The organism is Brevibacillus sp. NRRL NRS-603 (assembly GCF_003013445.1).
Lineage (GTDB): Bacteria > Bacillota > Bacilli > Brevibacillales > Brevibacillaceae > Brevibacillus > Brevibacillus formosus.
The window spans coordinates 1-57,671 of the sequence record NZ_PXZN01000040.1 but is presented as its reverse complement, the minus strand read 5'-3'; the positions used below and the strand labels follow the sequence as shown (position 1 = coordinate 57,671).

48 protein-coding genes (1 of these 48 running past the window's edge) are annotated in these 57,671 nt (G+C 46.0%); 26 read left to right on the top strand and 22 right to left on the bottom strand.

The features are described 5' to 3' along the window. The 11 genes from C7R94_RS25090 to C7R94_RS25045 all read right to left on the bottom strand — a co-directional run. The coding region annotated (locus C7R94_RS25090; protein ID WP_106785409.1) for a spore germination protein crosses the window boundary (this coding region is incomplete at its 3' end): on the bottom strand, positions 1–3 show 3 of its 1,156 nt. The annotated region extends 1,153 nt beyond the left edge of the window. A gap of 131 nt (positions 4–134) precedes the next feature. Then, positions 135–1,109 carry an aldo/keto reductase gene (locus C7R94_RS25085; RefSeq protein ID WP_106785408.1) on the bottom strand — a complete coding sequence of 325 codons (975 nt, stop codon included), beginning with the start codon at positions 1,107–1,109 and terminating at the stop codon, positions 135–137. A 75-nt stretch (positions 1,110–1,184) separates the two neighbouring features. Then, a complete protein-coding gene (locus C7R94_RS25080) occupies positions 1,185–1,991 on the bottom strand; it encodes a sigma-70 family RNA polymerase sigma factor (protein ID WP_106785407.1) in 807 nt (268 codons plus the stop codon). A 22-nt stretch (positions 1,992–2,013) separates the two neighbouring features. Next, complete coding sequence (locus C7R94_RS25075; protein ID WP_106785406.1) at positions 2,014–2,595, bottom strand: lytic transglycosylase domain-containing protein; 582 nt, start codon at positions 2,593–2,595, stop codon at positions 2,014–2,016. Then, positions 2,589–3,164 (bottom strand): dTMP kinase, encoded by a 576-nt coding sequence (locus C7R94_RS25070; protein ID WP_106785405.1) that lies wholly within the window; start codon positions 3,162–3,164, stop codon positions 2,589–2,591. Before C7R94_RS25070 ends, C7R94_RS25075 begins: the two co-directional genes overlap by 7 nt. 4 nt (positions 3,165–3,168) lie before the next feature. Next, a complete protein-coding gene (locus C7R94_RS25065; protein WP_106785404.1) occupies positions 3,169–3,588 on the bottom strand; it encodes a hypothetical protein in 420 nt (139 codons plus the stop codon). A 37-nt stretch (positions 3,589–3,625) separates the two neighbouring features. Further along, positions 3,626–4,180 (bottom strand): RNA polymerase sigma factor, encoded by a 555-nt coding sequence (locus C7R94_RS25060; RefSeq protein WP_047072266.1) that lies wholly within the window; start codon positions 4,178–4,180, stop codon positions 3,626–3,628. A 68-nt stretch (positions 4,181–4,248) separates the two neighbouring features. Further along, positions 4,249–4,497, bottom strand: a complete 249-nt coding sequence (locus tag C7R94_RS25055; protein ID WP_106785403.1) for a hypothetical protein — start codon at positions 4,495–4,497, stop codon at positions 4,249–4,251. A gap of 1 nt (position 4,498) precedes the next feature. Beyond that, positions 4,499–4,666 carry a hypothetical protein gene (locus tag C7R94_RS30405; protein WP_017249762.1) on the bottom strand — a complete coding sequence of 56 codons (168 nt, stop codon included), beginning with the start codon at positions 4,664–4,666 and terminating at the stop codon, positions 4,499–4,501. Positions 4,667–4,760: 94 nt separating this feature from the next. Beyond that, entirely contained in the window at positions 4,761–5,021 is a 261-nt protein-coding gene (locus C7R94_RS25050; RefSeq protein ID WP_106785402.1) for a hypothetical protein, read from the bottom strand. Positions 5,022–5,114: 93 nt separating this feature from the next. Next, a complete protein-coding gene (locus tag C7R94_RS25045; RefSeq protein WP_106785401.1) occupies positions 5,115–5,369 on the bottom strand; it encodes a hypothetical protein in 255 nt (84 codons plus the stop codon). A gap of 133 nt (positions 5,370–5,502) precedes the next feature. Between C7R94_RS25045 and C7R94_RS25040 the strand changes: the two genes are divergently transcribed. The 24 genes from C7R94_RS25040 to C7R94_RS24925 all read left to right on the top strand — a co-directional run bounded on the left by C7R94_RS25040 (position 5,503) and on the right by C7R94_RS24925 (position 43,756). Beyond that, a complete protein-coding gene (locus tag C7R94_RS25040; protein ID WP_106785400.1) occupies positions 5,503–5,934 on the top strand; it encodes a hypothetical protein in 432 nt (143 codons plus the stop codon). Between the two features lie 104 nt (positions 5,935–6,038). Continuing rightward, the gene (locus C7R94_RS25035; protein ID WP_106785399.1) at positions 6,039–6,893 is read left to right on the top strand and encodes a hypothetical protein; all 855 of its coding nucleotides are present in this window, start codon (positions 6,039–6,041) and stop codon (positions 6,891–6,893) included. A 167-nt stretch (positions 6,894–7,060) separates the two neighbouring features. Beyond that, a complete protein-coding gene (locus C7R94_RS25030) occupies positions 7,061–7,465 on the top strand; it encodes a hypothetical protein (protein WP_047072272.1) in 405 nt (134 codons plus the stop codon). 98 nt (positions 7,466–7,563) lie between these two features. Then, positions 7,564–7,794: a hypothetical protein gene (locus C7R94_RS25025; RefSeq protein ID WP_233220658.1), complete on the top strand. Its 231-nt coding sequence runs from the start codon at positions 7,564–7,566 to the stop codon at positions 7,792–7,794. Between the two features lie 59 nt (positions 7,795–7,853). After that, the gene (locus C7R94_RS25020; protein WP_106785398.1) at positions 7,854–11,111 is read left to right on the top strand and encodes a hypothetical protein; all 3,258 of its coding nucleotides are present in this window, start codon (positions 7,854–7,856) and stop codon (positions 11,109–11,111) included. Between the two features lie 12 nt (positions 11,112–11,123). Continuing rightward, positions 11,124–11,735 (top strand): S-layer homology domain-containing protein, encoded by a 612-nt coding sequence (locus C7R94_RS25015; protein ID WP_047072275.1) that lies wholly within the window; start codon positions 11,124–11,126, stop codon positions 11,733–11,735. Positions 11,736–11,783: 48 nt separating this feature from the next. Further along, positions 11,784–13,199 (top strand): hypothetical protein, encoded by a 1,416-nt coding sequence (locus tag C7R94_RS25010; protein ID WP_106785397.1) that lies wholly within the window; start codon positions 11,784–11,786, stop codon positions 13,197–13,199. 11 nt (positions 13,200–13,210) lie between these two features. Further along, positions 13,211–16,246, top strand: coding sequence for a M23 family metallopeptidase (locus tag C7R94_RS25005; RefSeq protein WP_106785396.1), 3,036 nt, complete (start codon positions 13,211–13,213; stop codon positions 16,244–16,246). After that, complete coding sequence (locus C7R94_RS25000) at positions 16,246–16,665, top strand: hypothetical protein (RefSeq protein WP_047072280.1); 420 nt, start codon at positions 16,246–16,248, stop codon at positions 16,663–16,665. Before C7R94_RS25005 ends, C7R94_RS25000 begins: the two co-directional genes overlap by 1 nt. 6 nt (positions 16,666–16,671) lie before the next feature. Further along, the gene (locus C7R94_RS24995; protein ID WP_047072281.1) at positions 16,672–17,091 is read left to right on the top strand and encodes a hypothetical protein; all 420 of its coding nucleotides are present in this window, start codon (positions 16,672–16,674) and stop codon (positions 17,089–17,091) included. A 13-nt stretch (positions 17,092–17,104) separates the two neighbouring features. After that, the gene (locus tag C7R94_RS24990) at positions 17,105–18,913 is read left to right on the top strand and encodes a hypothetical protein (protein WP_106785395.1); all 1,809 of its coding nucleotides are present in this window, start codon (positions 17,105–17,107) and stop codon (positions 18,911–18,913) included. Positions 18,914–18,927: 14 nt separating this feature from the next. Next, positions 18,928–20,016: a hypothetical protein gene (locus C7R94_RS24985; RefSeq protein WP_106785394.1), complete on the top strand. Its 1,089-nt coding sequence runs from the start codon at positions 18,928–18,930 to the stop codon at positions 20,014–20,016. Positions 20,017–20,098: 82 nt separating this feature from the next. Beyond that, a complete protein-coding gene (locus C7R94_RS24980) occupies positions 20,099–23,356 on the top strand; it encodes a 3-keto-alpha-glucoside-1,2-lyase-like domain-containing protein (RefSeq protein WP_233220657.1) in 3,258 nt (1,085 codons plus the stop codon). An 11-nt stretch (positions 23,357–23,367) separates the two neighbouring features. Beyond that, positions 23,368–27,999 (top strand): hypothetical protein, encoded by a 4,632-nt coding sequence (locus C7R94_RS24975; RefSeq protein WP_106785392.1) that lies wholly within the window; start codon positions 23,368–23,370, stop codon positions 27,997–27,999. Positions 28,000–28,011: 12 nt separating this feature from the next. Continuing rightward, on the top strand, positions 28,012–29,160 hold the full coding sequence (locus tag C7R94_RS24970) for a beta-xylosidase family glycoside hydrolase (RefSeq protein ID WP_106785391.1): 1,149 nt from the start codon (positions 28,012–28,014) through the stop codon (positions 29,158–29,160). Between the two features lie 20 nt (positions 29,161–29,180). Next, positions 29,181–32,003 (top strand): discoidin domain-containing protein, encoded by a 2,823-nt coding sequence (locus C7R94_RS24965; protein ID WP_106785390.1) that lies wholly within the window; start codon positions 29,181–29,183, stop codon positions 32,001–32,003. 65 nt (positions 32,004–32,068) lie between these two features. Continuing rightward, positions 32,069–33,199, top strand: a complete 1,131-nt coding sequence (locus C7R94_RS24960) for a discoidin domain-containing protein (RefSeq protein WP_106785389.1) — start codon at positions 32,069–32,071, stop codon at positions 33,197–33,199. A gap of 3 nt (positions 33,200–33,202) precedes the next feature. Continuing rightward, a complete protein-coding gene (locus C7R94_RS24955; protein ID WP_106785388.1) occupies positions 33,203–35,764 on the top strand; it encodes a hypothetical protein in 2,562 nt (853 codons plus the stop codon). Further along, on the top strand, positions 35,764–38,694 hold the full coding sequence (locus tag C7R94_RS24950; protein WP_106785387.1) for a hyaluronate lyase N-terminal domain-containing protein: 2,931 nt from the start codon (positions 35,764–35,766) through the stop codon (positions 38,692–38,694). Before C7R94_RS24955 ends, C7R94_RS24950 begins: the two co-directional genes overlap by 1 nt. 61 nt (positions 38,695–38,755) lie before the next feature. Continuing rightward, complete coding sequence (locus C7R94_RS24945; RefSeq protein ID WP_106785386.1) at positions 38,756–41,194, top strand: hyaluronate lyase N-terminal domain-containing protein; 2,439 nt, start codon at positions 38,756–38,758, stop codon at positions 41,192–41,194. A gap of 86 nt (positions 41,195–41,280) precedes the next feature. After that, entirely contained in the window at positions 41,281–41,634 is a 354-nt protein-coding gene (locus C7R94_RS24940; protein ID WP_047072301.1) for a hypothetical protein, read from the top strand. A 165-nt stretch (positions 41,635–41,799) separates the two neighbouring features. Continuing rightward, positions 41,800–42,096, top strand: a complete 297-nt coding sequence (locus C7R94_RS24935; RefSeq protein WP_106652499.1) for a hypothetical protein — start codon at positions 41,800–41,802, stop codon at positions 42,094–42,096. A 313-nt stretch (positions 42,097–42,409) separates the two neighbouring features. Continuing rightward, positions 42,410–43,111: a hypothetical protein gene (locus tag C7R94_RS24930; RefSeq protein WP_106785385.1), complete on the top strand. Its 702-nt coding sequence runs from the start codon at positions 42,410–42,412 to the stop codon at positions 43,109–43,111. A 96-nt stretch (positions 43,112–43,207) separates the two neighbouring features. Further along, positions 43,208–43,756 carry a hypothetical protein gene (locus C7R94_RS24925; protein WP_106785384.1) on the top strand — a complete coding sequence of 183 codons (549 nt, stop codon included), beginning with the start codon at positions 43,208–43,210 and terminating at the stop codon, positions 43,754–43,756. Positions 43,757–43,859: 103 nt separating this feature from the next. Here C7R94_RS24925 and C7R94_RS24920 read toward each other — a convergent pair whose 3' ends face one another. From C7R94_RS24920 to C7R94_RS24900, 5 genes are read right to left on the bottom strand one after another with little or no spacing between them, the layout of a single operon-like run. Continuing rightward, positions 43,860–44,996 (bottom strand): M20 family metallopeptidase, encoded by a 1,137-nt coding sequence (locus C7R94_RS24920; RefSeq protein WP_106785383.1) that lies wholly within the window; start codon positions 44,994–44,996, stop codon positions 43,860–43,862. 12 nt (positions 44,997–45,008) lie between these two features. Then, complete coding sequence (locus C7R94_RS24915) at positions 45,009–45,809, bottom strand: ABC transporter permease (RefSeq protein WP_012684369.1); 801 nt, start codon at positions 45,807–45,809, stop codon at positions 45,009–45,011. Next, positions 45,806–46,648: an ABC transporter permease gene (locus tag C7R94_RS24910; protein WP_106785382.1), complete on the bottom strand. Its 843-nt coding sequence runs from the start codon at positions 46,646–46,648 to the stop codon at positions 45,806–45,808. The genes C7R94_RS24915 and C7R94_RS24910 overlap by 4 nt, the downstream gene beginning before the upstream one ends. Positions 46,649–46,651: 3 nt before the next feature. Further along, positions 46,652–47,746, bottom strand: coding sequence for an ABC transporter ATP-binding protein (locus C7R94_RS24905; RefSeq protein WP_106785381.1), 1,095 nt, complete (start codon positions 47,744–47,746; stop codon positions 46,652–46,654). Positions 47,747–47,754: 8 nt separating this feature from the next. Next, the gene (locus tag C7R94_RS24900; RefSeq protein WP_106785380.1) at positions 47,755–48,873 is read right to left on the bottom strand and encodes an ABC transporter substrate-binding protein; all 1,119 of its coding nucleotides are present in this window, start codon (positions 48,871–48,873) and stop codon (positions 47,755–47,757) included. A gap of 227 nt (positions 48,874–49,100) precedes the next feature. Here C7R94_RS24900 and C7R94_RS24895 point away from each other — a divergent pair, with 227 nt between their 5' ends. Next, positions 49,101–49,862, top strand: coding sequence for an IclR family transcriptional regulator (locus tag C7R94_RS24895; RefSeq protein WP_106785379.1), 762 nt, complete (start codon positions 49,101–49,103; stop codon positions 49,860–49,862). A gap of 168 nt (positions 49,863–50,030) precedes the next feature. Continuing rightward, positions 50,031–50,567 (top strand): hypothetical protein, encoded by a 537-nt coding sequence (locus C7R94_RS24890; RefSeq protein WP_106785378.1) that lies wholly within the window; start codon positions 50,031–50,033, stop codon positions 50,565–50,567. Positions 50,568–50,689: 122 nt separating this feature from the next. Here the strand turns inward: C7R94_RS24890 and pdxR are convergent, their stop codons facing one another. From pdxR to C7R94_RS24860, 6 genes are all read right to left on the bottom strand, one after another. Further along, positions 50,690–52,147, bottom strand: coding sequence for a MocR-like pyridoxine biosynthesis transcription factor PdxR (pdxR, locus tag C7R94_RS24885; RefSeq protein WP_106785377.1), 1,458 nt, complete (start codon positions 52,145–52,147; stop codon positions 50,690–50,692). A gap of 81 nt (positions 52,148–52,228) precedes the next feature. Then, the gene (locus C7R94_RS24880; protein ID WP_106785376.1) at positions 52,229–52,936 is read right to left on the bottom strand and encodes an ABC transporter ATP-binding protein; all 708 of its coding nucleotides are present in this window, start codon (positions 52,934–52,936) and stop codon (positions 52,229–52,231) included. 14 nt (positions 52,937–52,950) lie between these two features. Continuing rightward, entirely contained in the window at positions 52,951–53,727 is a 777-nt protein-coding gene (locus tag C7R94_RS24875) for an ABC transporter ATP-binding protein (RefSeq protein WP_007717354.1), read from the bottom strand. A 21-nt stretch (positions 53,728–53,748) separates the two neighbouring features. After that, entirely contained in the window at positions 53,749–55,032 is a 1,284-nt protein-coding gene (locus C7R94_RS24870) for a branched-chain amino acid ABC transporter permease (protein ID WP_106785375.1), read from the bottom strand. Between the two features lie 9 nt (positions 55,033–55,041). Beyond that, the gene (locus C7R94_RS24865; protein WP_106785374.1) at positions 55,042–56,088 is read right to left on the bottom strand and encodes a branched-chain amino acid ABC transporter permease; all 1,047 of its coding nucleotides are present in this window, start codon (positions 56,086–56,088) and stop codon (positions 55,042–55,044) included. Between the two features lie 61 nt (positions 56,089–56,149). Beyond that, entirely contained in the window at positions 56,150–57,385 is a 1,236-nt protein-coding gene (locus C7R94_RS24860; RefSeq protein WP_106785373.1) for a branched-chain amino acid ABC transporter substrate-binding protein, read from the bottom strand. Positions 57,386–57,671: the final 286 nt, after the last annotated feature.

The following is a 57,671-nucleotide window of genomic DNA, read 5'->3' as shown; positions in this document are numbered from 1 at the left end:
CATTTCGAATCACTCTTTTTCCAGTTCGGGATATGTTTACTATCCCTCATGGCTCCGGGGTCTATGCTGACGCAAAAAAGCCCCCTATTCAAGGAGGCTTTAAATCTGAACATGCTAGTCAACTGTCACCATTGTTATGGCAAACGATATACGGCAAATGGTTCCCCGTATCGATACGTGTCACTCAATCGATCCAGCTCTGCCAAGGTTGCTTCATCCAGTGTCACCGCTGCACTTTGCAAATTATCCGTAAGCTGCCCTACACTGGTCGCGCCCACGATCACCGAAGAGACAGCCGGTTTGTGCATGAGCCAAGCCAAAGACAGCACACTGGAGGATACACCAAGCTCCGCCGCTACCTGAGTGATCTTGCGTCCAAACTCCAGCTTGTCTTCACTTAACAACCGGACGAAGCGCGGCTCCTTGTCCGCCCGCGAACCAGCTGGAGTCTGTTCTGCGGAGGTATATTTACCTGTCAAAATTCCGCCAGCAAGCGGGAAGTACGGAATGATCCCCACCCCCTGGTCAAGACAAAGCGGTACGAGTTCGCGCTCCGGTGTCCGATCTGCCAACGAGTAGCTCACCTGCGTCGATACATATCGATTCAGCCCTTCCCGCTGACTGATGCCAATTGCCTTCATCAACTCCCAAGCCGCATAGTTGGAAGCCCCGATGTAACGCACCTTCCCGGATCGAACCATGTCATCAAGTGCACGGAGTGTTTCTTCCAAAGGCGTCTCTGGATCAAATGTATGAATTTGATATAAGTCCACATAATCGGTGCGCAAACGCTTCAAGCTGTTCTCCAGCTCCAGCATTAAGTGGTAACGCGATGAGCCTCTCTGATTCGGTCCTTCACCTTTTACCAAACCAGCCTTCGTCGCCAAAACGACGTCGTGCCGCTTCCCTTCAAGCGCCAGCCCGATGATTCGCTCCGATTCTGTTTGCGTGTAAATATTCGCCGTATCAATAAAGGTAATCCCGTTTTCGATTGCGGTATGAATGATGCTGACTGACGTTTGCTCATCCGCACGCCCTCCGAATGAGTTCGTGCCTAATCCCAATGCTGATACCTTCAATCCACTGCCACCGAGTCGGTAGTATTTCATATTGTGATCGACCTCTTTTCATAATAGGAGTGCTCCTACATTATCTCCTATTTGGGTGGGGATTGAAAAATAAGATTAGGATAGTTTATTTTTCGAAATATTCTGTATTTTTTTCATAGTTCTTGATACACACATTTGGGATACATTTAAAAAATCCGCTGTTTGCGTCTGATTGTAGCCTGCCATCCTTAGTTGCAGAACTTGCCACTCTTTTGATGAGATTTGATTTTGCAGTTGCGCAAGCAAAGCAGTAACATACAGCTTGTCCAGCACGTACTCTTCCACGTCTCGTCCTTCGTCCTTCAAGACATCCATAGCGGTGGCAGCTTCATGGCTCGAAGAGGATGCCTTCAAGTATGGCTCTTGTAAATACTTCACAGGTCTCCCGACATCCAGCGCTTTTTTGATCTGTTCCACATTTTCACCCAACAGTACGGACAATTCTTCAATTGTAGGAAGATATCCGAGGTCTGCTTCTATTTTACTGATGTGATGGAGAATCGTTGTTGCCGTTCTAGTCGGCCGTACAATATTTCCGCTATCTCGCAAAAAGCAGTTGATCTCCCTCACAATCGTTATGACTGCAAAGGACGAAAACTTCACGCCTCTTGCTATATCAAAGGCTTTGATTGCCTTGATGATTCCCATTCTCCCCAATTGCAAGATATCCGCTTTTTCCAAACAATATTGCTTCACTAATGTCTCCGGCTTTCCGATATATTTGTGCACGGAATGCCAAATGAGCTCTTCATTTGCGAGTATAACTTCACCAAGATACTCACTGTCTTCCTTGCAGCGGCGAATATTTTCCATGTTATACAAGGAATATTGTTCTTTTTTCTTGCCTAACCTCTGCTTTACGAACATGGCATGCTCACTCATAATACCTCCTCCCAGCCTATCTTTATGATTCTCTTAATAAGCCGTTCATTTTTTTGTAATGGGTCATGACTTTTGTATAGTAGCCATCGTGATATCGTTTTCGGTCGACATTTCCCTCGCCTTGGTTATAGGCGATGATACTTAAACGAAGATTTCCATATTTCTTTTGCAAGAGATCCAAATACTTGATGCCTGTTTGTAGATTGATCACTGGATCAAACAGGTCATCAGGGTGAACTCCCAGCCAGCTTCCTGTGCGCGGCATGATTTGTAGTAATCCTCTTGCCCCCTTGCCGGAGATCGCGTCGTGCTGAAAACGGCTTTCCTGCCAGATCATCGCCATGATCAAAACCGGATCTATTTCGTATTGCTTGGATAGTCTAAAAATCGTTTCTGTATATAGCTCGACTGTAGCTGTATCAAGTCTCGGTGCAACCTGTGTGATTACGTTTGAAAGCTCCTTTTTTCTATGCAACTGCCTATCGGTGTCCCTGGCCAGTTTCACCACAGGATGAACTTCTGACAGTCCCTTTTCTACGGCTGGCAGTACAGCATTTGCGGGAATGAACACTGCGGCAACAATACCGATTAATTTTGTTAGCACGTAACTCGCTTTTTAAGATGTAGCTGATGGACTGCTTGCAGAATGTTTTTCTGCATTCTCTCCACTCCAATGGCCGTATCCAGCGTATAAACCGATCGGCGCGAAGCATCAGCAAGGGAAAGATAGGCTTCCTGCACCTTTTGGAGCATGGCATGATTCGCATCTACTTCGGTTCGCAGAAAAAAGGTTGCATCAGGTCGCTTTGCCAAATCACTCATCGTGGCATACCAGGAAAGAGGAGTATCTTTTATATAGAAGTAGTAATAATTGGACAGTTCGTAATGATCAATGATGATAAAATCAATGTTATCCTTCGAAATCCTCGCCATTTCTCGCTGATAGTCCAGAAAATCCGCTTCAAAAAGCTTACCTACCGCTTTCTCATCCAGCTCAATTTCGCAGCGAAGCCACATGCCAATGACCGCTCCGATTGGGGTATCTAAACGTGGAAACGATACTCTTTTCACTTTATATCCGAGGCATCGCAAATTTTCTTCCAGTAACGCCGCTTGGGCTTCCTTTGCGTTGGCGTCAATTCCTTCGAAGGCGACAATCGTAGGTTGTCTCATGGCGCTACATCGTCTCCTCTTTTGTCGAGATTTCCTCTGCTGCTTCACGGAGCTTTTTCTCTGCTTCAAGCTCAGCAGCCTGAGTAGCCAAATGATCTGCCAGCATTTGCTCGAATTCTTCCTTTGTAATCTCGTAAATCTCGGAATGAAGTCGGTTCACTGTGTATCCCATACCGTCTGTCAGCAAAAAGTTTGTATAGGTCAATGGCTCCTCACGAAACTCCTGCTTTTCGTAATCGAAGGCAATGACTGCTTTTTCAATGCCCGCTACGCAACCGCCGAACCAAATATTTACCTCTTCTTCTCCACCTTCGGCTGTAGGCGTTGTATGCATATTGGTCGGAACGTGTACATATTTCCCAATGACCTGATGGGAGAGCTCCTCGGTCAATTCCTCATTCATCTTTTTCAACAAAACTGCCATGCTGGATCATTCCTTTTCATCGATTATTTGTGTATGTTCACAGCTCACCGTACTGCTTCAAAATCGCCTTGATGATTTGACACACTCTTTCCTTGCTGATATTGAATCTCTGGCCAATTTCCTCGTGGTAATAGCCTTCGCTTCTCATCTGGAGAATCAGTTTGTCTCGCGTGGACAGCTTCATATACTCCATGATGTCGATCATCATTTCTACTTCCTCATATCGAAACTCCTCAATCGGAGCAGCAATACGGCTGATCATCGTTTCCTCTTCATTCTCATCTCCATCAGAAACAAGAACTGCATTACTGTTTGTCAGGTTTTTTTGCGTGCCGGCTTTTCGCAAGCAGTCGCGAATTTTATTCGTAATCACATGATCGACAAAGGTAGTCACTCTGGCTTTTTCCTGGTCGTAATCCTTCATCGTGCGATATACCTTTAAGAGAACCTCCTGAACGACATCATCATGAGTCATTCCAGCAAACGTCATTCCGGTCAGCTTGGCTTCACAGTTTTCCTTTGCCTTCTGCAAAAAATCATCGACTTTCCCTGCGAAAAATAACTCGTCCATTTGGTGAAGTTGATCTGTCATGAACTTCATCCCCTCCTCATGCTCCTATTCACAGTTGCTCTATCACACTAGGTAATTGGAGGAGGGTTTTAGCAACCAGCTTTCAAAATTTTTTTCGGACAAGTTTGCAAGGTACCAGCGGTGAATACTTTTCCATTCAAAATCTTCCATGAAGCACACTGACGCTTGATGTACCATTGGCAATCGCGGCAAATGTCATGAACCACACAACCACAAGTCATAGGCACGACATCCTGTTCCTTTGCTGACAACACGATGTCATTGACCGTTATTTTCTTTTGGCAGGCTTTTTCATAATCACATCCCTGACAGGCCATGCTACCCACCGATCCTGACGATCCCAATTCCTTTTAGGGACTCAGGATTCACTTGAACATGCTCACGAAAGAACTCTTCCAAAACGGCTATGGGGGTGTCTTGGGTCGACGTATATTTCATGACCTGCACCTGCTCTCCATCTGCCGAAAAACTAATCTGATATAACATGGTTTCTCCCCTCCTTTTGCCTCTTGTCGAATCTATACGAAGCGATTTGCGATGAATTAAGCGGATTTTGAAAATAAATAAAAAAACCAGCCGTTTATTCCAGCTGGTCCTCTACATATAATTCCTCTATCATTTCCTCTGTGATAGTCATCTTCCCAAATTCCTGACAAACCTTTTGAAGTCCAAGCAGCAAGGAATCATTTTCTGTGAAAACCTCGTTCAGATCCATTCCCAGCATGCCAAGCGCGTCACTGAGCTCCTCCCATCCTTCACGATCGATATCCTCTCCTAGTAGAAATTCAGCTAGTGCAGCAATAATTACGACATACAATACGGCTTTTTTGGAATCTCTCATTCTTATCCCCTCTATTCTTCTTGTTTGAAATAGAATAGACAGTTTGGAATGAGTTTTCCCCCTTTAAAAAGAAAAAGCCCGCTGTGGACGGGCTTACTTTACATCTGAAATGATTTTTTGAATCAAGCTTTCATCAATCAAATGGCTGGCTACTGTCAATGCCTTTGCCATTCGTTCCTTATCTCCATCCAAAACCTCGTGGATAATGTGACGCACAGTTTCTTCATTCAGCATGAAGTTCTTGGCCATCGCCATAATCCCGACAACGGCTTCATGATCTTCAAGCGCCTTCGCAGAAACTTTTTCCTTCGTTTGTTGAATGATGATTTGTATCCTATCACTTCGCAATGTTATGACCTCCTGGCTTATTTACGACGAATATGTATTCCAAGGGAGACTTCTTCCCCATCTGTCTAACCTATGAACGTAGAAGGAGCACCTTTTGTTCCAAAAAATCTCAGCTAAAGGGGGTGAATCATTCGTGGTTGTCGATCTCTATCATCATCTTTATGAATTACTTTCTTCGGATAGCCAGTTGCTCGGATTACTCGGCATTGCTCCAGAAGACAAGGACTCCCTATCCAAGCAGATTATCAAGCAAAGAAAGCTCGCTCCGCTATCTGATGTTGCGAAGCCTCTCCTTTCCTTCTACGCAACTTCCGGAAAGCGCGACACCGATAATCCCCTCCTTCTCACCAGCTTTTTCCGATTGGATGTGATCACGCCTGGTGATATCGAGCTGGCGCATCAAATCGCGAACCATCTTTTCCATCTATTAGACGGCAAAAGCTTATCGATGAATGGAATAGAAGGTTTGGACACCTATATTGTCTCCCAGCAGGAATCCGATACAGGCCATTCCTCAGCGTACTGTTTCACACTGGTTGCGAAGTTTACTTTGCAAGTTTGTTAGACATTTCAAAACCCCGTCTATCCTATGACAAGCTGATCGCGGTTCCCTTTTCACACGATTCAGCAACAGCACCCAAATTCCCTATTTAGAAGGAGTGGCTTTCATTGTCTAAAAAAATGATTATCAAAGGTGTCGGTCAATTTCTTGCCAAACGCGCTTCCAAAGATGGAAATGGCGTCGAAGTCATTACGCTTGGTAATATGCAGGACCTGAAAATTGACATGAATGTTGAAATGGAGGATATCTTTGGCGGCGATGGACTCTTCGCCATTGACACTCTCGTCAAATCCAAAAGCATTGAGATTACCGCAACGGATGCCAAATTTGATCTGGCCGCGCTTGAGCTCATGATGGGCTCCAAGCTGCAAGAGCAAAAGAGCGACTATGTGTATGTTCTGGGTGAGCAAAAATCAGTCACTGCTGGCAGCCTGGATCGCACAGCATCTACTGGTAGTGACGCTGGTGTTTGTGAAGTCGAGTTTGGCGGCAAGCTCTTCAACGGAGGCGGATTTGCTGTTCGACTGAAAAATAGCAATCGTCTGTTGAAGCAAGTAAACCTGAGCACGTCTGCTGCTCCAAAAGCGGACGAATTCATGGTGGATACATTCAAGGATGGCAGTGAAAACAAAACGCGTCTCATCTTCTCTCCAGCCCTGCTCAATGAAGATGTAGTCTTCAACTATCAGCGAATCGAAACCGTAGACGTGGTAGACATTTTGATGGATGAAGTGCCTTTCCCGGTTCATGTCGTCCATCACGGCTCTTTCCTGCAAAAGGACGGAACCTATGCAGGCATTGAAACAGAGCTGTTCTCCTGCATGGCAAAAGGCAGCTTCTCGATCGATGCGGCACGCTCTACAGCCAGCACTTCCGCTATTTCCTTGTCCGTTATTGATCCAGAGCGAGCAGATGGCAAGCTAGGCAGTGTGAAACGCTTCGTATCGGCCAAAAAAGTGTAACTCTTTAGAGGTTAAGCAGGCTGAGTGGAGAGCCCGTGCTCTTCGCTCTTGCCTTGCTTTTTTCAAAGGGAATAACTTACAACGAATCATAGCGAACGACAACTCATTTTAGCAAGTAGATATATTTAACAAATACAATCTAGCATTGTTCAAGGAGGGATTCTTCCGTGCTAAACCACCAAGTAGATCTGGAAAAAAAACACGCAGAGATGATGAACCAAGAAGCTGTAGAGCGTATCAAAAAACAGCAGGAGGCTGATCTGGTAGAGGCTATTTTCTTTGAAGATGATAGTGAAATCATGCTGCGTGACGGCAAAACCTACCGTATTCCGCCTGTGACCTTAAAAGACGCCCGCATCCTGATGAAAAAGCTAGGAACCATCCATATCGACGCGATCATTCTCAATTTTCTCCCCTATGAAAACAAGGAAGAAGACCTATTCGATATCCTGCTTCTGGGCTTTCGCAACTACCCTACAGTTACTCGTGAGTACTTGGATGAACATTGTGATTTGGAGACGGCCAAAAAGCTTATTAACATTCTCATTGGTCTAAACGGCTTAAAAAAGTAGAGAGTGGCGAGGGTGACAGTTCCACCATTCGCGATACGGAATCTGGTGAGCCACTTGATTGGGGCGATCTATTTTTTCATCTCCATAAGGACTGTGGTTTGAAGAAATGGGATATTTGGGAGTACACCCTTCCCCAAGTAGCAGAATTAATGAAGAGAGTAAACAAATACATTCAATTTGAGGTAGAGACACGCATGGGATTTCCTTTCTTGAGAAGAAAGGGTACGAATTCTGCTGCCAGTTCTCCCCATGCATCCAGTTCGCAAGACTATCAGGAAATTTCCGAAGACGATATTGCCGTACTTGGCAAAGTGTTAGGTGGTCTATAACCCGTTTCTGTCTATTCTAAGACCAGAACGGGATTTTTCTTTTGAGGAAGGTGATATTCATGGAAGCTCAACGTTTGACCGATGCCCTCCGCTCTATAACGAGTGCTGCACGGAGTGTTGTAGAGCATTCGGCATCCCCATTTCGAGCCGAGCAAGCTACCCCATTTTTTCAAGCAATGAATCAGCAACTGTATGAATTACGCCAGATGATACGCGACATTGAGTCGAAGCCGCTCAGCTTTTCCCGTAAGTATGAGTCTCAGCCTGGTTCCCATGCTGCTCCTGCTTCCCGGCTATCCGTAAGCACTGGCGCCATTTCCCCGTTCCGCTTTGCTACTATTGCTGATGCTCCCATTAAAAGAACAGAAAAGTTCTACGGCAAAAGAAGCAACCTTCACCCAAAAGCATGGGAAGAGGCTGCCGTAGATATGTTGCAAAACATGATGAGCAGCGGCCTTCACACGCTTATCACCTCGATGGATATCGAAAATTGGGAGTCAGCGAAATCTTTGAACCGCATGATAAAAAAAGCAGAGCGCAATTTTTTGTTCAAAGATACAAACATGATGGATTTGGCACATGCACGCGTTTCAGGACAAACGACGGATCAAAAACAAGTGGAAGAAGTAGCACTTGCCTTGCGCGAATACTTGCGATCAGGAGTCAAACAAGACCTGCGGGATATCGCGCTAACACATGCCGTCAGCCTTGAAGAAGTAACCAGAGCCTACTATACGTCTTCTCGCCAATCAAATGACCCGCATGCAACGGTAGCCGATATTCGGGAGAGAGCAGCTCTGTTACTAGATGACCCTCTTGCTCCTCAAAACCAGATGCAAACTATCTGGCAAGTAGCCTCCCTTGAAGCATTCGATATGTTTAAAAATCAGCCCGGTAGCTTTCCCACGCTTTTGGTGCACCTGCTTCAGCGCATGAGAGAAAGCCAGAGCCAATTATCGCTAGCTGTTCGTCTGTTGAGAAATGCTGCGGATCAATACGGCGGAAAAGCCGCCTACGTCAAAGCCCGGCGTAATCTTCATGAGGGAAGTGAGCAGCGAAGACAAGAGCGTGTTACCACACTGCTTCGTCAATCCTCTTCTCCCTTTACACAAGAAGCACTGGAGATCCAGTCCTGGCAATTGCAAAATCTGTCTTCCTATCAGGCAGCCCGCACTCGATTGATTCGCAACAGGTTGGAACAGAAAAAGGTACAAGAGCTGTATCCTCACAATGATCGATTGCTAAAGGCATTGATTGCGGAAGAGAAAAAGCTGCTGAAACAGTTGCATCTGCTCTGGCTGAAGATGCGAGATGTAGAGCGTCAGGCACATTTGCTCACAAGTCGAATCCTTTTGGTCCAGCGCGCACTTGGTGGTTTGCAGAACACGATTACCACCTTGATTCCTGCCGTCTCCTCGCTGGATGAGAGACTGCGTGCCCTCTCTGATACGTCCGTTGCTACTGATGAGCAAATCAAGAACATGACCAGTGACTTAAAACAGCAGGAAAAACAGCTTCAGAAAACACGAGAAGCCTTGAAGGATTTGACAGAAGCACTGTCGACGGCTGTACCCAAACCTCCGACTGCCGCAGCGGGTCCTCAAGCTGCTTCCTCAGCTCCAGCCGCCAGCAGTTCATCCTCTACTGCTAGCAGACTCGCTCCTGTTGCTGCTCTCGCTTTTGAGGAGTTCTCGGGGGATTTCAAGACGAAGATACGAGAAAAGTTCTTGAAAGGAAAAAAGAAGGACGACAAGAAAGAATCTGACGAAACGGCGGAAGGTACGGATGAGTCGGGCTCCACACGGGAAATCCAAACGCGAGAGAGAGCAAACCGAGATTCAACGCCTCCCGATAATACACCCGAGAGAGTACCACTATGGCGAAAAGGATTAAAAAACGCCGGGAAATTGTTAAAAGGTGCAGGTCTCATAGGCGTTGGCATCACGGCGCTAAATTTTGTGGATAGTCTTAACAAAGATTGGCTGCAACCTATGTTTATGTCCGATTCCCAGAGACAAAGCAGAGTGTTGGAAAATCAAAAAGGCCTCGTGGATGACTTCGTGAGTATTGACAAAATGCCTCCTGGTTTAAAGCATGCTTTTTTTGCATCGACATTTCTTACAGGTCTTGGAGATGGTTTGATCAACTTCATGGGTGGCACTGCTCCTTCATGGGGCGATTACTATAACGCTTTCGAAGCTGCTTACAAATATGATGGCAAAGACCTCAAAAATGAGTTAAATAAAACCTTCCAGCCAGACAGCAAGGAAGCTGACCTCGAACTCGAAAAACTCAAAGCAAAATATAAAAAAGACGATGAAAAAGAAAAGTACTCTCGGTTTATTGATATTGATGGAGACGGCTCCAAGCTGAACAATACCGCCGTTCCTTCATGGGATGAAGTCAAAACACTTGACCTTGGCAAGGAAGTAGTTGGTTATAATCTGGAATTACTCGACTTAAAGGACGCGATCCTTGAAGCCAATTTTAAGAAAAAAAAGGCTGAGCTATTGGCTCAGGGCAAAACGGAAGATTCACCAGAAATGCGAGCTATCAGGGAAGAGTACTACTCTGGTAAAGGGGAAAATAATAAAACATCCCGTTCTAAACTTGACAAGCTCACATCGAACATCCCCGACAATACTGATGCCAAACTAGTAGGACAATTAGCACTCGCGGGCTTAGACGCTTCTCATGCACAAAATAATCTTGATAAAATCAACGAAAACGCTAGCGCCGAAATTGAATCTGCGATGAGCAAAGTAAGCTCTGACCTGGCAAATAAAGAGCATCAGTATTACATTGACCGAAGCGAAGCACTCTTAGCTGGTCACAGTCCCAATTCTGAATTCATTAAGAAACTCGGGGAAAAATATTTACGCAGTACTATTGAGTCGTTAGATGCAGGGAATTCTGACATGGATCGTCTTTTGGCCGAGTACCAAAACAACGAGACATTCAAAAATAGCATTGAGGACTTTAAAAAAGGCCTCGAAAAAGCCAAGTACGACAATCTCGTATCTCTGCATATGTCCAAGCAGTCTACCAAAGGAACCTTCAACATGCCCGACGGCTTACAGCCGCTGACCTACTGGGGCATGCAAACAGCCAATGGAACACACAGCACCTACGACTTTACCTATGGCGGCGACAGCAATGTGAACATTACCATCGCCAACATGAGCGGAACGGAAGCTGACCTCCAACGCCTCGGCTCGACCGTCAGCGAAGCCGTTCGCAATACACAAGCAAGCCTTTCTACTGAATTAAGCCAACAAGTCCGCTCTGGAATCGCCACGAGCTACACGAGATTGTAAGGAGGTACAGAAATGACCCAACAATACGCCTTTGGCACTGCCAATCAGCGCTACAAAAAAAAGCTGTTCCTTGATACTGGCTTTGAGTTTATCGAAGTAAACGCCCGTCTCATCGAGCCCTATTCTCCGCCAAGCCCCCAGCCTTCCTTGCGCGAAATCAAAATCATCAACGCTCCCTCGCACATCCACCACTCCGGTTTTAGCAGCTACCAGTGTTCATTGACCTTGCTTTTTCCAGACAAGGAATCGTATAACCAGTACTTGAGCTACGCAGGCTGGACCCATAAGTTTTACGATGAAAAGGGAAGCATTTTTCTGGGGAGCGCAGAATCTATTACCCCTCAAGTACTTGAGGCAGGACGGCGCTACAGCGTAACCGTCGATCTGATCCTCATCAAAAAAGACTCAATTGAGCGCGAATCACGCTTTCAGTTTCAAGATATTGAAGGACATTGGGCTCAGAAAAACATCGAGGAAATGGCCGATCTTGGACTAATCACGGTTATTACCCGAGATGGGAAGCCCGTCATTTACTTCCGCCCCAATGATTTCGTGACCCGTGCCGAATTTATTGCTTTTTTAAATCGGACAAGGCGGCTGGTAGAGCGGATGATTCGGGAATAGCTGAGGCTGTTCCGGGTTTCTGTCTACTCTATATAGGAGGTGATGAAAATGATCAGCTGGGCTGATGTGAATGAAAAAGATTGGTTTTTTAATGAAGTAATGGAAGCCAGCAATTATTTGATGGCCGACGGAGAACCGTTCATTCAAGGAATTGCTTATGGCTCCTTTGAAAGCAATGCTCCTTACCTGTATGAGGAGCAAAAGGGCTCTACCGGACAAAAAGTATTTACGCTCGCAGCCAAATTGACACCGGGTGCAGATAACCCCCTCTTTGTCTATATTGACGGCACGCAAACCCTGTTCAAAGAAATTCGGCCGAATCAAACTGACCCGAACAAAACGGACGTCGAGCTGTATTACGCACCATCTGCCAACTCGGTTGTCGCTTTTTCCAGCTTCGGCAAGCCTGCCTTGGATCGTTTTGGCAAACCGATTCCCCCCAACTCCTCTTCCTTTGCTTACCCGAACAAACGCCTCGATAACGGAGACACGTATTTCTACAATCCGTTCAGCCGCCAATTCAACGAGTATTTGTACGCATATGGTCGCTCCTTGAAGCGAATTGATGTGCCAGAAGAGGAATGGAAATCGACACCTGCCCAAGACCTTGCCAAAAAATATATCGGACTCAAGCAAGACGTCTACATGGTCAGTCCTGCTCCGGGTGCAACGATTTATCTTCCTTACAATCTAAACGGCGTACAGGTGCGCTTCATCTACAATAGCTACGAAAACGGCGCTCTGTTTATGCGAGGTGGATATTTTTCGGTGAAAAGTCCTGGCGTATGGAGAAACGATCGCTTCTTTCCCAATGCCTACATCAATCGGGCAGAGGCTTTTCTGCTCATTGATCGGCTTCGGCGCTCTTTTTACCAACGCTTTACCGATTCACAGCCTCCCACACAGCGGTTGGATGAATCCCATACGGCATACGAGGGGCAACGTGTTTTTCGTCTGAACGGTACCTATCCTGCGGGTAAAAAGCTGCTTGCCGTCAAAGTGGATGAAAAAGTAGTGAACAGTTCCGACTATCAAGAATTTGATGATCATACGGTACTGTTCAACATGCCGCTTGAGGCGGGCAAAAACGTTCATTTCCTCTATGTCAAAGAGACGAGCACCCGCTTTGAAGATGTCGGGCGCGAAAAATATATGTACAACAGCAACACCGGGGAAAAAATTGCGCTAAACGGCGGGATGACAGGCAGCAAGCCTTCATGGTGGGCCCCATCCGTCCTTTCTATGGAAGACGAGCGGTTTGGCAACGGAGATTACCTGGTCGAAGGCATTGCGATCAACAATTTTGCCGATGGAGCGGCTGTCGTCAACCACATGTACGAGGTATCGTCATCCAACGCGGAAGAGAAAGAAAAATGGTTCATGCCTTACTCGCTGCTTACCCGGGCACAGGCCGTCTCTTTTTTGAATCGCTTTCGAAAATGGTCCCTGGAACGGTTTAAATAGGAGGTGCTTTCATGCAAACGATGTCCAATGAGCTGCGGAGAATTCTTTCCGAAAGACTCAAACTGGGAGAATTGTCAAAGCCCGCGTGCCGCGTCGAGATAGATCGACTCATCTTCGTGCCGGGCCGTACCGAAGAACTCGATTTCATTATGAGTGATCCGCGGGAAGAGAAAACATTGACCCGCACCATCATTCAAGATGGTTCAGGAGAAGGCGGAACTGCTCTATCCAAGATTTCTTTTGTCTTTCCCGTAGAGGGCAAAAGCATCCGAGATATTACCGCCTATATGGGCGACAATCGCAACCACCAAGGGATCGATATCGCTTGTCCGGTCGGTACACCTATCAAAGCGACCTGGGCTGGCAAGGTAAGAAAAGTGAGTGTGTCTGAGAAATATAGAAGCTACGGCTTTCACGTAGAAATTCAGCATGCGGATGGCATGTGGACCCGCTACGCCCATATGAGCGAAATCCACGTCAAAACAGGGGATTATGTCACGCAGGGCACCACAATCGGAAAAAGCGGCAATACAGGCGATGTCCGCTCTGCCGGGGTTAAGACCATGGGCACCTATGACGATCCCAATTCCCCCCGTTCAAAAGGAAGGGGTGCTCATCTGCACTTTGAGGTCTGGAACGGACAAGCCGTCATCGATCCGTTTCCTTATATGAATGGCTCGAAGCATCTGTTCGCCGCCTCTTCCAATAACGGCGCAGGTGTCACAACCGATGCCACCTATGTTGGAACGCCAGGAGCAACTCTTTTTGATGAACGCTTTACCAATAATACGTGGCACACAAAATCTGTCTACAAAGTAGACGAGCTAACCAAAAAGCTATCCATGATCGAGAGAAGCTCGACGGAGCATAGCAACCTCACCTTTACCTTTGATCCCAAAGGGTACAAGACCGTCTTCCCATCCCCTACTGTAACAACAGGCATGAATCTCAAGCTGACCTCCGTTCACCCCGGCATTTTTAGCATGGGGTTCTCCACCAACTTCGGTGAAGGTGCCGGCGAGCTGCGCGTTTTTTTCAATGGAAAAATGCAAATCAAGGTCAACAAATTCTCTGGGACAGAAAACGTTGAGATTCGTGATATTCCCTTTCCCAATGGCGAAACGGAAATCCGCATCGAGCTGTTCTGGAATGGAAAACAAGTCAATCGCTTTTCCCTCCAATACATTCAGATCAAGGAATTGCAAGGGCGACCCGATCTGTACGGGAACAAAGATAAAGTCGATCCGACAATACAGCAGGAGTTTTTTGAGGAACGGGAAATTACGAGCACCTTCATGCCTGGTCAGCCCCGAAAAGTATCGCTTCAGGTCGGAAAGTTTGTCTATATGGACACCCTTACTCTGGACAATATTAACCATATCGAAATAGACAACCAGTTTGAAATGGAATCATGTGAGGCACGAATCACGATTTCAAACCCGGGCGGCTACTACAGCCCGGACTATAATCCGTTTTACTTTCCCGAAACCTACAAGGAAACCCCTTGGTCTTATTTTGTGAACGGATTCCATGTCGGTGTCCTCTCTGAAAATACTCCTGTTCGGATTTACATGGGTTACGGTCTGAATTTGATGCGAGTATTTACTGGGTTGATCGACAAGCTCGATTTGAATGGCGAGGAATCGACCATGACCATTTACTGCCGCGATATGTATAAAAAGATTTTGAACAAGGTCATTACCGAGGACAAGCAATATCCCCCAGACATCGGACATTCTGCCGCGCAAGATACCAATGTTTTTTCCTCGATGTCTCGTCGGGACAAAATCATCTCGATGGCCAAAAAGCATGCCAAGCAGCAGGGGCCAGAGCTCGATTATAAATTTCTGCTAGCCATTGCGGAGCACGAAACCAAAATGGGGACGTTGGGGAAAGGTCTGCCTCCAGGAGACTTCATTCTCGGGTATGGATGCTATACCGGTGAAAAATGCGATCCGCAATACCAAGGGATCGAACGACAGCTCTATCGCGGAGCCGTTCGCTATCGGGAAGCCATGGCGAGCAAAGGGTGGCGCTTCCAATCTGTCGACGACGTCAAATATTTTTGGCAAGGAGGAGATAAAGGAGCCTATCAATGGGCGAGCGATACGAATTGGTATAACAGCGTGTGGCAAATCTATCAAAAGTTCCGTTCCAGCTCGGAGTTTGATTCGATTCCTGAGTGGGAGGGTACCGCACCTGTCCCAACCGAACCAACTGCCAAAGCCGCCTACCTCAAATCAGCCATCGTACAAGACTTGATCGCCCATGCAGGAATGTATGGCTGGCGCAGCAATCCGCAAGACATTTACTACCCCTATGCCATCGTACAAGAGACGAGCTATACCCATGCGACACAGGCAACAGGCAAGGTTTTCAAAGCTGTACCGGATAAAGAAGGTGAATTCGTAGAAGTCGATGCCGAATCCATTTTGACCCCAAAAGGCTGGAAAAATCCTTTTATTGAGCCGCCCGGACGCAAATTCGAATCGTATCAATACAAAGTGGGAGAAGCCATCGCGGAAATCATGAAAGATACGGATTTCCGTTCCTATTGTGACCGTTACGGTACGTATCGCTTGGAAGAGATTGATATGAATCGGCCGATTGTGGCTACTTTTACGGAGCACGACAATTTGATCACGATTCATAAGACGATCGATTTTTCCCGTGGCAGGAGCCACCTTGTCATTTTGGACGAAGAAAATAAGGCTGGTCATTTCGTAGACACGGAGATTTTGATGGAGCTAAAAGGCGAGGTCCGCACAGGCGTGAGGCACGTTCCTTCTGCGAAGACAGACGAATGGAAGCGACTGGCCGCGCGAAGAACGTTTTTTGATATAAAACGCTTGTGCCGTACGCTGCAAATTTCCATCCCTGGCAACCCTGCCTTGGATGTTCTCGATCGTATTTACATTATCGACTCTAATACAACCACCCGCGAAGCGTATACGATCAAAGGAATCCGTACGATGTTTGATGCGCAGAACGGCTATATGCAAATCCTCGATTTATTTTGGAGCAACAACGAGGGGGCGATTGTGTAATGGCCGGGATTGCGAATGATTATTTGATTTATCCGATTCTCGATTTGATCCGTGATGAAGTCCACCGTATCACGACAGTCACAGCAGACCCGTTCGCCGAGGAACCCTCTGTTCGTTTGATCCGGGAGCATCCCCTCGATCCGGAAAAGGTCACGGGTGCCAAGCTGTTCTACGAGTCTGGCTACATGCTGGATATTTCCCTCACGTTTGGCTCTACAGACACTACCACCTTCCCCCTTGAAGTCGATCAGCTCCATCCAGACTGGGAGTACTATTCTCTATGGCGCTTGACCTCGGTTACCGCTGCGGGCTACGCACCTGACGGAAAAACGGTAGGATCTTACTTGATCCGTCTACTCTATGATACGAGGGGCCTCTTAACTGGCACCGATGTCCTTCGTATAGAGAAAGAGAGGTGAGTACAAGTGGGCTTCTCCGTTGTTTATTCGGGCGGGGGCGTGATCGACAAGGTACGTGAGCTCCCCTACCCGCACTTTTCCAAATTTACCGAGCCCTTCATTCGCGGACGCATGATTGATGTGACTGCGTCCAAGCAAGTCTTTTCCGATACCTATGCCCTTCCCTATCCGACAGAATTTTTATCCGTGGCGTTTGCTACCAATAACTACTGCGTCGGCGATTACTGGGAGCTGAGTCTGGACGGCGTGAAGGTCTGTGAGACGATTTATACCAAAGAGCTCCCGGAGTCAGTCTCGATGGGAAACAGCTTTGGGATCGTCTATCCGTTGAAGCCAAATGCGCAGGTCCGCTTTGACTTCCACAACATTTCAGGTACGGAAAAGAAAGTTTGGTACAATGTGAAATTTTTACGCAAGAAACTGTAAAGGAGGCGTATGGATGCCTAGTAAACAAGTAGCTTGGATCGAGGGCGAGATCACAGCCGATTTGCTCATCAACAAGCTGGCTGATGAAATCGTCAATGCCAAAATCCCGGATACGAAGAACCGATGGGAAAAGGTGTTTGAGGTTAATGAAGATAAGTGGGTTACGTATACGAAGACGACTGTTGCGAATACGCAAGGGACGTACAAGCATACGGATGGGAAGACTTATCAGGTTTATAAGTTACCAGATTTGCGGGAGTTGACTGCTAATGATGGTGTTCGTCTCGTCGATGCAGACGGATATGTCTATGAAACGATTAATTCCAACAATACAAAATCAGGTAAAAAAATTCAGGTCATGCAGTTCACCTACAAGGATGATACAGGAAAAGATTATACCCTCTCTATTCCTGGGCTCTTAGTAATTAATGTAGATGATCCTGATCCTAAAAATACAGTTGGCAAGAAATGCCTCGCCCTTCAACAAGGAAAGTATGAATTAGATGGTCAAACCTTTACCGATGGCAATGAGTGGAACGAATATCAAGTGATCACACAAGTTCCATCTGACTGGAATGATGTTTTGGCAAAAGGAAAGTGGACTGCTTACTATGCATCTGGCGGTACCTGGACTAATATCATTCCCCCTTCCTACAAATTCGGAATGGTCAAATACATTGCCAACCCCGTCCATCACTACGACCGCACTGTCGTTCTAAAAGCAGTTCCTGACGTACCTACAGGCCAAACGCCTAACGATTATTTCGTCATGCTGAAGCATCCCATCCAGCAGTACAACTACTTGGATGTGTTATACGGCAAAGGCTTCACAGGCAAAAATCCGGTTGGAAACTCTGCCGATACCTACCAGCTTGCCTGCGACAAGAGCACCGTCATCCCCGGCAAAGTCCCGGTCGTCCTCGACCAAAAACAGGCCGAACTTCAATACAACAAATGGAACAATCCTGACGACACCGACAAATACACCCCGCCTCTCGAAGCATGGGCACTCGATTACGATGACAAGGTCGAAATCAAAAGCCCTTCCTCCCACTTTTTCTACGGCGCTGACTCTGTCGTCTCTTGGGTACCAAACAAGAAACGTCGCCCAGACTATTGGGTCGAATACAACCTCTCCGTCAGCAATGATCGCGTAGCAATCGTAATTGAGGGCGATCCTTCGCCTGATATGGATGCCTACTACAGCAGCTTTGCTTATATCGGAAAAACCATTCCTTTTGCTGACTATGACCACAAAGGCAATTTCGGAATTACAGTCGGCATGGGCGATTTGACAAAGGAAAAATCAGGCTTCCTTCCAGCCGACATCAAGCAGGACACCAATCCTAACTATTCGGGCTGGGGACGGTATACCTCGAACGGCATGTACTCCTTCTCCATGCTGCAAACCCGAAGCTCCGTCTACTTCCAAGCGTACTACCCTGCCTTCATTACCCAGCTCCCCAAATACGATGGAGTGGGCACAATCCCTCCTGAGCTGTCCAAAATGGTACTGGAAGCAAACGGCTTCCAAAGCTCGAAATGGACGAAGAAATATCATGCATCGCCGATCTATCTGGTACACCAGTTCGAAGGCTATCGTGGCTACCTCGACAGCGTCGTAGCAGTCGAGGACCATAATCTGATCAACAAGGACGAGCTCGTCGTAGATACAGAGGAACCAAAAGATCCGAAGAACCCCGCTGCTGGAACTTGGACAGAGGTATACAAGTTCTTCCGAATTAATACCCCTGTTAATTTCTTCAAGTACTCCCCCAACCCTACCGATTGCACCATCGCCATCTTAAAAGAAGTATATTAAAGGAGGATTTTCACATGGCCAATTTTAAATACATTGAAAAAATCACCACTTCTAAAGAGCTCCTGGATACGATTAAATCCGAAATTGAACAACTTACTAACTATCCGCATAATGCCTCTGCTGGTGAAACACAGGAGAAATCGACCTGGACGGTCATTACAGATCTCACCAAAAAAGATTCCGCTTCCGGCAAAACCTCCGAGCTTGTCCTGAAGGGCATCTCCAATATTAACAACGTGACCAAAGAGTTTTATGTCAAATTCGTCAACCCAGGCTTCACTAACCCTAAGGAACACAGCTCCTTGACGGTTCAAGTTTTGGAAGGATACAACTCGACTGCCAAAACCTTCGCAACCGAAGGACATCCAGTCAATTTCGAATGGGCTGACGAGAAATTCGTCGTAAATGGCAAACCGACAGATCGAACGATTGATAAACCTGTCTACCTGTACATGAACGTGATGAATAATCGCCTTTCTCTTGTAGCTGTTGGCGATCCGGCTGTTCACTTTGAAGATTATCGCAAAAGCTTCCTGTACGTAGGCGCACTTAAGCCGTTCAAGTACAACATGGATGATGTGGCTGGAAACATCATGCTGACGGCTGGAGCTGTCGCTACAGAACCTGCTGCTCCAATCGCCCCACACGATTATGGTCAATACACCTCTTTCGGCAACAACACCTTGCAAATGCTCGCGACAAAATCCGGCATTCGCTTCCAAAAACACTATCCTGCCTTCATTACTCAAGCTCCACAGCCGGGCAAGGCGTATTCCGATAGCAAGCTCGGGGACACGGGTCTTCTTCTGGAGCCACAAGGCTTTAACGCATCTGCTTGGACACGTCGCTACCATTTGAGCCCGATTTATGTCGTACACGGATATGATGGATACCGCGGCAGCTTGGATGCATGCATTGCTGTTTCGAAAAACAACATTCTCCACTTGGATGAATTGATCATTGATGTCGATCCGAGCGACACGACCAAGAAACACAAGCAGGAAGTTTACCGCTATTTCGACCACAATACCGAGCAGAATTTCATGAACTACTCCGCCAACGTAAAAATGGGGGTTGCTTTCCTGAAGGAAGTTCGCTACTAAAAGAAGTCCCTCTAAAACCGTATAGCTAGCAAAAGGGGGAAAACTAGAACGCATCTCTGGTGTTCCCCCTTCTTTTTGGGAGGTGAACCATTTGACCGGGATTTCTTCTCTAACAGCCTATCAATTCAGACTTGCAGACCACTACGCTTCTATTCGCAACTATATCGGAAAAGTAACTTTCACGACTTCTCCCTCCCGTAAGTACTCCTTCGTCTATATTCCCTACGGGCAAAGTGCCAGTATGGTCATGCTGGATTATTTGCTCGCGAATCGGAAATCATTTGCCGCTGACCTTCAAGATTCTTTGCAGGATATGATCCGGAATGAGACTAGCATGGCCAATCCCATGGAGCTGGTCGTGGTTTCCGATCGCTCGCCGTTTAAAGAGAGCTTGCTTCAGGACGATGCCTTGGACGCTGACCGGATCATTAAGCAACCGCTACAAGTCATTCGCCATGTTCATTTATCAGATCGGATTAAGGCAGCCGGAATGGCTAAGCTCAACCCTGCCCAAATGTCCGTGCGTGTGAATAAGGATGAGCTGCATATTGATTTGCCGCCAGCATCGGCAAGCCGTTCCATTTTTGCAGATGCGACCGTCAGGAAAGATCACTCTAGCGCAACACGGACTGAACGATTCGCCGGGAAAAAGATAGACGAGTGGTTCACAGGAGAGCGTACTTCCACTTTCGCTTTATTCGTCAACACCGAAAGAAGCTTGGCTGAGCGAAAGTTTTGGGCTTCTCTCTTTGTGCAGATGGAAAGAGAAAACGCAACCAGATCAATCACTCACAACCTATCTATTGAGAACAGCCGATCTCTTTCCAACCGCGATAACAGACATACCATGTTTACGGATTGGTCTCATTCCATTGGCGAGCGCCATTTTACCTTCGATATGATCCGACATTTCGTGAAAGCCTTCCACCGGATTAAAACAAAGCCGACGAAGGTGCTTCGCGACATGGACTGGGCTTACCTTAAAGCCCGTCAATATGACGCCTTGCTGCACTTCCTTCACCATGCAAGCAGGATCGCTACGCAAGATTTATCGATCCATCGAGCTTATACAGGTTTTCGAACCATGCATCAAGATGGTTCCCTTTTACAGAATCGCGACTGGGGCTATCGAGATTTTACTCGTCCTCTCTCTCTAGATTCCTATTCACAAACAGCCTTCCGTCCGTTCCAGAATGACTTGTACATTAATCGCTCTCGACTCCATGCTTTTCGTCCCTATCAATCACCGGGCACACTCATGACGGAATATACAATCGGGAATCGAGACGTGGTTTCGGAGTTCGCTATTCTCTTGTCACAACTTTCTGGAACCCGTTTGATTCAAACTGATGCTTCACTTTTGACGCATCTTGAACAAGCCACTCGACAAAACAGACACCATCTGTTTATCCCAAATCCCCTCTCTGATTCTCGGCGCGAAAAAGTCAATCTACTCTGGGTTCCCCAACATTTTGAGCTCGGAAAGAAACACCTTTCCCGCCCCACTTCCATTATGACGGATGACCTTCGCGCAAATCGCCAGCTCGTACATGCAGCTCATCTTTGGGAAAAGGAACGCGCGATCGATCTTAGTGGGGGCAAAGCACCTAAGCCATCCTTTTATCAGGATGAGAATGACATTTTCGCCAATCTGGAAAATGTACGCCCAAGTCTCCTGGCAGAGGATATGATCTTCGCGACCATCTTACGATTACTGCCCGCTCATCTTTTGGAAGACATCCTCGCTTCCAAGGAATTTCCTTCCCACCTGATGGACGACATGATTTTTGCCTCGCGCCTGACAGACGGCCAAAGCATTCTGGAGGCACTCATGGAATGGGCGCTGACCAACAAGACTTTCGATGCTTATGTAGATGAGGAATTTTTGGAGGGTGTGCGAACGCGGGTTCAGGCATTGATCGAATCTGAGGTCATTTTCAGTAAAACGTTGCAAGACAAAGCCGGCATTCTTTCCTTTGATACATCGGAATCCGCCCGCCCGAATGAGGTTCTCTCGCATCTGGAGGAGGACAGTGTTGCAGGAAACCGGGAAGTATTACTCTCTTCCACGGTTGAAGGGGTCGAAATCACTAGTCAAATGGAGGCAGCCCCTTCATCCATTACAGAGGCACTTGTCGGCGAAGATGTATTCCGCCCAGCCGAGCTGCAAATTGAGCATCCTTTTGGTTACGTGGAACCTGATCCGTCCTTTTTGTTCGAAGAGCATACAGCCCGTAAATCCGCTCACGCCAGCGATCTTGACGAGTTGCCAGTCACCGCACTACTACGCAGCAGAATCACGGAATTGTGCAGCGGCTATCTCTTCGCTACCTCCCCGCATGAACGAGCCAGTTATCTCGTCGATTTATACGATGTGGCAGAAAAAAGCGCGCGTGATGGAGAGCTCCAAGACGATGAATGGCGAAAGTATGCCAAGCTCGCGCTGGAACAAACGGTATTGCATGAGCAATTGATTGCCTATCAGCCGGAAGCAGCAGCTCATCTGATCGAATCCATCCTCAGTTACAAACAACCGGATCAAGCTGTTATCAACGCAGATTGGGTCGCTTCCAACCAAGAGCGCGCTACCTCGCTGCTCACCCAAATCATGGGTAAAAAAGAACTCGCAGACGCCGTCATCCTGGAATACTTGGCTAGCCAATTGGATCATAGAAAAGGTCATATCGAGAAACCATTACTTTCTGTTCGCGACTACAAGAAAGCCTGGGCAGATCGTATAGAAGAAATAGGACAAGGTTTGGTCTACGACTACTCCAACGATGTACTCGAAGCTGAGCACGATCCCGAGCATTGGTCAGGTGGTTTTTCTGTTCCAGAAGCATACGATCCCCACGATCCATTCAATGCGTACTATCCATGGACCACGGATATGAACGCACTCGCGATGGGGCAAGACAACTGGACTCGTTTTGGCTCTGGCACTTGGGAGCATAATCGCGACCAAGGCACTTTTACCCATACCAAGGGCTCTAGTGGCATGAGCGGCTACATTCGAAATGACTTTACTTATTCAGACTATCAGTTTGAGGTCGATTTCAAAGTCGATGAGCCCGCAGATGGGGACAGCGCTGGCATCGTGTTCAAATATCACAACGACCAGAACTACTGGATGTTCGTCGTCAGTGACGGGAGCGCCAGCGGTATGCCGCGGCCCATGCAGCTTTTTAAGGTAGAGAATGGCAGATCAACCATGTACTCTACCCCGATGAACCCGCTTGCCTGGGAAAAAGAGAAATGGTACACGCTGCGTGTTTGGGTTACGGGAAACCGCATCCGCGTCTGGGTAGATCATAACCTGCAATACGATTTTACCGATTAGAGGTGATCATTTTGGGTCATACGTTTGGCATTTTTTCTAAATCAGTGGGCAACGTCACATTCGGAAAAATGCGCTCCTCATTAGTAGAGGGCGCATTCCACCCGAATCACCCGGACAATCCGGACAGCCCCAATCGTCCTCGTGCAGAGGATCGTTACGCTGGGTATCAGAATCCGCTGTTGGGCGATCCCGGCAAGGGTCAGATTGGTCGTTGGCAGACGGTCAATCTCGATTCTCTCGAAAGCATGATCGATCAGATGATTGAACAATTTGTCCGGGACAAAAATTGGTATGCCAAGGTTCGTTGCCGCGAAGCGCTTTGGAACATGTACCGTCGCCTGGAATGGTGGGTCAACCAGCAAATCGATCCGCAAAAAAACGACTACCAGCGCGCCTTGCTCATGGTACGCGATTGCATTTACAAAATCCTGAAAAACGCTGAGCAGCCGGATGGAACCCATCAAAATGTTTCGCTGCCAGTTTGTCCGGCTCCTTATTATCATCACTTTAGCGGCTACTATCTCAATCATTACGATGCCATCGATAAAGAAGTCCCTACATTTGATATGCGGACTCTCCCGCTGTCCGATAAGTTTCACGGCTTGTTCCGCTATGTCTCCTCGACGGAAGATCAGGAATGGAAGATGGTTCACTCCGTCGGCTCCAATGAGATGGCGGGGAGTGAAAACATCATGAAGCTGGATGTGACCACTCTCAAGCACGGTAATTCCAGCAAAGTGACTTTTCAATGGCGCTTTAAAAAGCAAGGCTTTATTCGTTTCAAGTACATGGCTAGCACCGCCCCTGGCGATGGGTTGCTGTTTTTTATCAACAACAATCAGGTTGGCGGGGAATGGAATCAGAACAGCAGCTGGCAAGAAGCGAAGTTTCACGTCAAGCCGGGGCAGACTTATAAGTTTGATTGGTTTGTGCGTCGGATGAGTGATCGGCGGTTTGGGAAAAATGCGGTTTATGTTAAAGATGTGGAGTGCGTTGAGGTGGTGCAGAGCTTGGATGAGCAGACACCGCCGGATGTGGATACATTGGGGAATAAGGCTTTTGCTGATCCCAAATGGGAATGGCTGACCAGTTCAAATAAAAGCATCATGACAACTTACTATAACGGTGAAGTGACCGAGGATATCAATGGGAGAGAAATCTCCATCTCACTAGACAACGAATGTGACGGTGTTTTTTCTTGGAGTCATAAAATGGAGAGAGTAACTCCACCCTATCAATTTGATGTTAATACCTTTTTTGATGACACTTTTCAGCAAAACGTTATGCATGGTAGCGGCCTGCACGGAAGTCACGCCTCTTCTCATCACGGCCCTCCATGGTCACTAGATCCCTACGAACACTATTCTGAAACCAAATCTGGTGATGCTAACATTACTTACGCTGTTCACGTAGGAGATAAGACCACGGTCGACGTAAAGGGCGAAGTAGAAATAATCTGCCCCCCTCTGGCGATCGATCATTACAATCCACAAGTTATCTCAGATTTGGACGCAGATAAAGCACACTTCTCTTTTTCCGGCGTAAATGTTTGGAAAAGATGGTCTCATCCCGATTTCAATACGCAAGCATTGGTAATGCAAGACCCCATACGCCAAGGTACTGGCGATGCATCCACTACCGTTACTCTTTTTGACGATGGCTGGTTTGAATTTGATTATGCTTGTGATTTTCGCCCTTCTGAAATACTTGAGGTGCTGGTAGACGGGGAGCAGGTGCTTGTGTCAGCCTCTACCACAGAGGTCCAATCGGCAAAAATCACTCTTACCAAAGGCACTCATACGATTACTTTTCGAGTGACAGACAGTTATACGGAAGAGCCTTTTCGATCTGAAAAGGACACAGACTTTGATTACGATGATGATTCCGAAAAAATACGTGGCCGCTTCGGAAGCTATATTTCTGTAGATCGCCCTAATGATTGGGACTACAACCGCACTAAAAAGATGGCAACTACAACCGAGAATCGAGCAGAAATAGATTATCAAGTGAAACTGAACCCTGGTGCTTCACTGAATTTTACAGAGAAGGTTTTACTGGAGCCCGCCATTGATTTAACAGACTTTGACCCGGATCGTTCCAAATACGTTTGTGTCTTTTCAGAGGACTTCAATTCAGGTGACGAACATTGGAGTAGAGACATAGATGTCAGGGATAACTGGAAATGGGTAGACATTTACCAGCTCTATCATCCTGAATCAAATACTGGAGATATTGATGATGGTGTTCTGATGGTCAAGGATCAGGATGGAACCACAAACCGCGTTTATTTGCGTGATATTGAGTTGAAGAATCCTGGCTTTGTTCGCTTTGAATATGGAGGAAAGTACAGTCGTTATGAATCGTTGAAGCTATATGATAACGGCAAACTGATTTGGGAAGGAAACGAAAATCACGAAGCAGCCGTAGGTCTTTATCGGGAAGTGCTCCTCTCAGCAGGAAATCATTCCTTGAAATGGGTTTACGAGGATTTAGAAGAAATCGAGGTAGAGGTAGGTTCTGGTTCGGGGTCTGGAGGTAGTGGTTCAGGAGGCATTGACGGCTCCGAAGAACTTACCCCAGAGGAAGGGGGCCAAAAATGTTACAAGGCTGGGATTAAGACTCATGACATCGATTATTCCCTTTACGATAGTGGATTACCTAGTAGTATCACAGGAAGAATGTTTTATAAGGGACATGAGCAATCAAAAAATCGTGGAAGCGTGACTCGGGAAGTGACTGCTCCTAGTTTTGCCTCTTATACCTATTCCGAGAAGCTTAAAGTTTTTGGAGGAACAGACATACCGGGTGCTTCTCCTTCAAAGGCTGTTCTGGATACTAGTAGATTAGGTAAAAACAACTCCAAAATGATAAACGGTTATCCCGTTTTATTTACAGATTCAATCCACCCCAGTGATAAATTTAAACACACTATCACCTTTACTGGCGGCGGTTTTATGACATTTCGCTTTCAATGCGCTTCACTCTTTAGGGGAAGATATAGCCTGCGGAGTGGAAGAACTCCCACTTACGAACATGACGGCTATCGTGCATCCTTTGAGATGCGATTATCTTCTAGTCTAACAGATGACGGTGAGATAATATGGGACACTACCAAAAATGAAGGAAGCTCTCGAAATTATCAAAACATAGATTGGTCAAAATCTACTCCAGTTACCGCGTACGCCAAAGGAGAAAAAACAGTCGGAAAATGGTATTTGCATCTAATCATCTACGATAATTACGGAGACCACGACACCGTAGACTATGATTTGCAATATGTTGCTATCAAAAACCTAGAGATTACTACCACTAAAAACTCTAACGGTGGAATGGATATATATGATACGACACAAGTAAAAATGGAAGTTATCGATAAATCCACAGGAAAATCTATAGGTAAACCATACCCAGCCTACTATAACAGTATGAGCCCATACAACCTAACAGAGAGAGAGCATCCTATACAGCTAATCATTCCACCAGGTAAAACCTATCAAATCCGATATACACTTGTAAAAGGCCCTGGAACCAAAGGCGGATTACACGGTAATGGCGGATCATTTCGATTGTCTGAAGGAAAATTCAAAGAGAAATGGGAAGATTATTGTCACGACTCCAACGGACATTACTACCCCAAAAAAGAAACCCCTTATACCGGAACTCCCCCAACCCCACCTGCTACAGAATGGGTAATCCCTCCCGACTCATGGTGCTGGTTAGATGCCATCGAAATATGGGAAAGCCCTGATCCAGTTCGTTTATGCAAAGACACGAGATTACGTGTCAGAGTCTACGACGAGGATTCCGACGAATTGATCTCCGAGGATGAATACGATGGTGATGACGAGCAATTAATCGAAGTTGCATTAAACAACAATACGCCAGAAGCAAAAAGGTACAGAGTAAATTACCGATTTTTAACGAAATGCGACGACATGGTTTCCCTATCGGACGCACATGTGCAATTGGAAGACGTGAAGCCTCTCCAAAAGTCATCCTGTACCGTCCTTGGGTTCAAGGTTACCGAAAACACGGCTATTTGGATGGGTGGATGCAACGGGAGCAAGATGCATTTGAACGTGTATGGACAAAACGGAGCATTGATTCATTCACAAGCCTTCCTGGAAGAAGGCAAGCAATCCTTTAGCCTCGCTTCTCTCCTACCTACCCCTTCCCCTTCCTATCGCTTTGAATTCATCACTGAGCAAAAAGGCACAACCAGCGCCGTCACTGGCAAAGAATACAAAACAACATTCCGAATAAGGGATTTCAAAGCTATTGAAACATGGGAGCTGATTCCCGAACCCTTCAACTCCAAACTCGAATTTTATATCGACAACGTATTAATGGACACTTTCACGCAACAAGGCGGCTTCTATGATCACTACTACCCGGTCGAAGCAGGCAAACATACGTATAAGTGGAAATTCATCGCGCAAAGTAGCGGACAAGTCTGGGATGGTTGCGAAGTAGACTACATCAAACTAACCAACTGGATCTGCGACAAGGTCCTCGTCACCCCCTACTGCGATCCCGGCAGCGGAGACAAATGCGTCGAAGCACTGATCAAATGCTTGCTCGCGATCTGGAAACAACGCCCTGAGGCATGTGTGATTGGCAAACGAATATGGCTATTTACGTAAGGAGGTACTTCTATGAGTGTAGTTTCTCGGCGTAAATCGGGGTTTCTCTTCGAGGATTCTTTCGATTCTCTTACCCTCGATTCTAAGTGGAACATGACACCAAATGATTCTTCAAGGTGGTCGCTATCAGACGCACCAGGCTCGCTCCGTTTAAAAGGCGGAGCCGAGCCGCTTCAACTCTTTTTAGACACACTTACACCCGTGAAACAATTCGTCCTCGATATGAAAAATTCATACAATCCGAAAGCTTCCGGAAGTACAGGCGGATTGACTGTCTTCATTAACCACAATGACTTTTTCCACGTCGAAGAATACTACGATGCATCGCAAGGCACTGCGAAAACCTTCCCCTGGCTTCGATTAATACGCGACTACAATACCTACACCGCTTATTGGTCCGAGGACGGAGCCATCTGGCACATCATCGGTTCGGAGGAATTCAATCGCCTCGCTCCCAAAATCGGTATCTTTCTCAGTAGCAGCGCTACAGACGACTATCTGGATATGGAACACGTCCGCGTTTTCTCCCTCCCCACTCTCACTGTCTCAAACCTCTCCCCCGGCACACGGGTGGAGCTGCTCGATTCCACAGGAGCCGTTGTCGACTCCAAAACGTGTCGGACAAGCCAAACCTCCATTCAATTTGACATGATCCAGTATCCTATTCCTTTCACTGGCTCCCTCCGTTTTGCGGAAGCAGACGGAAAAACAACGATTAGCTCCAGCGACCAGATGGAAATGTGGGGCGGAGACGAATACGACTTTTCTCCCTCTCTTACCCTCTTTTTTATCGATGGCGAAGGAAATGAGGTCCACCTCCAAGACAACACGGAGGAGTTTCTCGGTCATATGCTCCAAGGCCAATATAGGGAAGTGAAAATGATCGCCCGAAATACGATGCATCATGGGACTTTTACGAGTATCCAAGGGGTCCTCACCTCCTATGCAGGTACCGATCAGTACAAGCGGCTAATAGATGTCGCTACAGACAAAAATGGCGTGCCTGGTACGTGGGGCGATTCTTTCACCCTGCCGGATACCGCCGCAGGGAATGAACAAGTTTTCTGGACGCGGATTTCCCGTGAAACCGATCCAGCACTCGTAGATAAAACGACGCATGTCCATTTTGGTCTCAATTTGTCCGCCGTTTATACCAAATAAATCGAAAAGGAGCTGAATGTATGTCGGTCAGAATCACCCGAACAGGCACCGAAGTCGTCCTGGATCATAATGAGTTAGCCAACAAGGGTAAACGTACCCACGCCGAAATCGACTCCTACCTCCAGGAGCTGGATGATGCCAGAGGGAATAAACCGAGCTTACAGGATAAATTCCGTGAGCTAAAAGACAAAGACGATGAACAGGATCGTCAGCTTGATACCGTGAAAGGTGCTGTTTCTACCTTTCAAGCGGGGCTGAATACGTTATCGTCAACCGTCAGTGCGGCAGAAGCGAAAAATCAGACACAAGATCTCCGTCTTTCGCAAGTCGAGCAAAAAAACGCACAGCAGGACCAAGCCATTTTGAAGCTGCAAAGCGATGTATCGTCTAACCCGAACGCCGAGGTGGTCGCTGCACGCAGGGATCGGGATGGGAGGACCTTTCCCAGTCTAAAAGCTCGGTTGGATGATATGCAGGGAAAAATTGGTTCTGGGGGTGGCGGGGGAAACAATGGGGGAGCCTCAAGCAGCTCCTTTGATTTACAGACCCCAATCAATATTTTGCTGAATACCTTCCGTGATGCGGAAACACATAACAGACCCGCCTATCGTCAAAACAACATGTATGTTGATGTATTTAGTGATTCCTCAGGAATTGATATCGAAAAGTCATCTTCTTTTGCCATTATAAATGGTACTGTCTCACCCGGACTTCATGATACAAACATCATCATGTCCAGTCCAACTGAACCTGCCCCTTATCACGTAACCTCGTCTAGTGAAACGTCTGGTTACCCTGGATGGAAGGGAATCAACGGAAATGTAACTGATTCCTATTATTCAGATGGAGCGACTCCTCCGGCAGAAGGTCATTGGTGGCAAATTGACTTTTTCGTCCCTAAAATTATTACTAAGCTCGCAATCCGAGCTCTTGGAATCTCAAGTGGGCAATACGGTCTTGCCACGTTTACTCTGCAAGGTTCACAAGACAATACGAATTGGACAGATTTATACGTAGGATCTCATGCAAACACAGGTTCAGAGTTAGAACACAGCTTTACGAATACCTCTGCATACCGCTATTACCGCCTGGCCAAGCTTCGCAGTTATCGTAGTACAAACCCGATAATTTATGCCGGCTGGCACGAGATTAAATTCTATGAAATTATTGACGCTGTTACCCTAGTCACTAAGGCAGTTAATGTTGGCAGCTCTCCAAATAAGATTATTACAACTGCGGAGTATACTGACGCGGTCACCTTCGATCTGACCCTTGATGGAATAACTTGGGTACACAACATCGATTTAAACAAGCTGCTCGATACCTCTTCACTAAAAGGTACAAACCTCCAATTACGAGCTAACATTCCAGCTACAGGCAGTTTGAAATCGTTAGGATTTACTTGGTATGACGATAGCATGCTTGTTGAGATGCCAGGTAAAGAAGGGGGAGGCGGGGATCGTAGCAGCACCAAACCGTTAGTTGACGTTGTTGCCGCTACGAATATTTTGCGTAATGCTTATCGCACTTTAGAAGGTATGAATCAGGGAGCGTCGGTTCGGCATAATTTGTATGCAGATGCATTTGTAGATTCATCTGGAGTCGATGTCTCTAAGTCAGAAGCATTTCAAATACGAAATGGACAGTTTACTAAAACTGCTGGGGTACCTTTCAACTGGAAGGATCTGGATGTTCAAACCGCTTCATCTTCTGGAGACTGGTATAATAGTAGCACTAGCTTTAGACCTTACAAATCAAATAGTGCGACCCCAACCTATGCCGTTGAAAAAATCGCTGACGATAATGCTATTGCAACACCAGGTGGATATACTGATTACTGGCTTCAAAACGGTACAACTGCTGACTTATTCATGAAATGGGTAACACCTGTAGAAATATATAAAATCATTCTTTGGATGAATGGTAGTTTAGGACAAAACGGACACGATTATTGCGATCATCAAATTTTCGTCAAAAATCCATCAACAAGTAAATGGGAAGCAGTTACGCCAAGAATTAATCTCGCTTCAAAGAACGATAAAGGAGTACATGGTGACGGTTCATGGCACTACCCTGTCAACTTGGGCTACCTCATTAATGAAGTCAAAGTAACTGTCTGGAATAAAAGTTCATATATGACCGTCACTGAAGTACAAATACTGCAAGCATCTGATGAAAATCCTGTAATGGTTTCCAAGCCGATTCCATTGGCAAAAGCTCCGACCCATCTTGTGCTGGATGCAGAGTATGAGGGCAATCTCAGTATTGATTTGTCACTCGATGGAGGAACCACGTTCACAGCTGGTGTTCCTTTGAATCAGCTGGTTGACTTAAGCACTTTCCTACCAGGTAATTCTCTTGTCATACGCGCCAACCTTAGTGATAAAGCAGTCCTCAACAGCATTGGCTGCATTTGGTATGACAAAGACACTCTCCCCACTTATACAGATACGGTAGGCGGTAGCACTGGAGGTAACGTACCTGGCAACGCTGTTCCAATGATTCAAGTAGAAAAGTATGGGGTTACCGCCTCTCCTACTTCTCCCTCAGAAGTAAATATCACCATCCCCTACACTTCTGACTTCAAATTACCCCCTATCGAAGTTTTGAAATTTGCCCCCGGTGAACACAATTACTCTCTCGAGATTGCATCCTTTTCTAGTAACGAGGAATCTAACTTTGTGCATGATAATTATATGGAACTGGATGGTACGTTAAGGCTTAAAACCGACTACTCAATTGAATTAACAGAAGACGTAGTCCTCCCATCTGGTAATAGTGTGTACTCATTCCCCCTTGATGTAAATCAATTTTCGTATATAGAGAAAATCAAGTTGAATTGAATATGACTGCGATTAGAGATCAAGTTAGTACTACGAAAAGTTCAATGAATTGTTGAGGTGAAAAAATGCCCATTCCAGCAACAACCGGACAAAAAAGAACAAATGTTTCAGACATGCAGATTGGTGATTATATCATTTGTGAATATTGGCAAAATAAAGCAGGTTCAACTGGAAGTCTTAGCTTACTTGGCACAGCAACTCGTGGCGAAATTCCAGTGATAGGAATGACAGCAACACCAACCAGTGGAAATGGTGGAACATTTTATTTTATTAAAGTAGATAAAGGACTGTTAATAGGCGACCGAGTTGTAAACCACTCCATTTCTTGGGAAGCTGTAAATACAGGGGGATTTATCCAAGGGCGCCCTTGGGATAACGGAAATATCATTCCTGTAATGACAGGAGATGCAACTCCTAGTGGAGTAGCAAGCGCAAGTAGTGGAACAACTAATTACCCTTGGTATGCTTTTAACGGGGACACAACAAATTACTGGTATTCTACAGGTATTCCAACAATTACATCACCAGAATGGATCGCTTATGAATTCCCTGAACCAAAAATAGTAAAGAGATATGATATTCTTTCCTATACATCTGGAGACGGAGGAAGACCAAGGGACTGGACTTTTGAAGGCACCAATGATGGAGTCAACTGGGATGTGCTAGATCGGAGGTCAAATAATACTTGGACAGACAAAATTGAAATTATCATTGATAACAACACTCCTTACAAAAAATATAGGGTCCATGTTACAGACAGAGTAGGCTCCAATACTTATGTCCGCATTGGAGACATCCGAATGTATGAAGTGGCAGGTATTATGCGGAGCTTAACAGGCGGAGTTGCTTATGCAGATGCAAATGGAGACCGTGCTTTGACGAATCAGGGATACAACGCTTGGCCCACCAATAATGAATGGGATAAGTATATTTTAAACTTTCCGCAAGATAAAATTCAGCAAGGAAAAGGAATTGGTGATGTATTTAATCATCAAACAACAACTGTGAATTGGTGTCAGGATACACCCGTCATTGGGATGACTAAACCCAGCGCAGGAACTCCTAATCTATCGAGTAATATTGAACGCATCCATAGAAACGGTACAATTCTTGATTGGTCTGAATCCAGTTGGGGAACGATTTACAATGGCACTTCTCAAGGTTTTCGACCAGTGTTTGAATATAGGGAGGTGTAATACATGGCTACAGTTGGAGATCAATTAACTGCACCAGAGGTCGGATGGAAGCGATATGATAACACTTATCCGTCTATTGCGTATAATGGAACATGGGCGAAAAGAACAGGATATGCTGGTAGTTATGAATTAACAGATACCTACACTTCAACAGCAGGAGACACGGCAACATTTGACTTTGTAGGAACAAAAATCCGTATCATATCTTTTTTCTGGAACAATTTCACGGCAGATGCGAAGATCACGATTGATGGGGTCGCACATACATTTAGTGAAAGAAGTGCTTCAAATACCCCACAAGTCATCGTATTTGAAAAAATGGGATTGTCTAAAGGCAAGCACCGTGTTGAGCTGAAATTGAATTCTGGGACAGATTATCTTGGAATTGATGCAATTGATATTGATGATACAGGGTCTATTGAATTTCCTATCGGCGTTCAATTAACTGCCCCAGCTCAAGGGTGGAAAAGATATGATGATACCCATCCAGCAATCAAATTTACTGGAACTGGATGGACTGCGGCCGCCACTAATAAATACACACCCGATATTGCTGCAACAGTTAGTTTCCACTTCACTGGAACTAAGATACGTTTCATACATCGGACATATTCAAACCACAGATCATGCGTAGTGACAATTGATGGTGTTAGTGAAACTTATGCTACAGCTCAATACGGGGATAATACCCAAATTTTTGCCTATGAAAAAACAGGATTAGAAAATAAAAGGCATGAAGTGGTAATGTCATTTTTAAATGATAATACCTATAGTAATGACTTTGACTCTATTGATATTGATGCTAGTGGCAGACTTTTGTATCCAGATGAAGTGACAAATACTAGAGATTTAACTGTTGGAAAACGAATTCGTTTTAACTATCTAGCATCTGCTGGTATCTTTGGAACGTTATCTATTGGAAAAGAATTAGGAGAATTTCTTCCTGTAATTCCTGCTTCCAATAATACTTCGAACGGCGACGGATACTTCATCATGCTTGGCACAGATCATAAAGGTGACAAGCTTCTCTTGGCTGACCGCAATATTCAAAATCTGTCATGGGATGTCATAAATAGGTATGGGATTGCAAGCGGAAGTGGGCTTCCGATAACCGCGATGCACACTATTCCCTTCTTGTCTGGGTATTCGTCTTCAGCATGCGTAGTCTCTGCATCAACAGAGTATGATCAGATAAGTTATAATGCTTGGAAAGCTTTTGACGGATCAGACATAACCTATTGGACAAGCACTTCTGCAACTGAAATAACGGAATCTATTTTAAGCATCATATACTCAACTCCGACAAAAATAACCTCTTATTATCTGCATGCTAAATATAGTCCAAAGCGATGGGTCTTAGAAGCTTCTAATGATGGGTTCACTTGGGATATACTTCATAGTGGTGAAGAATTAACTAGCTGGCATGATAGCAAAAAATCTTTCACATTCAATAATACTAAGGACTATACAAGGTATCGAATCAAAACATTGGAAAGACATGTTTGGAATGGACTATACTACAATGGATTTTATTCTGTTCAATTGTTCACTGCTCCCGAACACGCAATGGTGTTACGGTTGCCAACAGGCGGTATCAGTGCTTCAGATAAAGACAACGAATGGGATAAATACATTACCGATGACCAAATCTGGAATAATGTAAATCACGGTTCATGGACTAGTACTACTGATCAATCCAATTCTAAGGCCCGCGTGATACGAGGTTATAACGGTCTCAAAAACTGGACATCTGGTTCAACAGATCTTACAACTCCTGGCCGCGGCTTCCGTCCGGTTCTTCTAATTGAGTCAGTAGACAATAATAGATTCCTCATACTAGACGGCACAGATATTAAAACGTACACTTCTTCCGGCTGGGAAACCGTTGGTACTACTCCCCCCACAGACGATATGTTTCTAAATAAAGGCATGCTCGACCTCTCTACATGCGCCCCATACTTGAACGCTTTAATAGACAAATCCAACATCAAAATCCTTGTTTCGAAACCTAAAAGAGAACCCACGGTTGCTCACCTTACTGGAGTTCCTGTACCAAGGATCGTAAAAATGAAAAATGATGTAAGCTTTCTCAACACATCAAAAATCAACTCTTTAACCTTATCAGGTACAGAGAAAGGCGTCCTAAGGATTGCAATAAGTACAGACAGTGGAACAACATGGGAAGCAAAACAAAATGACGGCTCGTGGACAACAGTTGATGTTACTAACAACAGTGATTTCAAAGCAAAAGCAATGACAATAGACGATTTCAACAGCATCTCTGAATGGGACGAAAAGATTGGCCAAGCGAGAAACTTGCGATTCGCATTCTACTTCGAACAGTCATCATCCACTGATGAAACAAGTCTAGACTCTCTTACCATGGATGTAGACTTACTAGATTCCTGGGACATGGCGATGCCCGGAGTCGATTACAAATACGGGTATAACCGAAATACCAATCTGCGAGTCCTTTTACTCTCAGATGGAGATTACAAAATAAACGTAGGCTCTAGCGGTAGCAGTAGCTCCACGATCAATGAGGTAGATGGAGGTACATTCTAATGACACTACCAATCAAACTAAAACGCGGTCTAAAAGCGAATCTCCCCTCCGCTGCATCAGCGGGGGAACCCCTTTTCACCACAGATACAAAAGAATTATTTATCGGCACAGGTGATGGGATCTCAGCTATTGGAACCGATCCAACTCTGGTGGAAAGAGTGGGCAAACTAGAGAAATATCGCAGTTCTATATCTCGGACCTATACGGAAACATTTGCTTCACCAAAAGTTGACATTGAGAAAACTACTGCATGGTATTCAACCAACGGTGTACGCACCTCTAAAATTCCCTCCATTACAGAGAATTTCACAGATTTGAGCGCTGTTGATCAAATCAATTCCTACGGAGTTACCTTCGACACTGAAAACGGATTGGTTAGACTGAGCAACACCCTTGAAGGAGTCGTTGTGTCTTCTGCTCTGCCAGTAGTAGAAGTGGATAAACTTACTGTTCAATCAGACTATACGCTTCCTAACGCATTAGGCGTCATCTCTACCAAAAAAGTAACCGGGGAAAGGGCGTCAAAAGAATCTCACCTAGAACCAACTATTTTAGTTGACCGTTTAAACAGGACTTGGGTTATCAGTTCTGTTTACCGTGAAGGAATTTATGCGGTTGTAACCAATCCAGACGATTCCGTTGCCTTTGAAGGGTATTTGCATTCGTACAGTGGAACTGGTTACTATGTAGCCACTAGCATTACGAATGCAGTAGTTGATCATAACAACAATGTCTGGATAGCAGCAGCCTTAACAAGCATGCCAGGGTTAATCATTTCAATTAAGCCTGATTTTCAACCCTTTTTAACTCCCATTTCAGTAAAAGGAAACACCACCATTAACTCCTACACTCCATTTTTAAAACTCCATGTCGATAAAAACAACCGAATCTGGTACTCGTGGGGGTATTCAACTAATCTCTATTACGGGTGCTTTAATCCAGATGGTACCTTTTTCATCCCTACTACTTCACAAGCTTTTACCCCATCTACGACAGTTGACAATGCTGTAATGGTAGAAGATCGTACAAAAGGCTATGTTTGTTTCATTATGCGAGGTTACAGCAGTAACACGGTAAGAGCTCTTCGATTAAATTATGATGGAACAAACCCGACCCATTTCTCTTCGATCGGTAAAGCAGCAAATAAATGGTTAAACGCAACCCATTGTGAATCAACAGGTATTACAACTATCTTATGCGTTGATAACAATGCTCCCGTTGTACACCGCCTAAACTTGTCAACAGGAGCATCCACCACTTTTTCTTTGACAGGATTCATGGCCATCGATCATTCTTTACCGATTGGATTTGTGTTACAAGACAAAATTATGCGGGTGTTTTATCATCAACAAACGGTTGGTTCTACCCGTCTTATCTCTATTGATCTCGCTACTTTATCAGTAGTGGAACCGGACACACTCATTCAAAGCGGGACCAATACTACAAGAGTATCTGGCTGTATTGATGAAGAAGGAAGATTAACTATTGTCTTAAATTCGACCGAGTATTCTTCAAGCAACTATAGCCTGATAAAAATGTTTCGTTACGATACTGTACCTACCTCTGTAACTTTCCAGATTTCCCCTGACGGTGCATCGTGGTTCCCCCTATCCCTCGGTGAGGAGCTCACCCTTCCTAATAAAACAGACAAGTTAATCATGAAGATAAAGATGCAGTCACCAAATTACGGGATTTCCCCCACAATTAGAAGTTATCGTATTTCATTAGGCGGAACGGCAGGAGAAATCACACAAACGTATACTTCATCAACCTTACCATCCGTTACCCCTATTTCTCGTGTTACACTTACTGCCAATCAAATTCTCGATGGCGGAGAAATCCTCTGGGAAGTAAGCAACAATGGTGGCGGGTCTTGGCAATCTGCTGAGTTGGGTCAAGAAGTCGAATTTGCCAATCCAATCAACAGTGATCTGCGAGTCCGTGCGACTCTCCATTCTCCAGCTAGTGAATCAAGCACCCCGTCTATCCGAGATTTCACTGTAACAAGTGCCAATTTATTATTGAACCCCTCCATAGCAGACTCCAACCTCCCTCAACGAGTCATCGATCTTGAAACGAATCTACTAAAAACAAATTTCCAGCTAATCACTTACATGAATGCAACAAAATATGGATTAAAAAACATGGTTATCGATACTTTCACAGATTTATCTGGAGTAGATATCCCGAATAGCCAAGCTGTCTATGACCATACTCAAAAAAAATTTACGACTGGAATCGTAGATATTGTACCGCCAATGACTGCTAACGATGCCCCCGCCCCTTTTATTGTGAGTGCAGACAGTGTTACTGGTGGAGCTGTGTTTCACATGTTCGACCGCAACGTTGCAAGTGGCTGGAGTACAACTGCCGGTGGACATCATTGGATCAAAATCTTTCTGGATAATCCCGCTCAGATTGTCGACCGATATCTTTTATCTGGAGGCGCAAAATACGCTCCTACTAGCTGGCAATTGCAAGGCTCCAATAATAATACGACTTGGGATACACTCCATTCCGTCTCCGGTTATGTTTGGACTCGGTATGAAGGTAATGAATTTACCATTCCTACTGAGAACATCAAACCTTATCAATACTATCAATTTTACTCTACCTCCTCTCAATACGGGTCTGGAGTAACCCAAATACAAGAATTACGATTACAAAAGGCCGTAGACCAAAATCATCTACAATCAAAACCTGAGAACACTTCTACTCCGCCAAATAAAATTGTGATTGTCGGAGATGAGACGGTTAATGGTGGAAGCATCAAATACCAGGCATCTCGAGATGGTGGAAACACTTGGTCAGACGTTCCTGCACAAATGTTAACGGATATTTCCAGCCAACCCGTCGGAACACAACTCGTCGTAAAAGCAATCATCACAGGGAATGCAGAGCTCAATGCGTGGGGTTACTACTATGAGTAGGACAGATTAGCTCATACAAGCCGCGACTGCCATACTAAAGGAAAGGAAATGGAGGATTTTCATGACACTACCAATCAAACTCAAACGCGGTCTAAAAGCAAATCTCCCCTCCGCTGCATCAGCGGGGGAGCCTCTTTTTACAACCGATACCCATGAGCTTTTTGTCGGAACAGGTGAAAGTGTAGTCCCAATCGCTGCATCTGATCCCACTCTTGCAAATCGAGTAGAAGAACTTGAAATGCACAGAAGTACTGTCTCCAGCACCTTCTCTGAAGAATTTGATACATTAACTTATGTCGACTCTGAAAAGACAACAGCTGGAGTTGTAAGGGGAAGAGTAACTCCTACGGTTACCCCTGACTTCACTGAAGACTTCAGTACCACAGACTATTTTGACGCATCGAATTCTTTAGGCGTCACAGTAGATAAAACCAACCGTCTGATCAAGAATTCAGCTGGGATTAAAAACGGTATTTTTTATGCCAAGCCGATTACCATCCCTAACACAAGTAAAGTAACCATTAACGCTGTAGTTAACGAACCTAGTGCATACGCATTCTCAAAAGCAACTCGCTTTTCTTATTCCGGAAGTGTCTTTTCACAACCGATGGGCTTTACAGACCGCACGAATCGGACTTGGAAGGTAGCGCTTGTCAATGGTAAGGGTATTTATGCAAAAGTAACAAATCCTGATGGTAGCCTGGCTTTTGAAGGAACCATCTTGCCATTTACGGGAAATACTCATACTCTTCCTTTTCAATCGATCGATTATGTTGTCGACTACAACAATCGTGTTTGGTTCTCCATCTCACACGCATCCTTAGACGGTGTTATTGGTAGCGTGAATAGCGACGGTACAACATTCAAGGATTGGTACCCCTTTTATTTAGGAGCATATACGGTACTCGCAACTTCATTAACGGTAGATAGTCAAAACAGAATTTGGGTATTTCATTCAGTTGACGCCTTTACACGATTTCACGTTTTTAACAGTGATGGTTCTTTAGTTAAGGATTTGACTAATATCCTTAGTTCTGGGACTACGAGTTACTTACACTCAACCTATGACCCTTTAAGAAATCAAATTGCTGTAGCTGTAATAAATTCAAATGCATTCAAAGTAATCCTACTTGATAGTGCATTTCGCATTGTTCGAAATGTAAACATAACTGTGGGCGGGGGACATGACGGCTCATTGGACATGATGTACGACTCGGATCTAGATAGATACATCGCTATACAAACGATTTATACGAGCGCAACGACATCCTACACAGTTAAACTCTATTCTCTTCACCCTGAAACACTTGCTCAAACCAATTTAGTCGCAAACATTAACGCAAATTGGGTTTCCAGACTAGTTGCTGACGGTTCAAATTACCATTTTGTGTACTCCTCAAATGTAGAGCTAAACAAATTTTACCTCGCCACATTCAAAGGTGCCGATTTATCCGTCGTCGATTTTTCTGTAATGGTCTCTACCTACGCCGGAAAACATTTTCCCTTTAAAGATAGTAACGGAGTTCTTCGTTCGTTATCGTTAACTTCTAGATACGAAACAAACCAAGCCATTGACGAATACAGTTTTGGGGCATCCAAAGCTACCGTTACTTTAGAGGTAACAAACAACAACGGACTAGAGTGGAGAAATGCTATTCCCGGCGAAGAGATTACATTCCAAACCCCCTCTACTTCCCTACTTCTACGAGCCAGATTAGACTCACCTACTGAAAACCTCTCTCCCGAACTGTATGGTTATCGTGTAATTACAGGTAGTCTTTCAGGGGAAGTCATCCAAGAGTTTGTAAGCACCAAGCTCCCTTCCGTATCTCCCATTGCCCATGCCTCGCTTACCGCTGACCAAACCCTTCAAGAAGGCTCGATTGACTGGTATCTGTCCAACGACGGCGGCGCTACTTGGGAATCAGCAACCCTTGGGCGCAAACATTCCTTTAAGAACCCACTTTATGCAGATTTGCGGGTAAAAGCAGTTATTACCTCGCCCTCTGGCTCCGTGAAATCCCCTGCAATCTCCGGCTACACCCTTACGAGCTCCAACCTGTTACTCACCCCAGCCAAAACAGGAACCAACCTAACCGCCACCATGTCCGCCGATCAAACCCTAACCGCAGCAGATACCTTCACCAAAATTAATTTCAATCAAACCACCCATGACGCCCTCCAAGAATTCGATAAAAGCCAAAGCCGCTTTGTAGCAAAAGCACCAGGCGACTACTTAATCATCGGCTCGGCACGCATTAAAAGTCCAACCACTTCACCCAACGGACTGCATCTAGAAATCCGAATCAATGGTGAACTCCATAAAGTACTCAGCAGCATCGTCTCCTATTCCAACCATGCCTGGTGTTTAAACGGCTCAAGCATCGTCACCCTTCAACCCGGCGACTATGTAGAGCTTTTCGGCTACTCCTTTTTTGCCAATGGCGTCATAGAAGCCATCCCCACCTATTCTTACTTCCAAATCAAGCAGTTGTGGTAGTATTTTCACCCAAAACACCGTGAGAATTTCCTCAAACTGTCTACTCTATATATAGACCTCACAAGAGAAAGCAGGTGAACAAACGGATGATCCAAACATTACTCAACTCTTCCACCCTCCCCTTGGTAGTATCCAGTGTGCTGACGGCAATCGTTACGTATCTGGTTGCTCGCCACAACAACAAGAAAGAGTTGATGATTACAGACAGGCAACAAATCTCGCAGGAGAACCAGCAAATTCGCCAGGAGCTTCGTCAGGAAATGGACAAGCTCCGGGAAGAACTCCATGTTTGGCGCAACCGTTGCATGGAGCTTGAAACCATCGTGCAGGAGTGGCGAGATAAATACACAACGCTGGTAGTAGAGAGGCAACAGCTGGAGTTTCGTGTAAAAGAGCTGGAGACCGAACTCAAAACGTACATGCAAGCGAGGATTTCCTAGACGTTGCCGATCCAGCCGTACCTCCTCCACAAAGGGGCATCTACGAAGGTGACACCTACCTGCCTTGGGGCGAGATCTCGCCTCGCGAACTAACTCCCTTCCTCATGACGGCCGGATATTTTCCCCGAAGTACGCCCCGCCCTACTTGCAAAAGGAGGAACAACCTTGATTGACATTGACCAATTCATTCACAGCCTGAGTCTGCTTACTTTTATGGCGATCTTGATTGAAGCCGTAACCGAAATTTTAAAGAATGCCTTCCCCGTACTAAAAGATCGCTCCACGTACATCCTCTCCATCCTCATCGGCATTTCGCTCTCCCTCGCTTTTCAAGTCAACCCCTTTGGTCTTGAGGGCAGCGGCTACTACGTTTCTGCCGTGCTGGCTGGTATCCTCACCAGCCGCGGAGCGAACTACCTTAATAGCTTTGTGAAAAAGCTAAATACATCCTCGAAACAATAACCTCTCCTTGTCCGCACAAAAAGGCACCTGGCCTGATGCAACCATCTTACGCATCAGGCAGGTGCTTTTTTTCTCTTATTTCGACTTGAAAAAAGTAGCTACTATCATGATTTTCAATATCCCTAAGCAAATTGAAAACAATAAATTCCCTAATAAAGGTAATTTTGTAACAATATTGACATAAACAAATACTTATATGTCCCTAAATTAAGTGTAATATATTTCCAGGTGCACCTATTTTACAAATATATACAAAAACATTAAGTTCCTGTGACATTGAAAAAATTTTAGTATATAGGACTAGGAGGAAAATATGAAGCTTAAAAAGAGTTTTTTCACAATCTTATCTGCCTTACTACTCTCAACAGCTGTGATTCCTTCAACGTATGCTTCTGCTCAAATTGCTAAATCACAGGATGTGGTTATTCAACATGCTCAAGATAATAAACAAGATCAAGTAAAACAGCTAACTTCGGAAGAACAAGGCAAAGCAAAAGATGAAATAAAGGAAGAAGCTGCTGTTGTTCCAGTGATCGGTATCATTATTAGAGCTGGAGTAATCGCTTGGAAGGGATACAAAACTTATGAAAGAGTTTCTGAAGCTTATGTAGAAAATGCCATTGAAGATCATTACGGTTTAAAAAGTTCGAGATCAAGCACTACACTAATGGAATATCAAGTTGGAAGTGAAGTTTTTGAATTGAAATTTGGTACATCTAAATGGGGATTGGAACATATTTTGGGTAAACATCATCCTAAATACTATTACGGTATCGATTTTGGTAAAAAGAACAGCATGTTTGAACCAAACATCGGTATTGAAGATATTGAAAATATGATTACGGTAATTTCTTTTCAAAACAACAATGACGATAAAATTGAAAAAGCTTTGAAAAATGGGAAACGTGCAACTGTGTATGGAAGTTGGTTGGGCGAAGAATACACCTTGGTTATCGAAGATGGAAAAGTAATTACGCTTTATCCTGACGGCTGGAACATGGTAGAGTACGAATAGGAAGAATCTGTTAGCAAACATCCGGCTTCACTGTCAAAAGTGAGGCGGGATGTTTGGTTTTACGCAAAGAAGAATTTTACCAAGAGGAGTATGCTTATGTTTAAGATCAATACATATTTGCTTAGACCACATAAGGAACTCGTCACAAAATTCCCCGATATGCACATGCATAAAGTAATTGCTCTATACCCAGATGACTGTTATATCAATATCCAAGATTCATCCCAGATGGAAAATTTCAAGCATAATATTGAAGAAGACTATAATGAATACTGTGTCACCATATCATTCAATGAATTAAATGTTGTATCCTTTGACTTTTGCGGTGTAGAACTCTGGTATTCATATATTCACCTGATGAATGACTATGTTCAACACGGGTCTGCGGTAGAACCGTATGGAATTGATCCGATTGAGTTTGTTTTGGAAACTCTCGATTCGAATTTGGTGCAATTTTCTATTAGATATACGAACGACAATACCCTCATCGCACAGGCAAATTTACCGAAAAAAGAGTTTCTTTCTGCTTTACTCGATGGAGCAAAAGCATACTATGCATTGATGTTAAAGTATCAGCCGAATTATGCGCGCCAGTATAAAAGAATTGCTGGCTTGATAAATAATATTGAGAGCGCTGTTATTTAATCAGGATTCGTAAGCGTATTTGTTTTATAGGAAAAGCACCTGCCACGATGCAATGTCACACGCATCAGGCAGGTGCCTCTTCTCTTTTTTCTCTTGCTTCTCTCTATACTTCCTCTATCAACCGCGCCAACAGCGTAGCACGCGTCGATATTTCTCCCAGTTCAATCCATTCATCCGGCGAGTGGGCGTAGCCACCCTTTACACCAAGTCCATCCAGCGTCGGTACTCCGCAAGCAGCAGCAAAATTGCCGTCGCTGACTCCACCTGTACCTGACTCTTCCAAAGCCATCCCTAGTTCATTGATGCTAATCGATTGTGCAAGGGAAAATAATTTGCCCGTCTCTTCGGTTCGCTCCATCGGCGGTCGGCGAATGCCACCCTTTACGCTGATGTTTGTACCGGCAAGCACTGGCGTGAGTTCGCTCATTACCTTCTCAATGCGTAGTGCCTCTTCCATCGAGATAAATCTCACGTCTACTTCTGCTTCTGCCGAGTCGGCTACGACATTGGAGCCAATCCCACCCTTGATGACGCCCACATTGACCGTCGTTCCCTTCTCGTAATCGGTCAAGGCGTGTAGAAATTGCACCTGTCTCGCCAGCTCTTCAATAGCAGAGACACCTTTTTGATGATCGACGCCCGCGTGTGAGGAAATACCACTGACTGCCAAGGTAAAATGGGCGCTTCCCTTCCGCCACGTCTTGAGTGCGCCGCTCGGTTCGGTTGGCGGCTCCAACACAAAGCTTGCCACCGAACGCGCAGCTTCTTCTTCTACCAGTCGGCGAGAAGTCGGGCTGCCGATCTCCTCGTCACTGTTTAGTAGAAGCACAATTTTTTTATCTGCAGGCAGGCGATCCAGCTTCACCAATGCCCGCATGGCAAACATTGCTTGCAAAACGCCCGCTTTCATATCATATACGCCCGGTCCGTACGCTTTCTCATCCCGGATCGCAAACGGTCGGCGAGCCGCCTCGCCTTCTAGCCATACGGTATCGTAATGACCGATGATGAGGATTTGTTTTTCCCCGTTGCCCAGCGTACAACGCACCTGATCGCCATACGTCTTATTCGGGATCAGCTCTGCTACTCCCCCTGTCAGCCGTTGAAACTGCAGAGCGAACCAGCCCGCCATGCGGTCGCCCAGCTGTTTGTCACGAGAAGGCGAGTCCATGTTGACTGCCTCTTCGAGTAGCTGTAGATAGTGGGGCATATTTTCTTGTACATAAGTGTGGATTGACATAGTGCCTCTTCCTTAGTGAGATTGTGAATTGAGTCCGAACAGGCGCTCTAGTCCGTACACTTTTTCCAACAAGACGATGAACACCAGACTCAGCAGGATGACCACCGAGGATATCGAAGCCACCAACGGGTCAAGTGTTTCCTGCATATAGGTGAAAATCGCGAGTGGCAGCGTCGTCGTATCCGGTGCCACCAAGAACAAGGAAACCGTCACATTGTCAAACGACGTCAAGAACGAAAAGATCATCCCCGACACGATGGCCGGACGCAACAGTGGCAACGTAATATCCCAGAACACCCGAAACGGATGGGCACCCAGCATGTATCCCGCTTTTTCCAATGTATAATCGAACGAGCTAAGCCCTGTGAGCACCAGCCTAACGACATACGGAATCGAGATCAGCATGTGCGCCAGCAAAAGTCCTGTAAACGTCCCCGCGATACCAATTCGCGTGAAAAACAGCAGTGCGGAAATCCCGATAATGAGCGAAGGAACGGTAAGCGGTGAAAGCATCAGTGCGTTGATGATGCCGCTCCCACGAAACTTGTATTTGGACAGCGCGAATGCAGCCAATGTTCCTAAGAAAGTCGCCAAAATCGCCGTCACTGTAGCTAGCTTCAGACTGATCCACAGCGAATCGATGAACTCCGGCCGATCCAAAATCATTTCATACCACTGCCACGAAAACCCTTCGGGCGGAAAAGCGAGGTATCCGGCTGCCGTAAAGGAGCTCGGGATAATGACCAGAAACGGCAGATTGACCAAAACAAGCACAAAGAACGTGATGAGTCCGAGTACGTTTATTTTTTTCATGACGCAAACACCTCTTTATACCGCTTGGTTTCAATCAGCTTTGTATACAACGTCACCAATAGAATCGTGCTGCCCAAGAGCAGGAAGGCAAGTGCCGCACCCAAAGGCCAGTTCAGTGTTGCCATGATTTGCTCATAGGCAATGACCGGCAAGACCTTCACGGACGTGCCGCCCATTAAGGCAGGCGTCACAAAGGCACTCATCGACAAGCTGAACACCAGTGTCGTACCAGCAATAATCCCCGGTAAGCACAAGGGCAGAGTCACACTGAAAAATGTACGTATGCGGGAAGCTCCCAAAATCGATGCCGCCTTACTCAAGGACGGATCGATGGCATACAAGCTGGTTGCAATCGCCAGAACCATGTAAGCAATAAAGGAATCCGTCAGACCGATCACAATACCCAGCTCGTTGTACAGCAGTCGCAATGGTTGATCGATCAAACCCAGACTGGTCAACGTTTCATTGATCCATCCTTTTTCCCCCAAAACCACTACCCAACCGAAGTTGCGAATAACAACACTGATAAGATGAGGGGCCAGAATGAGCATCGTGACGATTCCACGCATTTTCCCTGTAGCCTGCGCCATGTACATCGCTACAGGAAACCCGAGCAAGAGGCTTACCAGAACCGTCCAGAGACTCACGCGAATCGTCCGCCAAAGAATCTCCAAGTAGTACGGATCTTGTATAAATAATGAATAATTGTGCAAAGAGAACGCCTGATTCTCATCCTGAAAGCTGAGTAAAAGCATCATCAGCATCGGGAGGATGAATACGCCAAGCAGCAAAATCATCGCAGGTGCTGTCAACAATGTAACCGAGAGACGCTTGCTCATCCGTCATCCCCTTCCTGCGGGCATGACCAATACGTCGTCCGCGTTCCATTGACAGTAAACCGTCTGCCCTTCTTGGCGGTCCACCGAACTATCAGTCATTTGGACTTTTACCGAGAGCGTATGCACCCCGACCTTGACCTCACATTCTGTGTACGAGCCTAGGAAGGAGGCAAGCTGCAAATTTCCTTTTACCCGATTCGCTTCCTCACTGACTATTGTATCGGTCAGCTTGATTTTCTCTGGTCGGATAAAAATGATCACTTTTTCATGGAGTGCCACAGTTCGCTGTTGCTTTGCCGCCTTTACGAGCATTCCACCAGTCGTCCTCAGCGTGAGTACATCCCCGTCCATTCCGATGACTTCCCCTTCCAAACGGTTCGTCTTACCGATGAAGGTATGCACGAATTCGGAAGCGGGTTGATTGTATATCTCCAGCGGCGTACCGATTTGCTCCACGAATCCGTGATTCATGACCACGATGCGATCAGAGAGTGCTAACGCCTCTTCCTGGTCATGTGTAACGAAAATGGTCGTAACACCGATTTCGTGATGTAAGCGCTTTAACTCATCGCGCAGCTCTTCACGAAGTTTGGCATCCAGGTTACTGAGCGGCTCATCCAACAGCAAGAGTGACGGCTCAATGACGAGCGCACGTGCAATCGCAATCCGCTGACGTTGTCCGCCAGAGAGCTGTTTTGGGTAGCGGTCTGCTACGTTTGGCAGTTTGACCAGCCCAAGTACACGATTCACACGCTCTTGCATTTCTTGCTTGTTCACTTTGCGCAATTTCAAGCCGTAGGCGATGTTTTCCGCCACAGTCATATGCGGGAACAGCGAGTACGTCTGAAACACCATGCCCAGTTCCCGTTTGTACGGAGGCACGCCATTCATTCGCTGTCCTTTAATCAAAAGGTCTCCGCCATCCGGGTCCAAAAATCCGGCAATCATATTCAAGGTCGTGGTCTTACCGCAACCAGATGGGCCGAGAAACGAGATGAACTCGCCTTGCTCCACCTGCAGGTTGAAGTTTTGAACCACGACATTGCTTTGAAATTTTTTCATGATGCCGCGCAGTTCAACGTCAATCACCTTGGTCACGTGAATACCTACTTTCCTGTTTTAGGTGCGATTTCTTTGTTAAAGCGATCCAGCCAAGCAGATGTTTCCTTGCTCACAACGCTATAGTCGAAGTTAACAACCTTTGTACGATCGAATTCCAATGTTTTCGCTACATCGTCTGGCAGCTTTACAGATGTTGCCGGATTGTAGTACAGCTTCGTTGCGTACATCGTTTGAATCTCATCTGTCAAAAGGAAATCGACGAATGCTTTTGCCGCTTTTGGACTCTTCGAACCTTTTACCAGCGTAGCTACGTTCGGTACGATGTTTCCGCCCTCTTCAGGGAAAACGAACTCCAATGGTACGCCCGCTTCTTTTTGTGTCAAGCTGCGCGCCATTGTCCAAGTAGTGTACGCTGCGCTCTTGTTTTGCAGATTTTGCTGAAGCTGTGCTGCACTCTTCGCAAAGGTCGGCATGTATCCTGCAATCGTTTCCATTTGTTTGAAGCCTTGTTCGATGTCTTTCTCAGACCCGCCATTTGCGTACGCCAGCATGATCATCGCTGAACGTCCGAAGTTGCTCGCTACGTCTGTCATCGTGATGTAGCCTTTCACTTCAGGCTTGGCCAGATCATTCCAGGACTTCGGTACAGGCAAGCCTTTTTCTTTTACCAGGTCCGCATTGTAGGAAATCCCCATCGGCGTGAAGTTTACAACTACACCGCTATCCTCCGTCACTCGCAAATCTTGCGGTACGTTTTTCATGTTTGGGATATCTGTTGCGGATACCGTTTCCCACAAGCCTTCTTGACGTCCCTTCTCTTGTTCGCCGCCTTCAACGATTGTCAGGTCGATTTGCGGAGCATTTTTCTGTGCCTTAACCTTCGCTACGATCTCTGTAGAAACACCAGAAACATAGGTCAGCTTTACATTCGGATACTTCTCGTTAAACTTCTTGAACACTTCATCCTTCATCATCTTTTCAACGGTCGCGCCGTTTCCTGCCACTACCAGTGTGTCTTCCAGCTGAGCTTGTGCTTCGGTGCCGCTATTGTTGCCAGCAGCCGGCGCAGGAGCGGATGTTTGCGGCGTGGAGGAGCCACATCCAGCCAGCAAGGAACCAGTTAAAGCGAAAATGGACAAGACGGATAATGCCTTTTTCTTCATGTAAGTTCGACCCCCGATTGTCTGTTTTGTTCACAAATAGAGAACAACGTTTCCTATTTGGGAACGATAATGTTATACTAGCATAAAGATACTGACTATTCAAGGTAGTCTTACTAGAGCATCATTGCCCCAATTACAGGCTTGCCAGCATTCTTTCTAATGGTAAAATTACTTCAATCGAGACTCTTCTTTTAGAGGGGCTACTGTACGTTAAAGGAGACGTTTGTATGGACCAAGTATTGTCTTCTGTTCGAAATGGCTGTCGGCTGTTAAAAATATTTCTCGATTCCCCAAAGGAACTCGGGGTAACTGAGCTCAGCAAAAAGCTCCAGCTATCCAAGGGAGCCGTTCACAAGCTCCTGTCCACGCTGGAATCTGAAGGCTTTATCCGCCAAAATGAAAAAACCAAGCAGTATACGCTTGGCTACACGCTTTTGGAGCTGGGCACTAAGGTGCTCACAAATCACGATATCGTTGATTTTTCCAAACCGTTCTTAGAACAGCTTGTCTCACGGACAAACGAATTGGCGGTCTTATGTGTACAAGATTCCAAGGACGCTATTTATGTAGCCAAAGAGGATTCGCTTCATCCCATTCGCTTTACCGTAGAATCCTTCCGGCGTTTTCCTCTTTACTCAACCTCCGCTGCAAGGGTTTTGCTTGCGTATCAGCCAGAGGAGTTTCAGGATGAGATTTTGCAGGAGCATCCGCTGAAAAGTTACACACCTCATTCGTACACGTCGGTTGAGGAAATCAAAGAGGACTTGGTGACAATCCGTAAGCGAGGCTATGAAATCAGCTCGAATCGACGCAATACAGGTGTGACCGGAATCGCTGCACCGATTTTTGATTCAACTGGACACGTCACTGCATCCGTCAGTGTCATCGGTCCCTCTGATCGCGTGATGCCAAAACAAGAAGAGATTTTACAAGAAACGCTAGCGACGGTACGTGCGATGTCGGCACAGCTAGGGTATCGAATGTCTTGAAATTAGTTTAAGATGTCATGAAAAAACCTCCTGTTGATCAGTCTGCTCTGATGACAGGAGGCTTCTGTTTTTGCAATTTTTTCATCTTAAGGAGAAACGGTTTCGTTCGTTTTCCGTCCTACTAATTGTGAATCGTATTACGTGTAAACAGAAAGGAAATGACACCCTATGCGGAAAACATATTTGCTGCTTTCTTCTTTGTTATTCTGTGCTTTGTTTGTTACTGAAGCTCATGCAGCTTCACAGCAAGGAACGGTTGCACCTGTTCCTCCCCAAGTATTCGTTCCAACAAGTAGCAAGGATAAACAAGGAAATACCCTTGAAAAATCAATGGCCTATGTGAAAACGTTACAAGTGAAAAACGGAAAACTAATCGTCTCGCTTGACTACGTTCAATGGTTTTTCGGTGAGGCAGCAGTAAAAGCTTATCGCCAAGATCATCCGTTGGAAAAAGAAGACTATCCAATGCCATATTACATTCGTAATAGCAGTCCTAAAATCAGAACGTTTGAAGTTTCTCCGAAGGCTTCGTTTACACTTCAAACCAACTCTACACAAGGTGAGAATTTCCATTGGAATGAAGCAGTAAACACCGATACTTTTAAAAAGTTTGTGCTTTCCAAGGGAATTCCTTATCAGATACCGTTCCACGTTGAAGTAAAGAATGGAATCATCACAAAAGTTACAGAACAGTACGTCCCTTAATTATTTGCAGCACTCCCTTTTTGGGATGCTGCTTTTCATTTACCCGATCCCTTGGATTGGGTTTTTATTTTCCCATTCCACCTCATCTGTTTACACATTGTGATAGCCAATGCGCTCCCCCTCTATGCCTTGCCTATATCCTTGTGCAAATAAGGCTCCCACGCACATTTCAACAAACGAATGCCAGCCTCAATCTCCTCGATGGTCTGCCCCCCGAACCCAAACTGAAAAGCCGGCAGTCCATTTTCCTGCGGATGAATCCATTTATGTGCGGTTGGATAGACACGAACGCCTGATGCAGCCGCAATTTGCCTCAATTGCTGCGGAGTGCTCTCACTTTTCACTTCTACCGTCACAGACAGCCCGGCATCCTGACCCTTAATCCGGATATAGGCCCCAAAGTGTTCCTGCAAGCACTGAAGCAGCGCCCCATGCTTTTTACGGTAAAGCGTCCGCATCTTGCGAATATGCCGCTCCCAATCGCCATTTTTCATGAACAGGGCTAACGTCTCCTGATGAATACGCGATGCCGACTGATCAAAGTCAGCCATTTTCTCCTGATATACCGCCAATAACGCTTGCGGCAAAACCATATAGCTCATCCGAATCGACGGCAGCAACGCCTTGGAGAACGTCCCCAAGTAAATGACACGCCCCCGCGTATCCAGCCCTTGAAGGGAAGGAATCGGCTTGCCATGATAGCGAAACTCACCATCGTAGTCATCCTCCATGATGTAGCTCCCCGTCTGATTCGCCCAGTGCAGCAGCTTTAGCCGTTTGGCATACGGCATGACGATTCCGGATGGGTCCTGATGAGACGGTGTGATATAAACCAGCTGCGCTCCACTCTCACTGAGTGCCTCCACATCAATCCCATCGTCTTCCAGTTTGATCGGGCGTACATCATAGCCCAAATGGGAAAACACTGCACGAACACCGTGATAGCCCGGCTCCTCCATCGCAACTGCCTGTCCCCGTGTTCCGAATAAAAACCCCAATAAGCTGATTAACACCTGTGTTCCCGCACCGATCACGATTTGTTCCGGCGTAGCTTGTACACCCCGAGCTCGTCCGAGATAGCGTGCGAGTTCCTCCCGCAGCTGCGGCTCGCCTTGTTGGTCGCCGTAGTAGAGCACATGCTTGTTTTCTTCCTGCATGCATTGGTTGGTGTACTTGCGCCAACGGTCAAAAGGAAAATGCTCGGCATCTACGCGCGCTTGGTGAAAATCATATTGGATCGGAACTGCTGAGGACGTAGGCGGAGGTGTTTGGACGTAAGCCGTTTTAGCTGGTTGCTGCCCTTTCCCTGTAGGTGCAGGCACTGGCCCATCCCAGTCCACATCGACCACATAAAATCCGCTACGCTCCCGACTCTCAATGTAGCCTTCTGCCATTAGCTGGTGATAGGCGCTCTCGACGGTCGTTTTACTCATTTGCAAAAATCCGCTCAATGCCCGAACAGAAGGCAGACGCGTTCCAGAGATTAAGCGCCTCCCTTGAATTTCTGTACAAAAATAGCGATAAAGCTGTAAATAGAGAGGCTCGCTCCCTTCTACAAAGCGGGGACTAATATCTAGCAAGCTTCTTCCTCCTCGCTGACCAAATGAAAAACCGACGGAGACAAAATCCCCATCGGTACCCACGTTTCTATTACGCTAATATTACGCCAAATACGCCTCTCTTACCTGCGGATTCATCAATAATGTCTGGGCGTCGTCTTGCAAAATAATTTCGCCCGTCTGAATCACATAACCGCGATGGGCGACAGACAGCGCTTGATTCGCATTTTGCTCGACCAAGAGAATCGTCATGCCTTCCTTGTTCAGCTCCGTAACAATGTCAAAAATCTGCTCCACCAAAATCGGCGCCAATCCCATCGACGGTTCATCGAGCATGAGAATTTTTGGCTTCATCATCAGTCCGCGAGCAATCGCCAGCATTTGCTGCTCTCCACCGGACATCGTGCCACCTTTTTGACTAATCCGTTCCTTCAGTCGTGGAAAGTAAGCAAAAGCTCGCTCGATTCCTTCCTCAATCACCTTTTTATCCGATACACTGAAGGCACCCATCTCCAAATTTTCGCGTACGGTCAGCTTTGGGAAAATACGGCGGCCTTCCGGGACGTGAGCGATTCCTGCTAAGGCAATATCATGTGTACGCATCTGCGTAATGTCTTTGCCATTAAAGATGACTTTTCCTTCTTTGGCGCGGGTCTGCCCACATATCGTTTTCAACGTGGTCGATTTACCTGCCCCGTTGGAACCGATCAGCGTCACCACTTCGCCCTCGTTTACCGTTATGCTCAATCCTTTTAATGCGTGGATGCCGCCGTAATACGTATGAACGTTAGTCAGCTCTAACAATGCCATCGATTTTCCTCCTTCTACGACACGTCCGACGCACTTTTTCCGAGATAGGCCTCAATGACGTTAGGGTTGTTGCGGATTTGTTCGGGTGTTCCTTCTGCAATTTTTCTCCCGTAATCCAGCACGTGAATGTATTCGCTAAGTCCCATGACCAGCTTCATATCATGCTCGATCAAGATAATCGTCAAATCGAGCTCTTTTTTCAGCCGACGAATAAAATCTGTCATCTCAACCGTTTCGCGAGGGTTCATCCCTGCCGCCGGTTCATCGAGCAAAATAATTTGCGGATTTGTCGCCATCGCCCGAGCAATTTCCAATCGTCGTTGCAACCCGTAAGGCAGACTCCCTGCTGCTTCATTGGCAATATGCGCGATTCCGACATACTCCATGAGCTGATAAGCCTCGACGCGCGTCCGCTCTTCCTCCTGGCGTACACGTTTGGAGTTGAACAGGATTCCGAGAATTCCGGCGGATAAGCGGCTATGCACACCTACCATGACATTTTCCAATGCCGTCATTTCCTTGAACAGACGAATGTTTTGAAAGGTGCGGGTGATACCGCGACTCGCGATCTGATCGGGACGAAGCTTCTTGATGCTCTTGCCATTCAGGAGAATTTCTCCCTCGTCTGGCTCGTAAAATCCGGTAATCATATTGAAAAAAGTCGTTTTTCCGGCTCCATTCGGACCGATTACCGCTGTAATGCTTCCTTTTTCAATGTCAATCGAGACGTCTTGATTGGCTACCAAGCCACCAAAGCGCTTCGTTAAATTTTTTGCCTCTAACAATGCCATGCTCATTTCCCTCCTCGTCCGCTACGACTGTTTTCCAGAAGTCAATTGGGACAGTCTGCCGAGAATCCCCAGCTTTTCTTTGCCAAACTCGCTCTTTTTGATCGCATCGAGATCGTTTTTCTTCCGTTTGGCCGGAATCAATCCGTTAGGGCGATACAAGGCTACGAGAATGAGCATAATTCCGAAAATGAGTCGCTGGAACTTGGATGGGTCCAGCTGGTTCGGCAAACTGATGATTCCTGAATTTTGCAGACCGTGCAGGAAGTTGGAGAACTCTTTTAAGAGCTGTACCTGCAGGATTGTAACAAAAGCGGCTCCAAGCACGACGCCTGGAATGCTGCCACTCCCCCCCAGAATAACCATGACCAATATCCCGATCGATTCCATCAGCGTAAAGGAAGTCGGATCGATAAACGTCTGCTTGGCCGCAAAGATAACACCGACGACACCAGCGAAGGAGGCACCCAATGCGAATGCAGCCAGCTTGGTATTCAACAAGGAAATCCCCATAGACTGGGCAGCCAGCTCATCCTCACGTACGGCAATCCATGCACGTCCCAAACGGGAATGCTCAAAGCGTATATTCGCCAAAACGATAAAGGCAATCACAAACAACACGATGAAGTAAAAGTAAAACGGCGTCCCCATCTTGATCCCAAATAGCTCAGGAGACGGAATCGGCGTAATTCCCTGCGGACCGTTGGTGATGTTGATGGGCTTGTCCAGGTTGTTGAAGACAATACGAATGATTTCACCGAAGCCCAAGGTCACGATCGCGAGGTAATCCCCTTTTACTCTGAGAACTGGCAATCCTAGCAATATTCCGAAAACGGCAGCCACAATCAAGCCGACTATGAGAAATGGCCAAAACCACTCACCGGAGAGCGGGAACAGATTCCCTGCAATAAACTCATTCGCTTGCGAGGTCGAGAAAATCGCGTACGCATAAGCCCCAGCTGCAAAAAACGCGACGTAACCCAAGTCAAGCAGACCAGCAAAGCCTACTACGATATTCAAGCCCAAAGCCATCGCTACGTAGATGCCTACCTGTGAAGCTACCTCCATGTAGTATCGGTTTTCACCGGCTACCAACGGAATGATCAGGAGGAGAACGATAGCACCAATCGCCATTTTGATCGACTTGGAGGTATTGGTGTAATAGACAAGCACAATGGAAGAAAGAATGCCGAGAAATGCGATAACCGATTTATCCATAAGGTATAATGCGGCAGAAAAAGCAACAATCCAGATCAGCGTGAATACGAGCGGAATGCCTTTGAATGATTTCCAAGCGAAATTTGCCATTTATTTCACCTACACTTTCTCTTTTACAGCTTCGCCAAACAGTCCTTCCGGCTTGAAGAGAAGCACGAGAATTAAAATACTGAACGCAAACACGTCTTTGTACTCTGCACCAAAGGCTCCGTTGGTCAAAGGCCCCATAAAGGCACCGGACAAGGATTCCAGAAGACCGAGGAGTACGCCACCGATCATCGCACCACGCAGGTTCCCAATCCCGCCGAGTACGGCAGCTGTAAATGCTTTTAGACCGAGGATAAAACCGATATACGGATCGATCGTCCCGTAGTTTTGCGCAAACAGAACGCCTGTCGCGCCCCCCAGGCTGGAGCCAATCAAAAACGTAAGCATGATTACTTTGTTTACATTTATGGTCATCAGCGAAGCCGTACTCTGATCTTGTGCAACGGCTCGCATGGCGATTCCCCACTTTGTTTTATTCACAAACAATGTCAACGCAATCATCATGACGATCGCAATTACAATTACGATCAATCCTTTTGTTGGAATCGTAGCAATACTTCCTAATGGAATCGAGCCTGTAAAAAGAGCAGGACTGTTCAAATAAAACTCATTGCGAGCCAGTGCTTCTGTAAAACGCACGAGGTCTTGCAGCAAAAATGATACGCCAATCGCCGAAATCAACGGCACAAGACGAGGTGCTCCGCGCAATGGTCGATAGGCAATCCTCTCAATCCCTACCCCCAAGGCTCCAGTTAATACCATGGCAATTATGAGTGTTATGAAAAGTGCGACAAATGGATTCATACCTTCAAGTGCCCCTAGCGCATCAGAGATCAATAATACCTCTGTACCGATAAAGGCTCCGACCATGAAAATGTCTCCATGGGCAAAGTTGATAATTTCCAAAATCCCGTAAACCATTGTGTAGCCTAAAGCCACGACTGCGTACATAAATCCAAGTGTCAATCCGTCAACCAACACCTGAGGCAAAATATTGATCATGCTTTCCCATCCCTCATTTCCCTTGTAGACTTGTACAAATTTTCTGCATTCGTTTCGTTGACTGGACTTTTTTTCTCGTGGAAAAGGGGCCAACACCGGCGTGCAGCCCCCTATCCTGGTATGAGGCATGGGAGTGTGTGCGCGTTGTGTGGTGTGATTACTCGGCCTTGCCTACGAAAATGGATTTGTCCTTGTCAAACTTGTAAATGAATACATCTGCATTTGTGTTGTCACCTTTTTCATCAAAGGTAACCTTGGTGAATTGACCCTGAAAATCTTTGGTTTTGTGGACTGCATCGAGGACTTGCTCGCGGGTTGGTTTTTTGCCTCCGTTCGCTTTGGCAGCCTCCAAGACACCATTGAGGATGACGTTCATAGAGTCGAAACCATAGACGGAATAGGTTTCCAGAGGCTTGTTTGTGGCTTTCTTGTACTCTTCAGCCCATTTCTTGCCCTCTTCGGTTTGCGTTACGTCTCCTGCTACTGACGTAAAGACTACCCCTTCGACAGCATCACCGGCTATTTTTATCATATCAGAAGAATCCAAGCCGTCGCCACCCATAAAATAACCCTTAAATCCCTTTTCACGAGCTTGCTTGATCAAAATTCCACCTTCTGGATAGAGACCGCCGAAAAAGATGATGTCCGGGTTTTTCACCGTTACCTGGTTAAGCACCGCGCTGTAGTCCTTTTCGCCTTGGGTAATGCCCTCGAAGCCCAGGATTTGGACCCCGTCCTTTTCGAATTGCATCTTCACTTGATCGCTCAGACCTTGGCCGTATGCTGTCTTATCATGGATAATATAGGCCGTTTTTACACCAAGTGTATTTTTTGCATAAAGAGCAGCCTTTGGTCCTTGTGCGTCATCGCGTGCACAGATTCGATGGACGGTTTTCTTGCCTTCCTCCGTGAGCTTCACCCCTGTATTTGCCGGGGATACCATGACCAGCTTGCCTTCCTCGTACTTTACAGACGATGGAATTGCAACCCCTGTGTTATAATGCCCAACTACACCGTACACATCGGGATCAGAGATAAGCATCTCCGCATTGGATACCCCAATTTTCGGGTCGCCTTGATCGTCCTGAGGGAATAGCTGGAGATCAAAGCCAAGTGCTTTAAATTCTTCCTTGCGCTGTTCGAGAGCGTAACCAGCGCCCGTCTTAATCGCATCTCCGATAGCAGAATTGCTCCCGGACAGAGGGGATTGTGTGGCAATTTTGATGAGGCCACCCTCGGTCGTTCCTCCACCACTGTTGCCTGGAGCTGGCTGACTTTGCCCCCCGCTTGCGTTACTTCCGCCGCTTGAATTACTGCTTCCTGCGCAACCTGTTAATGCCATACTCGCAGCCAATACCGCAGATAAAACCCCGACATAAGAGTGCTTTTTCATTCAGAATGAATCCCCCTTTTATCATTCTTTGTTCTTGTTTCCCAGTCCATCTACCTTGCTTGCCAGGTTGCGACTTTCCAAAACGATGACTCTTCGGGGATAAAGATAGATAAGGCTTGGTTGTCTTTATTTTAAAATAAATCTGATAATTTACAAGAAGTAAAATATATTTTAAAAACATATATCATTGATTTACAAACAAAAAAAAAAACACTCCCTTAAGGTAGAGGAAGTGCCGGAACGACGATTTGTCCGCTCTTCACGTCGACAATCCCTGTTGCCGTTA

What these genes read in the sequence shown, in the direction of transcription:
- C7R94_RS25085 (WP_106785408.1), bottom strand. Translation starts at nt 1,109, where the DNA reads ATGAAATACTACCGACTCGGTGGCAGTGGATTGAAGGTATCAGCATTG.
- C7R94_RS25080 (WP_106785407.1), bottom strand. Translation starts at nt 1,991, where the DNA reads ATGAGTGAGCATGCCATGTTCGTAAAGCAGAGGTTAGGCAAGAAAAAA.
- C7R94_RS25070 (WP_106785405.1), bottom strand. Translation starts at nt 3,164, where the DNA reads ATGAGACAACCTACGATTGTCGCCTTCGAAGGAATTGACGCCAACGCA.
- C7R94_RS25065 (WP_106785404.1), bottom strand. Translation starts at nt 3,588, where the DNA reads ATGGCAGTTTTGTTGAAAAAGATGAATGAGGAATTGACCGAGGAGCTC.
- C7R94_RS25060 (WP_047072266.1), bottom strand. Translation starts at nt 4,180, where the DNA reads ATGACAGATCAACTTCACCAAATGGACGAGTTATTTTTCGCAGGGAAA.
- C7R94_RS25055 (WP_106785403.1), bottom strand. Translation starts at nt 4,497, where the DNA reads ATGGCCTGTCAGGGATGTGATTATGAAAAAGCCTGCCAAAAGAAAATA.
- C7R94_RS30405 (WP_017249762.1), bottom strand. Translation starts at nt 4,666, where the DNA reads ATGTTATATCAGATTAGTTTTTCGGCAGATGGAGAGCAGGTGCAGGTC.
- C7R94_RS25050 (WP_106785402.1), bottom strand. Translation starts at nt 5,021, where the DNA reads ATGAGAGATTCCAAAAAAGCCGTATTGTATGTCGTAATTATTGCTGCA.
- C7R94_RS25020 (WP_106785398.1), top strand. Translation starts at nt 7,854, where the DNA reads ATGGAAGCTCAACGTTTGACCGATGCCCTCCGCTCTATAACGAGTGCT.
- C7R94_RS25015 (WP_047072275.1), top strand. Translation starts at nt 11,124, where the DNA reads ATGACCCAACAATACGCCTTTGGCACTGCCAATCAGCGCTACAAAAAA.
- C7R94_RS25010 (WP_106785397.1), top strand. Translation starts at nt 11,784, where the DNA reads ATGATCAGCTGGGCTGATGTGAATGAAAAAGATTGGTTTTTTAATGAA.
- C7R94_RS25005 (WP_106785396.1), top strand. Translation starts at nt 13,211, where the DNA reads ATGCAAACGATGTCCAATGAGCTGCGGAGAATTCTTTCCGAAAGACTC.
- C7R94_RS25000 (WP_047072280.1), top strand. Translation starts at nt 16,246, where the DNA reads ATGGCCGGGATTGCGAATGATTATTTGATTTATCCGATTCTCGATTTG.
- C7R94_RS24990 (WP_106785395.1), top strand. Translation starts at nt 17,105, where the DNA reads ATGCCTAGTAAACAAGTAGCTTGGATCGAGGGCGAGATCACAGCCGAT.
- C7R94_RS24985 (WP_106785394.1), top strand. Translation starts at nt 18,928, where the DNA reads ATGGCCAATTTTAAATACATTGAAAAAATCACCACTTCTAAAGAGCTC.
- C7R94_RS24970 (WP_106785391.1), top strand. Translation starts at nt 28,012, where the DNA reads ATGAGTGTAGTTTCTCGGCGTAAATCGGGGTTTCTCTTCGAGGATTCT.
- C7R94_RS24965 (WP_106785390.1), top strand. Translation starts at nt 29,181, where the DNA reads ATGTCGGTCAGAATCACCCGAACAGGCACCGAAGTCGTCCTGGATCAT.
- C7R94_RS24960 (WP_106785389.1), top strand. Translation starts at nt 32,069, where the DNA reads ATGCCCATTCCAGCAACAACCGGACAAAAAAGAACAAATGTTTCAGAC.
- C7R94_RS24955 (WP_106785388.1), top strand. Translation starts at nt 33,203, where the DNA reads ATGGCTACAGTTGGAGATCAATTAACTGCACCAGAGGTCGGATGGAAG.
- C7R94_RS24950 (WP_106785387.1), top strand. Translation starts at nt 35,764, where the DNA reads ATGACACTACCAATCAAACTAAAACGCGGTCTAAAAGCGAATCTCCCC.
- C7R94_RS24945 (WP_106785386.1), top strand. Translation starts at nt 38,756, where the DNA reads ATGACACTACCAATCAAACTCAAACGCGGTCTAAAAGCAAATCTCCCC.
- C7R94_RS24940 (WP_047072301.1), top strand. Translation starts at nt 41,281, where the DNA reads ATGATCCAAACATTACTCAACTCTTCCACCCTCCCCTTGGTAGTATCC.
- C7R94_RS24930 (WP_106785385.1), top strand. Translation starts at nt 42,410, where the DNA reads ATGAAGCTTAAAAAGAGTTTTTTCACAATCTTATCTGCCTTACTACTC.
- C7R94_RS24925 (WP_106785384.1), top strand. Translation starts at nt 43,208, where the DNA reads ATGTTTAAGATCAATACATATTTGCTTAGACCACATAAGGAACTCGTC.
- C7R94_RS24920 (WP_106785383.1), bottom strand. Translation starts at nt 44,996, where the DNA reads ATGTCAATCCACACTTATGTACAAGAAAATATGCCCCACTATCTACAG.
- C7R94_RS24915 (WP_012684369.1), bottom strand. Translation starts at nt 45,809, where the DNA reads ATGAAAAAAATAAACGTACTCGGACTCATCACGTTCTTTGTGCTTGTT.
- C7R94_RS24910 (WP_106785382.1), bottom strand. Translation starts at nt 46,648, where the DNA reads ATGAGCAAGCGTCTCTCGGTTACATTGTTGACAGCACCTGCGATGATT.
- C7R94_RS24900 (WP_106785380.1), bottom strand. Translation starts at nt 48,873, where the DNA reads ATGAAGAAAAAGGCATTATCCGTCTTGTCCATTTTCGCTTTAACTGGT.
- C7R94_RS24895 (WP_106785379.1), top strand. Translation starts at nt 49,101, where the DNA reads ATGGACCAAGTATTGTCTTCTGTTCGAAATGGCTGTCGGCTGTTAAAA.
- C7R94_RS24890 (WP_106785378.1), top strand. Translation starts at nt 50,031, where the DNA reads ATGCGGAAAACATATTTGCTGCTTTCTTCTTTGTTATTCTGTGCTTTG.
- C7R94_RS24880 (WP_106785376.1), bottom strand. Translation starts at nt 52,936, where the DNA reads ATGGCATTGTTAGAGCTGACTAACGTTCATACGTATTACGGCGGCATC.
- C7R94_RS24875 (WP_007717354.1), bottom strand. Translation starts at nt 53,727, where the DNA reads ATGGCATTGTTAGAGGCAAAAAATTTAACGAAGCGCTTTGGTGGCTTG.
- C7R94_RS24870 (WP_106785375.1), bottom strand. Translation starts at nt 55,032, where the DNA reads ATGGCAAATTTCGCTTGGAAATCATTCAAAGGCATTCCGCTCGTATTC.
- C7R94_RS24860 (WP_106785373.1), bottom strand. Translation starts at nt 57,385, where the DNA reads ATGAAAAAGCACTCTTATGTCGGGGTTTTATCTGCGGTATTGGCTGCG.